Source organism: Chryseobacterium gleum, from assembly GCF_900636535.1.
Classification (GTDB): Bacteria; Bacteroidota; Bacteroidia; order Flavobacteriales; family Weeksellaceae; genus Chryseobacterium; species Chryseobacterium gleum.
The window spans coordinates 5,544,901-5,602,571 of the sequence record NZ_LR134289.1 but is presented as its reverse complement, the minus strand read 5'-3'; the positions used below and the strand labels follow the sequence as shown (position 1 = coordinate 5,602,571).

Below are 57,671 nucleotides of genomic sequence, written 5' to 3'. Positions count from 1 at the left end.
AATCTCTGGATATCAGAAATGACATTCAGAATATTCTGATCTACCTGCTCCTTTTATTAACAGTCCTCACTATTTCTGTATCCACTCCGGCAGTAGTTACAGCTGTTTTATCAAAAAAACTGTATAGCGGTTTCTATCTGCTGCATCTGCTGCTATGGATACCTTTTATATATGTATACAGCAAAATTATTCCTTACTCGGAGTTTCACAAACGTCTGATTTCCTACTGGATGCTTTCCTTTGCTCTCATTGTATTGGTAAGCTGTGAGCTGCATCATTCCTATGTTTTGCTGGTTTCAAATGACATTCCTCAATTTTATGAAGCGAATAAACATTTTAATATTCTTTATCTTCCAATCATATGGACGATCCTTGCCAGTATTTTTATTTATACAGGTTTAAAAAGGAATATCCAGGAGTATAATAAAATTGGTTTTGCGCTGGTGGGCCTGATGGTGTTGAAACTATACGGCTACGATGTCTGGCAAATGGATAATATTTCAAGGATCAGTGCCTTTATTGCTCTTGGAATCATTTTATTGTTAAGCTCATTCACCTTTCAACGCCTGAAAAACATCATCAGAAATATGGTAGACAAGAAGGATAAAAATGAAGAAAATGAGGAAGCCGCCGGATGACAATCAGGATAAAAGTTTTTATCTCTAAATAAAATGTAAAACAATATAAGATTTCATTCAGATTTTATAAAAAATAACTATATTTATCACGTTTTTAACAGTTACATATTCTGATTATGAAAAAAATACTCTATTCTTTTTTACTATTTTCCTCTGTGACTTTATTTGCACAGCAAAAAAATCCTGCTGTAAAGTTTGCAGTGGCTGACAATGCTATCGGAACAGTAGAATTATTCAATACAACTACAATAAAGAACCTGATGCAGGTTTCAAAAGTTTACAATAACCCGGCAAGTTTTCCACAGAGTTTACAAAAATACAGTTCTGTTTTTACCAAAGGGATCACTGAATATAAGTTCAAAAATGGGCAGAATCCATTTGATAAAATGGCATTATCTGAAATCAATGTACAATACAACATCCCGGCGGATAACCCGGTATTTATTGAAGGATATGAATTTACTGACACCAGCGCGTTAATCTACCCGCAAATCAGGAAAAAAATGGAAGTAAAAGATTATAATGGTAAAAAAACATTGTTCATCTATACAACTGAATAATTGAATACTATAAAAAAAGGATGCTCTAAAACAGCATCCTTTTTATTTTAATATTTATTGTTCCACTTTTTTCTTAGCTCATCGTAGATTTTCTTTTCTGTAGAATTATTCCCAGGCTCATATAATTTTATATTTCTGATTTCTTCGGGAAGAAAGTCCTGTTCTACAAAATTTCCCTCATAAGAATGGGCATATTTATAGTCTTTTCCATAGTTAAGATCTTTCATCAGTTTTGTAGGAGCATTTCTCAGATGAAGCGGCACAGGCAGATTACCTGTCTGTTTCACCAAAGCCAGCGCTTCGTTAATCGCCATGTAAGCAGAATTACTTTTAGGGGAAACAGCAAGATATATAGCAGTTTCACTTAGTATAATCCTTGCTTCCGGGTTTCCGATCACATTAATTGCCTGAAAACAATTGTTGGCAACTACCAATGCATTCGGGTTAGCCAACCCTACATCTTCAGCTGCCAGAATTAGCATTCTTCGGGCAATAAACTTAATATCTTCTCCCCCGGCAATCATTCTTGCCAGCCAGTAAACCGCACCATTAGGATCTCCTCCACGCATAGATTTGATAAATGCTGAAATAATATCATAATGCTGCTCACCGTTTTTATCATACAATGCCATGGTCTCCTGAAGAACTTCAAGAACATCCGAATTTAGAATTTCTTTTGTATCAGAGTTTTTATATTGATTCAGAACCAACTCCACGGAATTGATCAGCTTTCTGGCATCTCCTCCTGAATATTGAATAAATGCCTCTTTTTCCAGGATTTTAAAATCAGTTCCCTCATCTTTATTGTATCTTTCCGAAGCGATATCGATAAGCTCTTCCAGCTTTTCATAGCTCAAAGCTTTTAAAATGTAGACCTGGCTTCTTGAAAGCAGTGCTGAAACCACTTCAAAGCTCGGATTTTCTGTAGTTGCCCCGATCAGTACAATCCATCCCTTTTCTACCGCATGCAATAATGAGTCCTGCTGAGATTTATTAAACCTGTGAATTTCATCAATAAATAAGATCGGTGACTTTCCGGAGAACAGATTCTGCTTTTTGGCATCTTCAATCACATCACGAACGTCTTTCACTCCGGAAGAAACTGCAGAAAGCTTATAGAATTTCCTTCCCGACTGCTCCGAAATAATTTCAGCCAGCGTGGTTTTGCCGGTTCCTGGAGGCCCCCAGAATATCAGCGAGTTCAGGGTATTGTTTTCAATCATTTTCCTGATGGTTCCTTTATCGCCGGTAAGGTGCTCCTGCCCCAATACATCATTCAGGGTTTTGGGTCTTAATTTTTCAGCTAATGGGATATTTTGATTCAAAGTAATTCTATTTTTTAAGATCAATGTCCCGGATTTCCGATCTCCGAAACTTATAACAAATTTAAACTAATTTTCATTTTTTTACCCTATTTTTGCATTGTTTTGAAACTTACATTCAATAAAATCATTACATTTCCACTGGTAATTTTGATCAAATTTTACCAATGGTTCATCTCGCCTTTACTTCCCAAAAACTGCCGCTACGAACCCACCTGTTCTCACTATATGGTAGAATCACTTCAGGTACACGGCATCTTTAAGGGCTTCTGGCTTGGATTTAAAAGGATTTTAAGGTGCCATCCCTGGGGAGGAAGCGGTTATGATCCTGTTCCCCCAAAACATAAATGTCAATAATCAAACTATTAAATCAATAGAAAAATGAATACTTTTTTTTTCAGAATTTACTTTGTTCTGTTTGCGTTGATCACTCAATGCCTCTTTGCACAGGAATACCCTGGAGGTTTATCTGACGGAACTTTAGATATCAACGGAAACAATATTCCTGTAAAAATCTATTCTACCACGGAGATGGGAGACCTTACGGCTTTTCCTGACAGGGAATCGGATAAAAACCAGTCTTTTGTTGTCATCTTAAATGAATCAAATTTTGAGCCTGAATATTACAACTATGGCGCTTCAACTTTAGCCAAATATAAAGATTCAAAGTATCAGTTTTTCGATAAAAACTTTAAGCTTATTGATACTTCCGTTAACAGGGATAATATTTCAAAATTCAAATATGCAGTAAAATCAGTGAAGCCTATTACTGATTCTGATAAAGTAGAGCTTAAAACTCCGTTTAAAATATGGGATCCTTCAAAAGGAATTCATATCGGATCCTTTACCCTTCACTTTTATAGTTTGATGTTTGTTTTTGCATTTGGATTCGGATATGTTTTAATGACAAGAATCTTTAAAATTGACAACGTTAATCAAAAATACCTGGAGCCTCTTTTCACATGGACATTGATCGGGACTATTCTTGGAGCAAGATTAGGACACGTTATCTTTTATCAGCCGGAATTATTTAAAGAAGATTTCTGGAGTGTATTTTTGCCAATCAGTACCAAAAACGGTTTAAAATTTACAGGATTTTCCGGACTGGCGAGTCATGGTGCAACGATTGCTTTGATTTTCACAACATTATATTATTCATTTAAAGTCATCAGAAAAAATCCTTTCTGGGTATATGACAGATTAGGTATCGTAGTGGCCTTGGGAGGTGCATTTGTAAGAATGGGAAACTTTTTTAATTCTGAAATCGTTGGTAAACCAGCTGATCCCAACTCTCCGTTCGCTTTACTTTTCCCGCAACAAAGCAGCGAATATGGTCTTACTGTTCCGCGTTATCCAAGTCAGTTATTTGAAGCGGTAGGGTATGTTCTTCTTTTCATTTTATTATGGATTCTTTACAGAAAAACCGATAAAAAATATCAACAAGGCTGGTTATTTGGTTTATTTTTCATCATTCTTTGGGCGATCAGATTCTTTGTGGAATTCCTTAAAGAACCACAGGGAGACGAATTCATCCAGATTGGCGGTCTGAATACAGGCCAGGTTCTATCTATCCCTTTTATGATTGCAGGAGTTGTAATTATGATTGTTTCCAAGAAGTTTAAAATCACACCGGAAGAAAACGCAAAACCGGAATAGGTTCAACAGGCTAAAAGGTAAAACAGCTGAAAAGCAAAAAGGCAAATCTGTAAAATACAGATTTGCCTTTTTTAATATCTTAAAATTATTTCGCTGCTACTTTTTCTTCCGGTGTTTCATAAATTCCTTGCTGCTTTCCTGTTTAGCTCTTCAAAAACACTTCCAAATGCATCAATAACATCAGTGGGAAGCACAGATTCTTTTGAATGCTTTTCTGAAGCTATCTCCGCAGCCCTGCCATGCAGCCAAACCCCAAGGATACATGTATGCTCTTCAGAATATTTCTGTGCATAAAGTGAAGTCAGAATTCCGGTAAGAATATCTCCGCTTCCTCCTTTGGCGAGCCCTGCATTTCCGGTAATATTGTAAAATACATTTGCCTGAGGGGTAATAACCTGGGTATGATGATCTTTTAACACAATATAAATATCCAGCTCTTTTGCCTTTTGTCTTGCAAGCTCAAGCCTTTTGAAGGAATCTGCAGTACTTCCGAAAAGCCTTTCAAACTCTTTCGGATGAGGTGTAATGATTGATTTCTTGGGAATTAATTTCAGATTTTCGGGATTTTTTGAAATGATATTTAAAGCATCTGCATCCAGGATTAATGACCGTTTATAGCTTTTCAAAAAGCTCAGAAAGCTCTTCTCTGTTTCCTGATGAGTTCCTAATCCGGGACCTATACCACAGATAAAATCATCTTCAATTTCAAAATTAAGGATAAACTTTTCTCCTCCTTTTATAAACATTGCCTCGGGACATGAAGTCTGTAAAATCTCATATCCGCATTCAGGCGCCAGGACAAAGATTAATCCCGCTCCTGTTTTCAAGGCTGATTTTACAGCCAACACCGCAGCTCCTATTTTCCCGTAACTTCCTGCTGCAATTGCTGCCTTGCCATAGCTGCCTTTGTGGGAAAAATCCTGTCTCGGGACAAATATAGATTCTATCAGCTGATCATCAATTACAGAATATACCGAATCAGTGGTGTCTGCGTAAATTTTGCTTAAATCAATATCCAGCACTTCTACTTTTCCGGTATATTTTCCGGTTTCAGGATGAAGAAAAGTCCGTTTCCAGCATTGAAAAGTAAGCGTATAATCAGCTTTCATAATGACAGCATTATTGTCAAACATTTCATCTGGTGACAGCCCGGAAGGAATATCGATGGATATTTTAATATTCTTTTTGGTATTCAGCTGCTCAACAAGTGATTTGTGTTCTCCTTCCAGCGGTCTTGATAATCCTGTCCCGAAAAGGGCATCTACAATAATCGTTTTATCATCAAAGGTATAGTGTTCATCAGGATCAAATTTTCTGACTGAAATTCCAGACAAATCACGAAGTCTTTTAAGATTAACAGATGCATCTTCTGAAAACTTCTTTTTGGAATCGCTTATAAATACATCTATATCAAAACCCTTAAGATAAAGTATTCTTGCAACAGCCAACCCATCACCTCCGTTATTTCCGTTACCGCAAAATACAGCCAGCTTTTTATGGTTTTTACAATGTTCAGAAATCCAGTGAGCGACAGCCATTGAAGCTCTTTCCATCAGCTGAATGGAAGAAATGGGCTCATGGGAAATGGTAAACTGATCCCAGCTGCGTATCTGTTCTGCGGTAAAAATTTTCATAGACAAATCAAACTTTTAAGCAAATTACAAAAGATTTTTCATTATGATATTACGGTTATTAATAAAAATACGGAGTCACCATTAATGAATTAAATTATCTGTATAAAGTTAAAATATCCATTAAAACGAATAACATGAAATCATTGTAAATTCAATGTTTTGGGAATAAAAAACTACAAAATTTAGTGTTTTTTACATTTTTTAATTATATTTTTGTGTATATACTAATTAAAAAAATATAAATTATGGGATTTGTAAAAGAATTTAAAGAGTTTGCCTTTAAGGGCAATGTTCTCGATCTTGCTGTCGGTGTGATCATTGGGGCAGCATTTGGTAAAATTGTTTCGTCTTTAGTGGAAGATGTAATCACTCCTCTGATATTAAACCCGGCATTGAAAGCCGCCGGTGCTGAAAACATTGCAAAGCTGTCATGGAATGGTGTTGCTTACGGAAATTTCCTTTCAGCAGTAATCAGTTTCCTTTGTATTGCAATGGTTCTTTTCTGGATCATTAAATTTGCCAATAAGGTAAACAAAAAAGAGGCACCTGCTCCTGCCGGACCTACAGAAGATCAGAAATTACTGATGGAAATCAGAGATTTGCTGAAAAGCAAAAATATATAATCTGTTAACAACATTTTTAAAATAAAAAAGCACCTCGTTTTGTAGACTGAGGTGCTTTTATTTATAGTCTGATTTAACTTATTGAATCTGTAAGATACTTGAAATCTGCTCCGCAAGAGAAAGTCCTATTCTATCCTGTGCCTCAAGAGTGGAAGCTCCTGTATGAGGAGTAAGAGAAATCTTAGGGTGAGTAAGGATTTCTCTGGAAGGTGTCGGTTCATTAATGAAAACATCTAACCCGGCAAATCTTACTTTACCGGAATCCAAAGCCTGAATCAAAGCCGCTTCATCGATAACTCCACCTCTTGAACAGTTTATAATAGCCACTCCGTCTTTCATGATTTCGAATTCATTCTGACCAATCATATAACCATCCTTCTGTGCAGGAACGTGTAAAGTAATGAAGTCTGAATGTTTTAAAACATCCTGTAGCGGCTCTGTCTCGATATCAACATTGATGAACTGATTGTTGTAAAATTTCACTTTGATGCTTGCTCTTCCTACATTATTATCCGCAGCAACCACTCTCATCCCAAGTCCTAAAGCGATTCTTGCTACTTCCTGACCGATTCTTCCCATCCCAACAATACCGATGGTTTTCCCTCTCAATTCGATACCGGGCGCATATGCTTTTTTAAGAGCTGCAAACTCAGTATCTCCTACTACAGGCATTTTTCTGTTGGAATCCTGAAGAAATCTTGCACCGGAAAATAAATGGGCAAAAACAAGCTCAGCCACAGATTCTGAAGAAGCAGAAGGCGTATTGATCACATGAATTCCTTTTTCTCTGGCATAATCTACATCAATATTATCCATACCTACTCCTCCTCTTCCAATAATGTCGATGGACGGGCATCCGTCAATAATATCTTTTCTTACCTGTGTAGCACTTCTCACCAATAATGTACGGATTTTGTGCTCATTAATATAATCTACTAAAAACTCCTGCGGAACTTTTGTAGTGATCACTTCAAAGCCTTTTTCTGTCAATGCATCTATTCCAGATTGATCAAGGCCGTCGTTTGCTAAAACTTTCATAAAATATCAAGTATATTAAAAAATGAAAGATTTAAAAATTCAGGGAAATGTTTCCATGTAATTTTTAAATCTTTGAATTATATTTTTATTCGCCGTCTTCTTTGAATACTTCAATGGTTACTTGCTTTTCTACCAGATCCGTAAATCTTCCTTTATACCTTGTAGCTCTTACCAGGTGGTTATCTATCCAGTGATAATTTCCCCCTCTTGGTTTTCCGCAAAGCACGCTGTGGTATTTGAAGCCATGCTTATCCAGCCAGTCGATAGTGATTTGTTTCAGATTTTCGGTTCTTGAAGTAAAAAAGCATATCTGATGCCCTTCATCATACCATCTGTTGATCGTTTCCAGTGCATCAGGGTATGGTTCGCAGGTAACCATTCTTTCCGGTTCTTCGTTGGGAACGTCATCAGTAATGGTTCCGTCGATATCTATTAAGTAATTTTTTATTCCATCCTTTAGAATAGGACTAATGTGTTCAATGTATTCTAATTCCATTACTAAATATTAAGTAACAAAGTTAGCGTTTTTAGAACTATCAGACACATTAATCTTAGTTTAAGTTAAAATTTTACTATAAAAAATAATATTCAGAGAATAATATCAATAATTTATTCATCATTTCACTCTAAATGGTTAAAATTTTTCGTTTTGAATTTCTTTTCAATAAAGTAAATCAGGATTGCAGACAAATCAAATCGGAGAACTGATCATTTTACTCCGTTACTTTTTGTGTCTCCCTTTATCTTGTTATCATTATTATAAAAAGCATGATGTTTAACTAAAAATTTCCAAAATACATTTATTACCCTTACATTTGTAGGAATGGAAGAATTTGTCGTTTTAGTAAATCCTGAAGATCGGGTTTTAGGGCTGATGGAAAAGCAACAGGCTCACATCAATGGTCTGCTGCACCGTGCTTTTTCTGTATTTCTTTTCAACAGCAAAGGAGAAATGCTTCTGCAGAAAAGGGCTTCAGGAAAGTATCATTCTCCTAACCAATGGACCAATGCTGTATGTTCACACCCAAGAGATGGGGAAACCTATCAGGAAGGAGCAGCACGCAGACTGAAGGAAGAGCTGGGAATTGAGACAGAACTTTCAGAAAAATTCAATTTTATTTACAAAGCAGATGTAGGCGGCGGCCTTTGGGAGCACGAGCTGGATCATGTATTTGTCGGAAATCATGAAGCGGGTTTCAATTTAAATAATGAGGAAGTGGAAGCCGTAAGATTTATTTCTATGGAAGATCTGGATAAAGAAATTTCCGCACATCCTGAAAACTTTACGGCATGGTTTAAAATCATCCTGGAAGAATATAAACACCATTTTTAATGATGAAAAAGATATTGTTTTTTTCTGCTCTTTTGACGGGAAGCCTGTTTTTCTCACAAAAAGCAAAAGTCTACGAAAATTCCAATTATTCTATTAATGTTCCTGAAGGCTGGAGATCTACTAACGACAGTGAAATTGTCAATATTTTCCCCACCAGCCAGATCGGTGCGATTACCATTTCGGAATATCATGATCTTCCCCTTCCAAAAGAGGAAGTGAAAAAATTTATGCTGGCACTTTATCAATCACAAGACCAGGAGAGTAAAGTAAAAGAAAAAAAGAGCCAGAAAGGATATACAGAATACCTGTATGAACATTTTGATGAAAAGGAAAAACTGTTCTGGGTAACCAAAGCTTTCCAGAAAGACAAAAACTTATATTTGGTTTCCATCAATTGTGGCCAGAAATTCTGGAACGGAAACTACATGACCCTATTCAATGAGACTTTTAACAGTTTTAAAATAAAGAAATAAAAATTAAATATGAAGAAAACAGCCTTGTACGACAAACATGTTTCTTTGGGAGCTAAGATCGTACCTTTCGCAGGTTTTGAAATGCCTGTTCAATATTCAGGGGTTACAGAAGAACATTTTGCTGTAAGAGAAAAAGCAGGATTATTTGATGTTTCCCACATGGGACAGTTTTTCATCGAAGGGCCGGGTTCAAAAGACCTTTTACAATTTGTAACCACTAATAATGTAGATACGCTTGAAAACGGAAAAGCTCAGTACTCTTGTCTTCCGAACGAAAACGGAGGAATTGTGGACGATCTTATCGTTTACAAAATGGAAGATGACAAATATTTCGTGGTGGTAAACGCATCCAACATTGATAAGGACTGGAATCATATTTCAAAATACAATACTTTCGGGGCTAAAATGACGAATGCTTCTGATGAAATGTCTTTATTGGCTGTTCAGGGGCCTAAAGCTACTGAGATTCTTCAAAAACTTACCGATGTAAACCTTTCGGAAATCCCTTACTATCATTTTACTGTAGGAAGTGTAGCTGGAGAAAATGATGTGATCATTTCAAACACAGGATATACTGGAAGCGGAGGTTTTGAGATTTATTTCAAAAATGAAAGCGCTGAAAAACTTTGGGATGCTGTAATGGAAGCAGGTCAGGAAGAAGGAATTATTCCTTGCGGACTGGCTGCCAGAGATACTTTAAGATTAGAAAAAGGATTCTGCCTTTACGGAAACGATATTGATGATACAACCTCTCCGATTGAAGCTGGTTTGGGATGGATCACCAAATTTGATAAAGACTTCGTTTCCAAAGATGTTTTCGCAAAACAGAAAGAAGAAGGAGTTTCCAGAAAATTAGTTGGTTTCGAATTGACAGACAAAGGTGTTCCAAGACATGACTATCCTGTAGTGGATGCTGAAGGAAACGTGATCGGAAAAGTAACTTCGGGAACACAATCTCCAATGAAAAAGGTAGGTTTAGGTCTTGCTTATGTTGACAAACCTCATTTCAAATTAGGATCTGAGATCTTTATTCAGGTAAGAAACAAAAACATCCCTGCAAAAGTAGTGAAGGCTCCTTTTGTATAATTGAAAAAAAATAGCAAAAAGAGGCTGTGATTTCTTCACAGCCTCTTTTTATATCCAAACCTTATAGGTTTTAAAAACCTATAAGGTTTATTATTTGCAAAATTAGTTTCCAAGTTAAATTTATTGGTTTACTCCAAAGAACTTCTGTAATTCTTCAACATTTTTCTTATCATTTCCTACAAAAATTTCTTTATCTGTCATAAATACAGGTCTTTTTAAAAAGGTATAATGATCCAGAAGCAATTCTTTAAAATCTTTTTCTGTCAAAGACTTTACATCCAGCCCTCTCAGTTTGATCTGAGTAGATTTTTTACTGAATAACGCTTCGTACGATTTTGTTTTCTTATGCATTTCTGCCAATTCCTCTTTCGTGACGGGCTCTTTTTTAATTTCGCGAAGTTCCCAGTCAGTAAGGTCAAATTGGGCTAAAATTTTTCTGCAGGTATCACATGTATTGAGATAAAATACTTTCTTCATTACGTTTTCTAAATCTGTTGTTGGTTAAAATTCCCTTTCATTGAAAGTTTCGTCTTTCAAAAGTAGGATTTAATCCAAAAATTTGGAAATTATTAAATAACTTTATTCAAATTTTATAAAGATGCAGAACAAGCCTATTACTTTTCAGTTTATTTCGGAGCCTTCAGATGTTAATTACGGAGGAAATGTACATGGAGGAAGTGTGATGAAATGGATTGACCAGGCCGGTTATGCATGTGCTACCACATGGAGTGGTAATTATTCCGTTACAGTATATGTTGGCGGAATCCGTTTTTATGATCCTATCAAAATCGGGGAAGTCGTAAAAGTTGATGCCCAGGTGATTTACACCGGAACTTCAAGCATGCATATCGCCATTAATGTTTTTTCAAGAAACCTGAAACAGCCTAATTTTGAAAAAAAAACCCATTGTATCATCGTTTTTGTTGCTGTGGATGAAAATGGTAAAAAACTCCCTGTACCTAAGTGGACTCCGGAAACAGAGGAAGAAAAGCAGCTTGAAATGTATGCCAAACGACTGATGGAACTGAGAACGCAGATTGAAGATGAAATGAAACCTTTTTTGTAGAAGAATAAGATTCATAACCTTCATGCTGAATTCATGGATCTTCTTTTTCATATTATATTGTATAAGAAATTAAGATTAACTAATTTAGTATCAACCATTTCAAAGTATAATATGAAAAATTTTCTTACAATCACAGCATTTCTGTTGATGGTTTTTCTTCAGGCACAAACCCATAGGTTCATTTATGAACTTCAGTATAAAATGGATTCTACCGAGACCGGGTATGAAAAAGTGAATATGATCCTGGATATCACCCCGAAAGAGGTAAAGTTCTATGGAAAAGATCTCGCTATCAGAGATTCACTGAATAAAAAATTCGGCATGAACTTCAGCTATACTGATATGACTGGACAGGTGGTTAAAAGAAAGATCAATTCTTTTGATAATGAAAATTTCATCAACATTAAAAATGGATATTATACATTTAAAACTACGGATAAGATCAATTGGACGATCGCTGATGAGATTAAAAAGGTAGAAAATTATACTTTACAAAAAGCAACTACAAAATTTGGAGGGAGAAGCTGGACGGCCTGGTTCTGTAAAGATATTCCATTTAATGAAGGGCCATTTAAACTTCGTGGGTTACCCGGTCTGATCTTTGAGCTATCAGATGCTAAGAATAATTTCATTTATACTCTCGTTAAAAGCAGAGAACTTCCGGAAGTCTCCAATACTTCAGATTTCCTGGAATCCAGCTTTGGTAATAAAGCAATTCCTATTAATGAAAAACAAAAGCATAAGCTGATGATGGAGTTTTACAATGACCCTTTCGCCTTTGAAAGAAATAATATCAGCAAATCCAATAATGACCTTAGAATTAACATCAACGGAAAGGAAATTCATAATGTGGATGAACTGAATACTCAAACCAAAAGCATGCAGGAGGTTATCAGGAAGTATAATAATCCGATTGAAATCGATAAGGCGATGCATTATCCGATATATTAAAACTTTGGTTTATTTTTAAGCTTGGGCTAAAGCCGGTAGAAAGTTTTAAATTTATTTAGGTGGGCTAAGCCCACCTCTAGTGATGTTGACATAATTATTTAACGACAACATCTTTTAGAATTGTTACTAATTACGTTATAGAGATTCCTCCGGAATGACAAAAGAATTAAGTAGTACCAAAGACATAATACAAGCTTTCATTGTCATTTCGTAGAAATCTAATTATTATAGCCTGTAAAACCTGATGAAAAATTAAAAACAGGAGAAATCCCTTGGTATCTGACATCTGAATGTATAGCTGATGTTTAATGAAAAGATCTTTTATCTTTTATCTTTTATCTTTTATCTTTTATCTTTTATCTTTTATCTTTTATCTTTTATTATTACATTTGCAATATCAAAAAGGAAATGGTGTTCTTCCTTACCCAACCGCTTTACAAAAGCTGATGACGCCTGATTAAAAGATTATTAACAAATAACTAATCAGGATTATTATGTCAAAAAATCAATGGACACTTGGTAAAAAAGCAGTTTTTCACACTCATTTTTTCTTCAGAAAATTCCCGGCACTGCCTTATATTTTAAAATGGCTGTTCATCAGTATGATTATAGGAGCTTTGGTTGGAACCGCTTCTGCAGGATTTCTTCAGTCGTTGGAATGGGTTACCAATTTCAGAGAAAATCATCTCTGGCTGATAGCTTTTCTTCCTGTTGCCGGATTTTTGATAGGACTGCTTTACTATTACTTCGGGAAAGATGTTGAAGCCGGAAATAACCTGTTGATCGATACCATCCATGAGCCCAAAGGCATCATTCCGTTTAAAATGGCTCCCTTTGTTTATCTGGGAACGATTGCGACTCATTTTTTCGGAGGCTCTGCAGGTCGTGAAGGAACAGCGCTTCAAATGGCAGGTGCTATTGCAGATCAGCTTACAAAACCTTTTAAGCTCGACCGAAATGATAGAAAAGTACTGATTATTTCAGCGATAGCCGCCGGATTTGGCTCTGTTTTCGGAACTCCTTTGGCTGGTGCTGTTTTCGGTCTTGAAGTTTTTCTAATAGGAAGAATCCGTTATAATGCTATTTTCCCTGCATTTGCTTCGGCCGTTCTTGCTGACCTGGTGACCAATCTCTGGAAAGTAAAACATACCCATTATCATATTGATTTCGTACCAAAACTGGAATTTTTACCCATTCTTTACAGTATTCTGGCAGGTATTGCTTTTGGAATCTGTGCCGCTGCTTTCAGTAAAATCATTCATTGGATGGGATCTTTTTTCAAATCGAAAGTCAAATATCCTCCGCTTCGACCTGTTGCCGGAGGAATCATAATAGCACTTGCCGTTTTTGCCATGGGTACTACCCGTTATATTGGACTGGGAATTCCTATGATTATGGAATCTTTTGAAAAGCAGCTTCCACTATATGATTTTGCCTTAAAAATGATCTTTACCATTGTTACGCTTTCGGCCGGATTTAAAGGTGGTGAAGTTACCCCGCTGTTTTTTATCGGAGCTACTCTAGGCAGTGCTTTATCTCTTTTTATTCCTTTACCTTTCGGGCTATTGGCCGGGATGGGATTTGTTGCTGTATTTGCCGGAGCCACCAATACTCCTTTGGCCTGTATGCTGATGGGAATTGAATTATTCGGGGCAGAATGCGGTGTATATGTAGCTATTGCTTGTGTTGTATCTTATCTTCTTTCAGGACATAACAGCATTTATGCAAAGCAGAAAATAGGAGAAGCAAAAAACAGAAGATACGAAAGCCAGCAGGACAGATCTGTTTCGGATTTTTTATAAGGGGTTTCGAGATGCGGGGTGCGGGTTACGAGTTACGAGTTACGGGATGCGGGGTTACAGTTATTAGTTTATTTTGTTGTTGGTTGCGGGATGCTGGTTTTTATTAGCTCTCAGTTCTTCACTTATAACATCTTGAACCCAAAATCCCTCAAACTTAAAAACCCAAACCTGAAATCCCGAATCCCGTACCACGAAACCTGAAAACCCGAAACCTTAATGCATTAACCCCTTACACTCTCAAACTCTCAAACTCACTCCACTTCCCGTTTCCAACTATAATTCGTAATTTTACGCCATGTTCGATTACAGATTAAAAGTTTTCCATACGGTAGCTTCCCGCTTAAGTTTCACTAAAGCTTCAGAAGAGCTTCATATCTCACAGCCTGCTGTCACCAAACACATTAAAGAAATTGAAACCCAGGTAGGCGCGAAGTTATTTGACCGTAAAGGAACTTCTATTCAGTTGACCCAAAGCGGTAAGATTTTGTATGAACATGCTGAAAAGATCAGAAATATCTACCGTGACATGGAGTTTGAAATCAGCCAGATCAATCAACAACATAAGGGAAAACTGATTATCGGAGCAAGCACAACGGTTGCGCAGTATATTTTGCCTGAAATTTTAGCCAAATTTAATACTTACTATAAAGACATTAAGATTGAGCTTCTTACGGGCAATACGGAAGCTATTTCATCACTTTTAAAGGAAGAAAAAATTGACCTTGGTATTATCGAAGGTGAGTCGCAGTCTTCTTATTTTGAGTACAGGACTTTCAAGCCGGATGAAATTGTTTTGGCAGCAAAATCCGATCATCCTCTTGCTCATAAAACTTTACACCTGAAGGACCTTTATCAGCTGGATCTGATTTTCAGAGAACAGGGTTCCGGTACGCTGGAGTTCATACAAAACAGGCTCAAAGAAAAAGGAATCAATATCAATGAATTGAATACCGTTATGCAGTTGGGAAGCAGTGAAAGTATTAAAAATTACCTTCTTCATTCGGAATGTGTGGCCTTTCTTTCCATCAGCACCATATTGAATGAACTTAAAAATAATATCCTTACCGTCATTGATATTAAAAACTTCAGTATTGAAAGGGATTTTCATTTTATCCTTCCTAAAGGTGAGCAGTCTGAACTGATTAAGCTTTTCCTGAGATTTGCAGAGCAATAAAGAACAAGCAAAGATATAACTTATAGTTATCCTATATAACAAAATACGATTTATTTTGTTATACTATTTTCCGGAATTTTGGTGCAGATTTTAAAAGTTCGCATTATGAAAGATTTCATTCAGAATGAAATGACCCGGAAAGTATTCTTTATAGTTTTGGCCGTATTATGCCTTACACCGCTCATATCTTCTCCAATTGCCCTTGCTTTGGGATTTGCCCTGGCTGTTTTTATGGGAAACCCTTTTGAAAAACATCTTCATCAATATATTCATCTGCTGCTGCAGATTTCAATTGTAGGACTGGGATTCGGGTTAAAGCTGGATGAAGCTCTTAATGCGGGAAAAACAGGCTTGATGCTGACTATTGTAAGTATTGTTACTGTCATGGTTTTGGGATATTTTCTGGGAAAAATATTTAAACTGGAAAGGCCCTTGTCTTATCTCTTGTCTGCAGGAACAGCTATCTGTGGAGGAAGTGCCATCGCGGCAGTATCTCCCATTATTAAACCAAGCACGAAACAGATTTCCCTTGCGCTGGCGATTGTTTTTACCTTAAATTCAATTGCGTTGTTTGTCTATCCTGCGATAGGGCATCTGCTGAATCTTTCACAGGAGCAGTTCGGGCTTTGGTGTGCAGTGGGAATTCATGATACAAGTTCTGTAGTAGGTGCTGCAAGCAAATATGGCGATGAGGCTCTGAAAATAGCAACGACAGTGAAGCTTGCCCGTGCATTATGGATTATCCCGGTTTCACTGATTACTATGTTTATTTTTAAAAGTAAAGGAACTAAAATAAAAATTCCATGGTTCATCGGCTATTTTATTATTGCTATTCTTTTGAATACATATTTCCCGGTTCTTGACCGTTTCAGTAGCTCAATCACAGTTCTGGCAAAATCCGGACTTAATCTGACCCTGTTTTTCATCGGTTCTACCCTTTCCCTTCAAACCCTGAAATCTATAGGATTAAAGCCGTTGCTTACCGCAGTACTCCTCTGGATTACGATAAGTGCCGGAAGTCTTCTTTACATTATCCGTTAAAAAGAGCAGCACCCTTTTGAAAACAAAAGGGTGCTGCATATTAAATGTGGAAATGTTTATTTCATATTGAAATAATTTCTTTAGATAGCAGCTTCACCACAAGTATAAACCTGCGGACAAGCAATATACTGTACGCAATACCACGGTCCTGTTACTGATCCTGAGCAGCTGCATCCGCAAAGAGATAAATCAGGATTTCCGCTTATTCCTCCAGTAATGTTTTTCAGATCCTGCTTTCTTAATTTTTTAGCATTTTTCATAATGTTCATGAGATTTAGTTTGATTAAACAAATATAGTTTTAGTTACTTTCCAAAGTTAAACAAATATTAATAACACGCAACAAAATTTAGTATAAAAGTTAATAATTTATTGATTATAACCTGATTATTATATTCAAAACAAGGAATAACTTTTTTATTTTTTTTAAACAGTTTCATTTATTCTGTAAACTCAAGATCTTTGTCGTGGGTTTCTGAAATCGTAAGTGATGAATAAAATGCCAGCCCGAATACTACCACCCCTACAATGGCAGCACTTTCCACCACAGGAAAATGAGCTTTAAGTGAATCAAAAGCCAGAATCATAACAGGAACAAGGCCTCTCACCATATTCGGAACAGTTGTTGTTGCTGTATTTCTGATATTGGTTCCAAACTGTTCTGCGGCTAATGTCACAAACATAGCCCAATATCCTGTACCAAATCCCAGCCAGACACAAAACAGATAATATTTGGTTTCGGTATTGGTATTTCCGAACAGCATGATGGCGACCCCAATCAGTGTAAAGATCAACATGTAAAAGATGGCCATTTTGCGTGATTTTAAAGCATGAGAAATAAAACCGCTCAGCAGATCACCGACAGAAATACCTATATAAGCCCACATAATTGCTTTTCCGGGGTTGATATCCTTTATACCTAATTCAGGGGCAAACTGATTGGCTAAAACAGCCAGAATCCCTATGCAATACCACGTAGGTAATCCTACTGCAATACATTTTAAATACCTTATCAATCGGTCTTTATTGGTAAAGAAAGAGAGAAAGTTTCCTTTTGAGACATTTTTATGCTCAATATTCTTGTAAATCCCGGATTCCGATACGCTGATTCTCAGTATCAATAACATGATTCCCATAATCCCACCGATTATGTAAGAAATGTTCCAGCCACCAGCCAGCTCTACAGTAAGCTGGGCAACAACAGCGCCCATTAATCCGAATCCGGCAACAACTGAGGTTCCTATTGCCCTTAAATTCTTCGGCAGGCTTTCAGAAACCAGCGTAATTCCGGCTCCAAGCTCTCCGGCCAAGCCAATACCAGCAATGAACCTTAAACCGGCATATTGGTATACTAAATGTTCTTTTGGAAAATAAGGCAGGAAACCACAGGCAATATTAGCCAATGAATACACCAGAATAGACCCGAAGAGTACGGAAAGTCTTCCTTTTTTATCTCCGAAGATCCCCCAGAAAACACCTCCGAGAAGAAGCCCCACCATCTGACAGTTCAGAATAAAGGTTCCGTCTGCATCGGGATTCAGTCCCAATGCCTTTAAGCTGGGTATTCTGACAATTCCAAACAAAAGGAGATCATAGATGTCTACAAAGTAGCCGAGGGCTGATATAATAACGGGAATAGAGAAAATGTACTTCAGTTTCGAAGACATGGACAGTTCTTGCATTTTTAAGTTTTGATAAAAATAAAAAACCTTTCAATTTCTTGAAAGGTTTTTATCAAATATCTTTTTCTGATTATTATCTGGCAATATTCACAGCTCTTGTTTCTCTGATCACTGTTACTTTTACCTGTCCCGGATAAGTCAGTTCATTCTGGATTTTCTCAGAGATATCGTAAGAAAGCTGGGAAGCTACTTCATCGTTTACTTTTCCGCTTTCTACCATTACTCTCAGTTCTCTACCCGCCTGGATTGCATAGGCACTGGATACTCCATCGAAGCTTAATGCTGCAGATTCAAGGTCTTTCAATCTCTGGATATAAGATTCCAATACCTGTCTTCTTGCTCCCGGTCTTGCTCCTGAGATCGCATCGGCAACCTGGATGATTGGTGATAATAATGATTTCATTTCAATTTCGTCGTGGTGCGCTCCGATTGCGTTAACAACCTCCGGATTTTCACCGTATTTCTCAGCCCACTGCATTCCTAACAATGCGTGTGGTAATTCTGATTCCTGCTCAGGAACTTTACCGATATCATGTAAAAGACCTGCTCTTTTTGCTAATTTTACGTTTAATCCTAACTCAGCAGCCATTGTTGCAGCGATATTGGCAACTTCTCTTGAGTGCTGCAATAAGTTCTGCCCGTAAGAAGAACGGTATTTCATTCTACCAACGATTTTGATCAGCTCAGGGTGTAATCCGTGGATTCCTAAATCAATGATGGTTCTCTTACCTACTTCAATGATTTCCTCCTCGATCTGTTTTCTTGTTTTTTCAACAACTTCTTCAATTCTTGCCGGGTGAATTCTACCGTCAGTTACCAATCTGTGAAGGGATAGTCTTGCAATTTCTCTTCTTACCGGATCGAAACAAGAAAGAAGAATGGCTTCCGGTGTATCGTCAACAATGATCTCTACTCCTGTTACGGCTTCCAAAGCACGGATGTTTCTACCTTCTCTACCGATAATTCTACCTTTTACTTCATCAGACTCAATGTTGAAAACTGATACTGAATTTTCGATAGCCTGCTCTGTTCCGATTCTCTGGATCGTTTGGATAACGATTTTTCTTGCTTCGTTTTTAGCATTCATCTGAGCTTCCTCCATGATGCTCTGAACGTGTGCCTGCGCTCTTGTTTTTGCTTCAGCTCTCATGGTTTCTACCAATTCTGCTTTGGCTTCTTCAGCGGTATAGTTGGAAATTTTCTCAAGTATTTCTACTTTCTTAGCTGTTGCAACATCCAGCTCCTGCTGTTTTCTTTCCAGAATTTCGTTCTTCTTAGCGTAGTCAGCAATCTGCTTATCCAGATCTTTTTCAAGTTTTCCGGTCTTGCTAAGCTCGTCATTCAGCTTATGTTCTTTATCCTTGATTCTTTTCTCAATCTCCTGCATTTTCTTTTCGCGGGCCTGAATGTCAGCATCATGCTGTGATTTCAGTTCCAGGAATTTTTCTTTTGCCTGGAGATTTTTTTCTTTCTTTATGGATTCAGCCTGTACATTAGCTTTTTCTATAAGGTTTTCGGCATTCTTCTTGGCATCATCTATGATGAATTTTGCTTTAGTATTCAGAGAACTTCTGGAAAAAAATATTCCCACTACAGCCCCGATTACCAAACAAACAACACCGACTATAACTTCTATCATAATATATATTGAGTTTTAATTGTATTCATATCTAAATAAAAAAAGCCTACAATAATCCAGAGATTGAGAGTAAACTCCTAATCAACACGATTTGAACTGATTTCCACTGTCTGTAATCCGGAAGTCCGGCGCGCCATTCAATGGACATTTGTTCGGTAATTGTTTAGCGTTGAGTTTACCTTTAATGTGTTAGAATTATTGTAGGCAGTAATTTTTCAGGAAAAAAAATCTATTTCCCGATTTCATTCAACGATTGATTAATCTGTGCTAATCTTTCGTTGGTAGAATTAATATTTTTCTCGTAGTTAAGAGAAACCACTTCTGCATTGGTTCCCAGTTTAAGGGCACACATAGCCAAAGCATCCTGTTTATCTCTTACATCGAAATTCTGTTCAAAATCTTTAATCATATTCTCGATCTGCTTCCCTACTTTACGCAAAGTTTCTTCCTCTGCTGCCGGTACGTTCAGCGGATACACTCTTCCTGCAATGTTGACGGTTATTCTCCTTATCTCCATTATAATCCACTGTTTTGAAGCTGAGCAATACAGAAATCAATTTCTTTTACCAATCTGTTGATATGGTTTTTCATTAATCTATTGTGTTCAGGATTTCCTGATATTGCTGAATAAAGTTTTATATTTTTTTGTTCTTCTGCTAATACCTGATTTTTTCTTCTTTCTTCATCATACTTCTTCTTCAACTCTTCATGCTCAATACTTAATTCTTTTAAATTTTCCGTAAGATTTTTATAGTTCTTTTGCAGAGTCGAAATCTTTCTCTCTAATTCTGAAAAATTATTTTCTAAATCTTGAAGCATTTCAGGTTTGTATATTCTAACTAAAAGCAAAAATAAAAAAATAATAACACTAACAAAAATAAAACGCTCTATATTTTGATATATAAACAAAAAAGGAGGCGCCAGAGCGTCTCCCATGTATTTTCCACTGAAAATTTTTTTATTCAAATTTCAGAACAAACATTACTGCTCTTGTCTGCAATGTAGAAACTGCAGATGCCCAGTAAGGAGGTGTAGTTGCGTTATCCGCCACTTTTTCATTGTTCATGAAGAATGTTCCTCTGATCGCAGGAGTCAGTTTAAACTTGTTGAAATAAAACTGGATTCCCATTTCTGCAGACCATGCAAAGTTGTGGGTGGTAGATCTGAAGATCCCCTGCATGTTATCATCTGTAGAAGTTGCATTAGACTGAAGGTTTACTACGTAGTTCACCCCTGCTGCAACGTAAGGTCTTGAGTTGTACCATCTTTGTCCGTGAAGCTCCAGAAGTACCGGAATATCTATTAATGTAGATTTAATTTCTCTTACTTTATCCTTTTCCTGTAAAGGGAACGGTATGAAGGGATCATTCGTTAAAGATCCACCTGCATAAATATCATTGGATTGAGTATTAAAAGTCAACTGTCTTTGTGCAAACTGTAAACCCGGCTCTATTCTTACGTCTAAATAGTCGTTCAGTCTCCATTTTGCAATAAGCCCGGCACCGAAACTATAACTTTCCTTAGAGGTAACAAGGTTTTCATTATCATTCATCCCATATTTCGGATGTAAAACAATGCGGTAATCCAGTCTGTTCCCGTTCAAATAAAACCCCCAACTGAATTTCTGTTCGTCGAAATCTTCCAACTTGTCCATTCTGTTTCGGGTTCTGAATTGCGCGTTTGCAAAAACGGCAACATTTACTGAGGTTAAAACCAGTGCTTTTAATAGAAATTTATTCATAGGTTACTTTGTTGCTTTATAAATTGTGGCTATACCTAAACTTAATTTTTTATATTCAACTTTCTTAAATCCCGTATCTAAAAGAATTTGCTTCATCTTCTCCCCGAAAGGAAAAGCATTTACAGAATCCGGAAGGTATGTATATGCCCTATTATCCTTGGAAACCAGTCTGCCAATCGCAGGCAATATATTTTTGAAATAAAACATATAAAATGGCCCCATGAAACCCTCAACCTTTGAAAACTCCAGTATATAAACACTTTTGTTATCTTTAACTACTCTTCTTAACTCTGCCAAACCTTTGGTAAGGTTCTCAAAATTCCTTACTCCAAATGCAACGGAAACCGCATCAAATCTATTGTCCTCGAAAGGTAAATTTTCTGCATCTCCTTTTTGCATGGAAATTTTGCCGTCTAATTTAAGTTTTTTTATTTTAATAACGCCAACATTCAGCATTTGTTGTGATAAATCTAATCCAACCACTTTAGAACCGGTTCCTTTTTCAATAGTTATTGCCAGATCTCCCGTTCCTGTAGCCACATCCAGCACTTCCTGCGGATTATCATTTTTCATCCATTTTACCAGTTTATTTCTCCACAAAACGTCAATTTTCATGGATAAAACATGGTTCAGAAGGTCATACTTCGGTGCAATGTTGTCGAACATATCCTCTACCTGGCTTTTTTTTGTAGCCTCTGAATTGTAGGGAGTAACTTTGGTGATATCTTTTGTCAAAACTTAAAACTTGTAATATTCTTTGTAATAATTTAGGTAATCCTGCTTTCTGAAGATTTTGGATCTTGATTCCACTTTCTGGATATTCTTGATCACTTTGTCATAGTCTTCATCCACATTGTAATAAAAATCTTCTGTGTAAAGCTTATTGAAGTGTCTGGCTCCTCCGTAATAATCCTTTCCGTCAATGACCGTTTTATCAAGATTGGCCAGTAACGAATCTTTTTTAAGATTGTAACCGTAATACTGATCGTTAATGTAGTAATCCTGGTGTGTAATATTGATCAGACCACGAAGTTTGTTAACTTCAAATGCCGAGTCATACAGCATTTTTTTGTTCTGATCAAAAACCTGAATAGAGTTTTTCCCTTTATTCAAATCCACATGCACATACTGCCCCGCTGAAATAATTCCTTCAGATCCGTTGTTGATCTTGAAATAGTAGGTGTTCGGGGTAGGATTATCTACAACATAATAATTCTTCTTGGCTAAAAAAAGGAAGTAGATCCCAAAGGCAACGATAAACGCCACAGCTGCAATAAGTAAGCCTTTTAAGGACGAGTTGTTTTTCATAGATTGTAAAGTACAATTTTTGCAAATTTAATAATATTTTTAATTCTCCGTTATTAATATTAATTATTAACTTTGCAACTTTAAAAAAATCATATAAACGAATGCCGAATACGATCATTATTGGCTCTGGATGTTATATTCCGAACAGAGTTATTGGTAGAGATTACTTCATGAATTCTGAGTTCTACACTGAAGACGGAGTAAAGATTGAAAAGCCTGTGGAAGAAACCATTGCGAAATTTGTAGAGATTACAGAAATCGAAAACAGGAGATTCATTGAGGATCATCTTTCCAACTCACAAATCGGTTATGAAGCTGCAAAAATTGCCCTTGAGGATGCAAAAGTAGATGGCGAGGACCTGGATTATATTATTTATGCAAGCAATTTCGGGGAAGTTACTGAACACGGATATGCTGATTTTATGCCTACCATGGCAGCGAGAGTGAAGAACAAACTGGGAATCAAAAACAGAAAGTGCGTAACCTACGATATGCTTTTCGGATGCCCTGGATGGGTAGAAGCCATGATTCTGGCAGATAACCTGATCAAAGCCAAAGTAGCCAAAACGATTCTGGTAATAGGAGGTGAAACATTAAGCCGCGTAACAGATCCTCATGACAGAAACAGAATGATTTTTGCTGACGGTGCAGGAGCTGTAGTCGTAAAAGCAACAGATGAAGAAAATGTAGGTATTATCGCTCACAATACAATCTGTGACAATGGCCCGGAACTGAACTATCTTGAAAACGCACCTTCCATCAATAAAGAAGTTGATCAGAGACGTCTATATGTAAGAATGTTAGGAAGAAAAATCTATGAATACGCTCTGAAAAATGTACCGGTTGCCATCAAAGATACCATTACTGATGCAGGTCTTTCTATTGAAGATATAGACAAAATCTTAATTCACCAGGCTAATGCTAAAATGGATTACGCCATGATTGAAAGACTTCACAAGCTTTATGATGTGAAAGAATACGATCATGCTATCTCTCCAATGACGATCCAGGATTTCGGAAACACTTCTGTAGCAACTATTCCTACCATGTATGATTTAATAATTAAAGGAAAAATGGAGGGTCAATCGTTTAAAGAAAAAGGTAACATTGTGATGACTTCGGTAGGTGCCGGAATGAACATCAATGCTATCGTTTACAGATTTCCTTAAAATATTTAATAAACAAAAAAATATAAAGCACAGGGAAGTTATTCTTTGTGCTTTTTTTGATCAGACATGCAAAAGAATTTTTTAATCATTGCCGGAATCTTCCTCTTTTTGGAAATATATATTTACCAGGCTGTCAGAACACTTACCGACAACCTTTGGATCAAAATCGGATACTGGGTTATATCATTAGCTGTGTATGGAATCTTCGCTTATGAAGTTACCCATTACCAGAGATCAGACAGAAGCATGGTAAGGGCCCAGATCATGATTTCATTATTTTTGATTTTTATCCTTCCGAAAATTTTCGTGGTTCTGTTTTTATTAATTGATGATATCATCAGAATCGGAGGCTATCTTATAGGTTTTTCCAAACCTTCAGAAAACTTCTTCCCGGAAAGACGAAAATTCCTGAGCCTTGTCGGATTGGGAATGAGTGGGGTTCTTTCTGCTCTTTTCATAGATGGAATCACGTTTGGAAAGTACAGACATAAAGTGAGAAGAGTAAGGGTAAATTTCACCAATCTTCCGAAAAGCTTCAAAGGCTATAAAATCATCCAGATTTCTGATGTTCACAGCGGAAGCTTCTCTGATCCAGGCAAATTAGAGCATGCCATTGAGCTGATCAATGAACAAAAGCCCGACCTGGTGTTATTTACCGGAGATATGGTGAATAATGTTGCGGATGAGTTTAAACCGTTTATTCCTTTATTTTCAAAAATACAGGCTAAAGATGGCAAGTTTGCGGTATTGGGTAACCATGATTACGGAGATTATGTAACCTGGGAATCACCTGCAGCCAAAAAAGAAAATCTTGACACCCTGATCCGCTATGAAAAACAAGCCGGATTTGATATGTTGAGAAACGAGCACAGGATTATTGAAAAAAACGGAGAAAAGCTCTATATTCTAGGTGTTGAAAACTGGGGATTAAAACCTTTCCCTCAATTTGGTAAAATTGATGATGCTTTAAAAAACGTACCGGAATCCGCCACGAAGATCCTGATGAGCCATGACCCTACCCACTTTGATTATGTGGTAAAAAAACATCCTGCAAACATCCATCTAACCCTTTCGGGACACACTCATGGGATGCAGTTTGGTCTGGATCTTAAAAATGTAAAATGGTCACCGGTACAATATAAATATCCTAAGTGGGCAGATTTATATGAAAGTGAAGGAAAGCTGCTGTATGTTAACAGAGGGTTTGGAGTATTGGGATATCCGGGAAGAGTGGGTGTATTGCCGGAGATTACACTTTTTGAACTGAGTTAGAGAGGCGGGGTCCGGGATGCGGGTTATTGGTTGCTGGTTGTTTGGTTGCGAGTTAGTTTATTCCGGGTTAGGTGTTACACACAACATCAAACATCAAACATTAAACCTTGAACCTTGAACTTAAAACCTTAAACCCTTTACCTAATCCCTGCAATCTAATCCCTACAACCTATCACCTAAAAAATATAATCTTTCATACGGGAAGTAGCCATTTCCCTGTCATTGAGAAAAGTAAGGAGGGCATCTAATTTGTCCTCCATTTTTTTACCCGAAAATAAGCTGCGGTAAAAAGGAATATCAAAACGGTATTTTTTAAAATCCGTAAACTGCCATGTGTTAAGATAGATCAGCACAAATTCTTCATTCTGCAAAGTCTCCAGCACCATATTCTGATAATACTTCATCGGCAGGATCTGGAATACGAAGTCATTATAGGGCAGCTGGCTGTAAGGAGAGATACTTTCCGGAACAATACTCAGTCCGTCCTCTTCTGTAATTTCCGTATCTCTTTTGAGCCTTTTGAAAGGAAAAAGAATATTGGCATTATCAATATTAGAAACGTAATTGAATTCCATCAGCTTCAGAATATCCTGCGGAACTTTCACATCTTTCTGGCGGATTCCCCTGATCTGTTTTTCCAGCAGATCCTGAATATTCTTTTTGGCATTTTCTATTTCTTCAGGATTTGAACCTTTATTATAAAAAGCAATTTCATGCCCTTTGGATGAAATTGCTTTTATTAAATTCTGAAGTTTTTCAGTAAGAGAAATCTCTACAAAAAAACTTGATTTGATATCATGAATATCTAAAATTCTAAGAATTGCTTTGGTATTATCTTCAGTGATTTTTAATCGCTCTTCATCAGAAATTTGAGAGCCGTTTTTTACTCCGGCTTCAATACAAGTGATGTTAAAAGTCAATAATACCATTTAAATTAAAATTTATGTAAATTTTATAAAATATTAAAAATCAGATGTTAAAAATAAAAGTAATTAAAGCATTACTTTACATTATTAATCCTTAGCTAATTTTACCTTCAGATTCTTAATCATATCTTTTGTCATCTCAGAAATTCCGAAATCATACGTCAGACCCCAGTCTTTTTTTGCTACTGAATCATCAATAGAAGCCGGCCATGAATCTGCAATTGCCTGTCTGAAATCCGGGTTATAATCAATCGTAAAATCCGGAATTTCTTTCTTGATTTCTTCCGCCAGTTCTTTTGGGGTAAATGACATTCCACCCAGATTGTAGGAAGAACGAACCGTTAAGCTTTCTTTTGGAGCTTCCATCAGTTTTAAGGTTGCATTGATAGCATCATCCATATACAGCATTGGCATTCCTGTATTCTCGGAAATAAAGCTTGTGTATTTTCCGTCTTCAATGGCCTTGTAGAAAATCTCAACAGCATAGTCAGTAGTTCCACCTCCTGCAGGCGTCTTCCATGAGATCAACCCGGGATATCTGATACTTCTTACATCCACCCCATGTTTGTCGAAATAGTATTCACACCACTTCTCCCCTGCCATTTTTGAAATCCCGTAAACAGTGGTAGGATTCAACACTACATCCTGTTCCACATCGTGCTTTGGAATTCCTTTTCCAAATACCGCGATAGAACTTGGCCAGAAGATCTTTTTAAGAAGCCCTTCTTTCGCCATTTCACAAAAATGAAGGAGTGGTTCAAGATTTAATTTCCATGCGAAAATCGGCTGCTTTTCCGAAGTCCCGGATAAAAGCGAAGCAAGGTGATACACTGTAGTGATATCGTAATCTTTAATCACCTGTCTTACCAATTGCGTATTGGTAACATCCATTCTTTCATAGTGTCCGGCAGAAGTAATTCCTTCCTGCCATCTGTCCAGTCCTGAAGCAACAACATTTTCCGCTCCGTGGATTTCAACAAGTCTGTTTGTAAGTTCGGTACCAATTTGTCCCAGGGCACCTGTAATCAGTATTCTTTCCGTATAGGATTCCATTTTCAGATTTTTTTAGAATTGTACAAAAGTAAAAAAAACATGTCAACCATAATAAAAAAGGTGTATTTAAAAACGTTTCTCTGATAACCATCTTCATCTTCAATAAGATAATTTCAATGAAAGAAAAAATCAAATGCAATGATCATCAGGCTGTGATTCACTGAAAATTCAATAATTTTGTTTCAAGAAAAAACAATCATATGAAGAAGATTTTAATTGCTTCGATGCTGTTGGCAGTTCAGTTCAGCTGGGCTCAATTCACAGATATCAATATTATCAAGGAAGTACAGGTAAAAAACAAAGGTGTAGTAGTCTCTGCACATCCTTTAGCCAGTGAAGCTGGAGCTAAAATCTTAAAGATGGGCGGAAATGCTTATGACGCTGTTACAGCGACACAGTATGCGCTTGCTGTTGTCTACCCGCAGGCTGGGAATATTGGCGGCGGCGGATTTCTGGTGGGGGTTAAAAACAATGGGGAAAGATTTACATTGGACTACAGGGAAACTGCTCCTAAGAAAGCTTCACGGGATATGTATATCGACAAAAAAGGAAAAGCGGATACTGATCTTTCTCAAAATGGAAGGCTGGCAGTAGGCGTTCCCGGAAGTGTCGCAGGATTTTTTGCTACCTTGAAGTATTGCAAGCTGCCGATGGAAAAGATCATCCAGCCTGCCATTGATCTCGCAGAAAAAGGGTTTACCATCACAGATAAAGAAGCAGAAATGCTGAACAACCAAAGAGAAAAATTTCAGAAGCACAACAAATCTTCGATCATTTTTGTAAAAGATACTCCCTGGAAAGCCGGAGATCTGTTAATTCAAAAAGATCTTGCCGAGACTTTAAAACGCATTCAGAAATCGGGAGCTAAAGGTTTTTATGAAGGAAAAACAGCTGAACTCCTGGTTGCTGAAATGAAAAGAGGGAACGGAATCATCACGCTGGAAGATCTTAAGAACTATAAAGTTGCAGAAAGAAAAGCTCTTGAATTTGATTATAAAGGAAATGATGTTGTCACCATGCCTTTACCATCAAGCGGTGGAGTGCTGCTTGCTCAAATGCTGAGAATGGCAAGTTTTGAAAACCTGGAAAAATATCAGCAGAACTCAACAAAAGCAGTTCAGATTATGGCTGAAGCAGAAAGAAGAGCTTTCGCAGACAGAGCAGAATATATGGGAGATCCGGATTTTATTCAGGATAAAACTTCTTACCTGATTTCTGACGAATACCTGAAAGGCAGATGGAAAAATTTCAGTTTTGATAAAGCTACTCCAAGCGCAGAAGTTGGCAAAATCATAGAACAGCCTAAGGAATCGATGCAGACTACTCATATTTCCGTATTAGATAAGGATGGAAATGCTGCTTCAGTAACCACCACCCTTAACGGATATTACGGAAGTAAAGTTTTAGTTTCCGGAGCAGGATTCTTTTTAAATAATGAAATGGATGATTTCTCTATTAAGCCGGGAGTGCCGAATATGTTTGGAGCTGTGGGTGGAGAAGCCAATTCTATCCAGCCTAATAAAAGAATGCTTTCCTCTATGACACCAACCATTCTCCTTAAAGGCGGAAAGCCTTATATGGTGGTGGGAACTCCCGGAGGAACAACCATTCCAACATCAGTATACCAATCTATTGTAAATGTTGTAGATTTTAAACTGAATGCCAATCTCTCAGTAAATGCACCAAAGTTCCACCATCAGTGGCTTCCGGAAACCATTACGGTAGAGAACAATTTCCCTGAAAGTACCATTTCTGAACTGAAGAGTAAAAATTATGTTATTGAAAAGACAAAATATATCGGAAAAACAGAAATAATCGTTCTTGATGAAAACGGAAATATTCATGCAGTGGCAGACGGCCGTGGAGATGATTCAGTTGCCGTTGAATAAACAGGTCAGATTATCAAACAATACAGTTTCGGCTTCATTCTTCGAATGAAGCCGAAACTTTTTTAACCACCTTATAAGACCAGTTCTATAGATTCTTTTCAATGACATTTGTCATGTTTTCAGATAAATTTTCTTAATTTTCGCCCTTAAAAAAACAAAACGACTGTTCTTTGAAAGCAAAAAAAATATACAATCAGCTTTATTTCCAGGTGATTATCGCCATAATTGCAGGTATTCTTCTTGGAAAATTTTATCCTGAACTGGGAGAAAAGATGAAACCTTTAGGGGACGGATTCATCAAATTAGTGAAAATGATTATCGCTCCGGTAATCTTCATTACACTTACGTTGGGAATTGCCCATATGACCGATTTAAAAAAAGTAGGAAGAATTGCAATAAAGGCAATGATTTACTTTTTCACTTTTTCAACCCTTGCTCTTATTATCGGGTTAATAGTAGGGAATATTTTACAGCCTGGCCATGGTTTAAATATTAACCCTTCTACTCTGTCGGGTGACGTTTCACAATATCAGGCCAAAGCTCATGAATCTACTCTTACCGGTTTTATTATGAATATTATCCCGGAGACTTTATTCAGTCCTTTGGTGGGTGATAATATTCTTCAGGTTCTGCTGGTGGCTATTTTAATGGGAGTTGCTTTGGTTTTAACAAAAGAAAAAAGCCAGAAAGTAACTGATTTTTTACAGGATCTGTCAACTCCGGTTTTTAAAATCGTACATATGCTTATGAAGCTTGCCCCAATCGGAGCTTTCGGAGCAATGGCTTTTACGATCGGAAAATATGGACTTCATTCTGTATTAAACCTGATATTTCTTGTCGGCACATTCTATATTACGTCTATTCTTTTTGTCGTTATCGTATTGGGGGCCGTGGCATGGTATAATGGATTTAACATTTTCAAATTTCTTTTTTACCTTAAAGAAGAGCTTCTCCTTGTTCTGGGAACCAGTTCTTCGGAATCTGCCTTACCGGGAATCATGGAAAAACTTGAAAAAGCAGGCTGTTCAAGGGCAATTGTAGGCCTGGTAGTTCCTACCGGATATTCTTTTAATCTTGACGGAACGAATATCTATATGACTCTTGCCTCTCTTTTTATTGCACAGGCATTAAACATTCATCTTCCTCTTGAAAAGCAGCTTATGCTCCTTCTGGTAGCGATGTTAAGTTCAAAAGGTGCAGCAGGTGTTACAGGCGCAGGGTTTGTTACTCTTGCAGCAACATTGGCTGTAGTTCCTGAAATTCCGATTGCTGGAATGACCTTGATTCTCGGAATTGACAAGTTTATGAGTGAATGCAGAGCTTTAACAAACGTTATTGGAAACTCAGTAGCGACCGTTGTTGTTGCCAACTGGGAAAAGCAGCTTGACAAAAACCAGCTTCAATACTGCCTGGACCATCCGCATGATGTTGAGAAAAAGCTTGAAGGGTAAGCAGGTAGCAGATGGGAGATTATAGATAGCAGGTTTTAGGTTGAAGGGATTAGCCATTAAAGACTAAACTAAAAAAACTTTAAACCTTGAATCTTGGACCTTAAATCAGAATATTCAGACTTGAAGGTTGTACCTTAATGTGAATCGGTGATTTGATTTTATTAAATTCACCATCCAGATGCCAGTTTTTGGTATTGACTTTAAATGATATTTCAGAGACAGGAAGATAAGTAACATATTCATCATCTTTCAATCTTTTGGTAAACATTCTGAAAGCAAAAAGCGCAGAATACGTAAGCGGAAATTTCTTCACCAGAACCATATCAACCAAACCATCACTTTTGCTGGCTTTGGGAGCAATGTATGCATTGTTACCAAACTGGCGGGTATTGGCAATGTTCATCATCAGATATCTTCCATTGTACTGCTGATAAGCTTCATCAAAAAACTTTACTTTAATTGGCTTGTAATTGAAGAAAGTCTTCAGGGAAACTTTGATGTAATTTTTGAATCCGCGACTTGTTTTTTCAAATTCCTTTACAACCTTTCCGTCAAAACCTGTTCCTGAGACATTGATGGAAAGCCTGTCGTTCACAGTAAAAGTATCTATTTTCCTGGAGTTTTTTGCTTTTATTTTTTCCAAAAGTTCATCCAGGTTTTTGCTGAATCGTGTCTCATTGGAAAATCCGTTTCCAGAGCCGGCCGGGAAAATTGCGAGGATTTTCTCTGTATTAATAAGGTTTTTGGCTACTGTAGAAATAGTACCGTCTCCTCCTATTGCCACAAAAATATCCACTTCCTCAAAATGAGCCTGAATAAACTCATCTGTTCCGGGAATAGATTCTGACACGTAATACAACGGGTCTTTCACCTTTGTTTTAAGTTCGTTCAAAAACGGCTGATAGTTTTTTTTGGCCGAAAAAGGATTGATAATAAAAGCTACTTTGTCCATCACCACAAAATTAAAAAATGCTTCCAGAACTGGAAGCATTAATTTATTTAATTTTCATTCTTTCTTTGAATTCTGCATTTAAGGTATCTTTCAGATCTTCCCATGAAACAGGAATTGTAATATCCCCGGCCGCAAAAGCTGCAATTTCATAAGGACTGTAGTGAAAATACAGGTTTTTGTCATCAAAATAGAAATTATCAGAAGCCGGAATTTTATCTACCAATAACATTTCCGAATTCTTAACTTCTCCGTCGCCATCCATCGTTCCGCTGTTAATTTTATCGATATTTTTCATCAGAATGGCTTCTATTTTATTTTTAGGCATTGAAGTAATATCTTTCAACTCCATTTTTCTGTTGTTTTTAAGATCAAAAACCCTTTCTGAAAATCCGTAATTATCATGAGCTCCTCCTTCATAACCGCTTCCTACATACTGAATATGCATATAACCATTTTTATTGGAAATCAGGTTCATGTGTGAGCTTGAATACCAATTCTGGGCATAGGTCACATCTGAAAGCCAGTCTTTATTATCGTTTTTTACAGCATTGAAATAGTCATTCTTTTCTTTATCAAGATAAGCCTGAAGCCCGGCTTTGGAAAAGTCTTTGATTTTTTCATTCTGGAAATAGATGCTGTCCAGCAGTTTTTTATCTTTTAAAGTAGGGAAAACCAACAGTTTTGAAGTGAAGCTCACTTTTAAGGAATCTGTAATTTTTGTAGAGTCATTTACTTTTACAGAATCTACTACAAATTCTTCTGCAGCTTTGTTTTCTGTTTTTTCTGCCTGTCCTGTTGTTTCGCTTTTTTTACAGGAAGCCACGGCCAGGAAAGAAGATAATGCTATAACAGCAATCGTGTTTTTCATAATTTATTTTTTGATATCAAATACAAAAACCATTCAAAAGATGAATGGTTTCTGAAAATTTTTTATTTTTTATTTAAATCGTACTAAAAAATTACTTTTTAACGAGGCTGATCACCTGATTTTCAAATTTTGAAGCAACTCCCCAGATTTGTTTAAATGCGGGATAATATTCTTTCGGATAGTCTGAACTGTTAACCTTTGTGGTTGTGGTTACTTCCAGCTTATTTCCTTTTTGTTGTACTGAATAGGTATAGGCTATTTCTTTGTCTTCCGTTACAATCTTTTTCTCTTTAGGCATTTCCTCAATTACATATCCATCAGGAATTTCAAGAATTACCTTTTTAACTTTGGTTATAGGAGATCCGAAATCGATAGGATATTTTCGGACTTCGGTCTGATCAAATTCATTGGAATTTTTATTTAAAAACAACATTGGATTAATAATCATTTTCTTTCCTACTCTGTCAATAAGGTTTGTTGAAGAAAACTTCATACTGCTTTCAAATTCTCCGTTTTCCAATACTTTTGAATCAATATCCGTGAAATCTATTGAGAAATTCTCTTTATACTGCTTTTTATATTTTTCCGGATTATCATCATAGCTGTCTTTAACATACATGGCATAGGCACCGGTATCTTTGTCTGAATAGGTTCCGGAAATACTTCCGTCATCATTAATTCTGGCATTCACGGTAAGGTAAGTATTGCTTGATTTCAGATTAGCCATTTGAATCTGCAGTGCCTTATCTTTGGTTACCAGGATTCCATACTGGTTCCAGTTTTTAAGGGGGATTTCATCCAATGAAGACTGCTTGGAGGTGGCATCATAAATATGTAACTGATCATCCAGCTTAACAGTAGCCAATACAAAATTCATATTGGATACGTTAGGAGACACCAGATTGATAAGACCGTTTTCTACGGTAGAAATAACCAACGGATCAGCTTTAAGACCAGCTTCGCGAAGCATCATCACAAGAAAAAGATTAATTTCTGCATCATTCCCTGTTTTGGTTTCCAAAAGCTTCTTAATCCCGTCTTCAGTATAAATTCCTTTATCTTTATTCCAGGTAAAAGTTTTCTGTACGTATGAAAAGATAGCATTTGCCTTTTCAAGGTCAGTCTTCATTTCCGAAACTCCGGCAGGCATATTTTCTTTTGCAAGCTTTGTTCTTTTCAGTTCTCCTCCAAAGTCTTCACTTTCATAAAGTCTCTTGGCAATCTGGTCCCATGAAGATGAATACAGCTTAAGCTCACCAAAATTGGTAGAGTTCAGCTCGGCACTTATTTTTGTTCTGAAATTCCTGTCATTTCTTACAAATTTCTCCGTTTTAAAGCCAGTTAAATTTTCATAAGCAAATCTAAAGGTTTTATATTGAGTACCATACAACAGCCTCTCCTCCATTTCCCTGTACTTAGGGGTAAGGCCTCCGGTATAGTTTACATTATAAGACATATTGATGGGTGCATCTAAAACATATTCTGTATTCAGTGAAGGGGTATCAGATTCTATCAGCACCTCTGGAATCATAAACCGGAACGGAGATACAATCTCATACTGATATTCTATAACCGATCCGTTTTTTACGCCTGGAAAAGCAAATTTTGTCAGCGTAACATATTTATTCTCTTTACTTTTATATTGAGAACTCTTTTCTACTTTTAAAGGAACAGCCGCTCCATTCTCAAGATTGTAGGTAAATGCCTTGAACTTCCCCAGTGATTCTCTGTTGCTTCCAACATTATAAATAGGAATTTCGAGATTCAACCAGTCTTCTGCTTTATCTTTATCGTATATCTTCACTCTGTAAAAATATCTTTTGTGAAGATTACCGGTATTGGCATCTACCATAAAATAAGCAGATTTATACAAAATTTCGGCAGGTGCATTTTCATCCAACAAAGATTTTGCTTTGGACAGATCTGCCTCGTTAAATTTAGGTGGATTCAGAAATTCATATTTTTTCTGAGCGTTGAGTAATATTGCATTGGTAGAGCACAGAAGCAATACTATTATTTTTTTCATGGTTATATTTTTGTTATTAAAATTTTTGAATTGTCCATATTCAGAATCTTTTTTCTGAAATTGATATAGTCATTGTACTTTTCTTTCGGATATAATCCTTTATTAATCTGTATCTTCCGGGTCACCATTACCTGTCCGTCACCTTTAACAAAACCTAGCTTATAGGATCCGAATTCAGAAGTGATATTTGAGTTGTCAGGAATTTCATCCACTTTATAGCCTAAAGGAAGAACAAAAGCAATTTCATACTCGTCCTCATAAGACATCCCTACTTCAAAAGGAAGCTCACGGTTTTCATCCGTTTTAAAGACAGCATCGGTAAAAATTGGTACAGATCTGAAAAGAAGGCTGTTTCCGGCTTTCTTGGAGAAATTATTGGTCTTGAAATCCAGATCATAAGTAATAACGGCATTGTCTCTGTCGTTATTAAAATTTTTCATTTCTACTTTTTCAAAGTTTAAAATATCAAACCTCCTTTTTATAGCATCATTTTTTTCCTTAGGATCAAGATTGACAAAACTTAAGTTGTAGTCATATTGATTTCCGGTATAGGAAAAGCTGCCGCTTCCTGTAATACTGTTATCTTCATTAAGGTTGACTCTTAATTTCTGTTTTTCTTTATTCTGTTCCGCTTTATAAACGGGTGTATTGATCAGTTCTATTCCTTTCGGAGTTACAGCAAGTACATTTCTGTCGGTGGTACTGTAACTTAAATGGTTGAAAGCAATTTGCTGAGAGGTATTTTCCAGCCATATATTTCCTTTTTCTGTAGGAACCATAAGAATAATATGGTTTCCACCCATAGCAGGAAATTCCGGATCAAAGGAAACCTGTGACCGTCCGGAATTGATGATACAATAATTAGAAGGAATTCCTGCTTCATTCAAAAGAATCTTCATATAGTTGGTAAGTCCCTTGCAGTCACCATATCCTTTTTTCTGAACTTCATCCGGCAGCATGGGCTGCCAGCCTCCTATTCCTAATGAAACAGCTATATACCGGGTTTTGTTCTGCATATACTGATAAATTTTCTTTACTTTATCTTCTACAGAACCCTGTAATTGTAAAGACGCAACCTCAGCTTTAATAGCAGGAGTAGATGCAGAAACAGGAACCAGAAGATCATTGTAGATCCAGGTTCCGAAATCTGTCCAGTTATTCAAAGTTCCCTGCTTTCCTGCCAGACTGAATTTTGCCAGAGCAAAGTTGACCGCAGGTAAGATTTTAACAGGCTGTGGGATCATAAAAGCATCATCAATGGCAGGTACATTTTTATAGGTATATGTTTTATCATTGCCACTGCCGCTTTCTATCACGGTGGTATAATTGTATTTTGAAGGGTAAATTTTAGATCTTAGTTCTATTCCCGAGGTGTTAACAATTTTAAACTGTGCTTCTTCCAGTGCTATTTTAGTAGAAGTAAAGGGCACAAAATCCGGGATGAAAACAGTATCTTCATCTTCCGCTTCGTAAGAAAAATCAACAGTATAAGGATATTGAACCGGTGTATATGAATAAACCAATATCCTGTTATCAGAATAAAAAACTCCCTGAGGGTTGTTCGCTACATCTTTAAAATCAGACTTTGAAACACTTTTAATTTTCTTCCCTGATTCATCATAGATTGTAACCTTTATATTCGAAATACTTTTTGATTTATCATAAGGAATGTAAGCTACTGCCTCCTCGTCCCCATCTTTATTTAAAACTGTAGTTACCTTATTATACTGATATTTTATTTCATCAATTTTGTTGATCTGAATGGTTGTAAAATCCTTTCGTATAACAACATCAGCGTTTTTCTTTAAATTTACCGGAATTGCAGAAGCAGGATAGCTTTGTGCAAAATATAATGAGGCGGTAGATAAAGCCCCAAGGACTAATATTTTCATCATAGTTATTAAGATGATGCAAAAATAAGAAAATCTTAATAACTGTTAAAAAAAATATAAAAGGCTTCAACCAGTGAAGCCCTTAACCTAATACTTAAAAAAGTACTGTTTTGAAATGTACCTATAAGGCTATGAACACATTATCAACTTTTCATGAGTTATTTCTGAAAAGTTAAAGCAGAATATTTTTATTCATTCTATATTGAAAGAAGAATATGTATTCTGCTGCATGAAGGGATAAGCTTCATATTGTCTGCGTTTCAAATTTAGAATAATTTACAACTCATATAATTCAAAAGGTGTAGAATTAATATGAAACAGAGGTACAATTAATTCTACAAATGCATATTATCAATAAAAAAGACCTCATTGCTGAAGTCTTTTAATTTTCTCTTTCTTATATTATTTAATCATTTGGAATACGTTTGCCATCGAATTGATCACTTCCAAGTCCCAATACCGGAATAAAAATAAATCCGAAAAGCAGAATCAGAATCGTGTAAAGCGGTGTTTCTTTTCCAAATCCTTTGGCAAGTCTGTCATATACAACCCAGCATGCAAAAATATTGACCAATGGAATAAAGAAAAGAATGATCCACCAGATTGGTTTTTTCACGATTTCCAGCAATACGATTGTATTATAAATAGGAATAAAAGCAGCCCAGGCATCCTGTCTTCCTGCTTTCTGAAAGATTTTGTACATGCAATATCCATAGAATACATAGCACAATAATCCGAAGAACATAGCTCCCATTCCTATGCCTGCAGCGGCTGCGCCAGACACTGCATCTGTCCCGTTATAAGGGTCTGTTTGTAAAAGAGTTAACATATTATTTGTTTTTTGATTTGTCCAAATATAAAAAAAGCTTCCAAATAATCGGAAGCTTTTTTATTATATTTTTAAAAACGTTTATGCATCAATTTTGGCATATTTTGCATTTTTCTCAATAAATTCTCTTCTTGGCGGAACCTCGTCACCCATCAACATGGAGAAAATACTGTCAGCTTCCACTGCATTATCAATGGTTACCTGCTTCAGAATTCTGTGTTCAGGGTTAAGGGTTGTTTCCCAAAGCTGCTCAGGGTTCATTTCTCCAAGACCTTTGTAACGCTGTACCTCTACCCCTTTTCCGTCCGGAGACATTTCCAGAGTAAACTCTTCACGCTCTTTTTCGTTGTAAGCGTATACTTTTTTGTTTCCTTTCTTTAACAGGTATAAAGGTGGTTGAGCGATATAGATATAACCATTCTCAATAAGTTCTTTCATATATCTGAAGAAGAAAGTAAGAATCAGTGTGGAAATGTGAGATCCGTCAATATCGGCATCGGTCATGATAACGATCTTGTGGTATCTCAGTTTTGATAAGTTCAATGCTTTGCTGTCTTCCTCAGTTCCTACGGAAACTCCAAGAGCTGTATAGATATTTCTGATCTCTTCGTTATCATATACTTTGTGAAGCATAGATTTTTCTACGTTCAGGATTTTACCTCTTAACGGAAGAATAGCCTGGAAGTGTCTGTCTCTTCCCTGCTTGGCTGTACCCCCTGCGGAATCTCCCTCTACAAGGAAGATTTCAGATTCTGCCGGATCTTTTGATGAACAGTCAGATAGTTTTCCAGGAAGACCGGAACCTCCCATCGGAGATTTTCTCTGAACCATTTCACGCGCTTTCTTAGCGGCCTGTCTTGCTTTTGCTGCCAAAACCACTTTCTGAACGATCTGCTTCGCTTCATTTGGGTTTTCTTCAAGGAAATTGGTAAGCATTTCCCCTACAATTTTATCTACAGCCCCTGAAACTTCAGAGTTTCCTAATTTTGTTTTAGTTTGCCCTTCAAACTGAGGCTCCATTACTTTTACGGAAACTACAGCTGTTAAACCTTCACGGAAGTCATCTCCTGTAACTTCTACTTTTTCCTTCTGCGGAATTCCTAAATCATCAGCATATTTCTTAAGGGTTCTCGTCAAAGCACGTCTGAAACCTGCCAGGTGAGTTCCCCCTTCATGGGTGTTGATATTGTTAACGTAAGAGTGAAGATTCTCATTGAAAGAAGTATTGTAACGCATTGCTACTTCTACCGGGATATCATCTCTTTCTCCTTCCATGAAGATCACATGCTCCATGATAGATTCACGGTTACCGTCAATATAAGCAACAAACTCCTTCAAACCACCTTCAGAATGGAAAACTTCTGAACGGAAAGATCCGTCTTCCAATTTTTCTCTTTCATCGGTAAGCGTAATGGTAATTCCTTTATTAAGGTAAGAAAGCTCTCTTAAACGGCTTGCTAATGTATCGTAATTGTAAACTAATTCTGTAAATATAGTATCATCCGGCTGGAAAAACTGCTTGGTTCCTCTTCTTTCGCTGTGACCAATCTCTTCAACACCGGTCTGCGCTTTTCCTCTGGAATAAATCTGCTGATAAACGTTTCCGTCTCTGTAAACAGTAGTGATCATCTCATTGGAAAGTGCATTCACACACGAAACCCCAACCCCGTGAAGACCTCCTGAAACCTTATAAGAGTCTTTATCAAACTTACCTCCGGCCCCGATTTTAGTCATTACAACTTCAAGGGCTGATTTCTGCTCCTTTTCGTGGAAATCAACCGGGATACCTCTACCGTTATCACTTACTTCAATTCCGTTTCCTTCCTTGATGCTAACGAAGATCGTATCGCAGTACCCTGCCAATGCCTCGTCAATAGAGTTATCTACTACTTCATAAACCAAGTGGTGAAGTCCTCTGACTCCTACATCACCAATGTACATTGAAGGACGCATACGAACGTGTTCCATTCCTTCCAATGCCTGAATACTACTAGCTGTATATTGTTTTTGACTCATATTAAATATTAAAAATCCTGCTCTATGCAAAGACTCACAAATATCGTGATTTTTTTCGAGGTATGAAAGTTAAAAAGTGTCAAAAAAATGTGGAGTTTTCTTTAGAAAAACATAAGGATTAGTGAGCGGGTAAAAGAAACAAAATTAAAATGTATTGGTGAGATAGCAACTGTTGTAAATCATATTCATCATCAATAATTTATGCGTAAATTTATTTACTGAAAAGTTGATATTATGGATGATTTTATAGCAGCACGTGCTCAGATGGCACTTTCCCTGGGCTTTCATATCATATTCTCCTGTGTGGGTATGGTGATGCCATTCCTTATGGCTTTTGCCCATTGGAAATATCTTAAAACCAACAATGAAGTATATAAAGGATTAACAAAAGCATGGAGCAAAGGAGTGGCTATCCTTTTTGCCACCGGAGCGGTTTCCGGAACAATGCTTTCCTTTGAGCTGGGACTTTTGTGGCCTGGTTTTATGAAACATGCCGGTCCTATTTTCGGAATGCCTTTTTCTCTGGAAGGAACAGCCTTTTTTATTGAGGCAATTGCCATTGGGTTCTTTTTATATGGATGGGAAAGGTTTAATAAATGGTTTCACTGGTTCTGCGGATTTCTTGTGGGACTAAGCGGACTTGCTTCCGGAATCCTGGTGGTGGCAGCCAACTCATGGATGAATTCTCCCACCGGTTTTGATTATATCAATGGACAATACCTTAATATAGATCCTATCAAAGCGATGTTCAATGATGCATGGTTTCCTCAGGCTCTTCATATGACGGTTGCTGCTTTTTGTGCAACAGGATTTGCAGTTGCAGGAGTTCATGCTTTTATGATCATGCGAAAAAGGAATATTGAGTTTCACACCAAAGCGTTTAGAATTGCGGTGGGTTTTGCCCTGATTGGAGCATTTGGTGCGCCTTTGAGTGGTGATGTTGCAGCCAAATCCGTTGCAGAAAGACAACCGATCAAGCTTGCGGCTATGGAGGCGCATTTTGAAACTGAAAAAGGAGCTTCATTCGTGATTGGAGGAATTCCTGACGAGAAAAATGAAGAAGTAAAATATGCAGTGAAAATCCCAAAAGTTTTAAGCTTTCTGGTAAGCAATGATTTCAATTCCGAAGTAAAAGGTCTCAAGGATTTCCCGAGAGATGAGTGGCCTCCGATTGCAGTTGTTCATTATGCTTTTCAGATTATGATCTTCTTCGGTGTGATTATGATTGTTATCGGAGCTGTCTATTTGTATGCCTTCTTCTTCAGAAAAGAATGGCTGAGTAAAAACTGGCTGTTAAAAACCTTCCTCATCGCAACGCCTTTTGGATATATTGCGCTGGAGGCGGGATGGACCGTAACTGAAGTAGGAAGACAGCCATGGATTATCTATGGCATTATGAGAACTGCAGATGCTGTAACCCCGATGCCGGGAATACAATATTCATTCTATTTCTTCACCGCAATTTTTGTATCCTTATCACTGATTCTGATTTTCCTTTTAAAAAGGCAGATACAGATGGTACCAAAACTTTATGACCCTACCGATTCTCAGTTTAACGATAAAAACAAAAAATCATGATTTACATTGTAATAGGTTTTCTCTGGCTATCCATTTGTCTTTATATTATTCTGGGAGGAGCTGACTTTGGAGCAGGTATTGTAGAAATGTTCACCAATAAAAAAGCCCGCCATAAAACCCATGAGATTATGTATGAATCTATTGCTCCTGTTTGGGAAGCCAATCACATGTGGCTGATTATTGCCATCGTTATCCTTTTTGTTGGCTTTCCGGAGATTTATACCACTATGTCTACTTATCTTCACATTCCTTTAGTCTTAATGCTTTTAGGAATTATTGCAAGAGGAACAGCTTTTACGTTCAGGCATTATGATGCTGTGAAAGACAATTGGCAGGTTTTATATACGCAGATATTTTATTATGCGAGCCTTTTGACTCCCTTCTTTTTGGGGTTAATTGCAGCTGCAACGGTTTCCCACTCTATCAATCCTGATGCAACAGGTTTTCTGGATCTGTATGTTTTCAGCTGGCTGAACTGGTTTGGGGTTTCTGTGGGCTTATTTACTGTAGCGTTGTGTGCTTATCTTGCGTCTATTTTTTCATTAAGAGAAACCCGTGGGAAAGAAGAATTGCTATTAATGATAAGAAAATCAAAACAAACAATGATATTTGTTGTGATTACAGGAATTCTGGTATTTGCTACTGCTTACCTTTCAGATATTCCTCTTTTGATGTGGGTATTTTCAAAGCCTTTGGGCATTATGGCTATTGCTTTTGCTACTGTTGCTTTACTGCTTATTTTAAGAGCACTGAATACCCAAAAATTACTTCCGGTGAGAGCTCTTGCAGGCTTTCAGATGGTGATGATTCTTGTGGCCGCTACCTATCAGCATAATCCGGATATTATTCTTTTAGGTAATGGACAGCATCTTTCATTGTTAGAACATATGGCACCGCCTAAAACTATTGCTGCATTAGGCTGGGCATTGATGCTGGGATCTTTATTTATTCTGCCGTTTTTATTTTATTTGATGGCTTCTTTCAGTAAGCTTAGAAAATAACACTATGAAAGGTTATAAAGACAAAACTGAACTTATTGAAGAAATTAAAAAAAGGTTCCTTCTTTACAACAAGGAATTCGATGATATTAAAGAAAAGGAAAAAGATTGGCTAAAAGTAGGGGTTGATAAAACACCAGCCCAGAATATATCCTATCAGATTGGCTGGACCCAACTGCTCCTACAGTGGGAAGCTGATGAAAAGAAAGGAAAGGAAGTAAAAACACCTGCCCCTGAATATAAATGGAATAATTTAAAAGGATTATATCAGTCTTTCTATGAGCAATATAGCTCCTATAGTCTGGCAGACCAAAGAGATCTCTTACAAAAGCAAGTCGATGAAATTATAAAATGGATTGAAGGCCTTGATGATAAAATCCTGTTTGAACCTGAACAAAGGAAATGGGCAACAACACCCGCTAAATGGCCCGTATGGAAATGGATACATATCAATACAGTTGCTCCTTTTAAAAATTTTAGAATACAGCTCCGGAAATGGAAAAAAGAAAAAGGTACAGAATAACTCTGTACCTTCTATTTTTAATTCTTTATCAATTTTGTCTGGTGCCTCATTGGCCATTACAGAAAATAAATTCGGGATTAAAGGCTCGAAGCTATATAAAATTATCTACTTCCTACTTTCAGCTGCCCATCTAATTTTCTTAAATAACCTAATCAGGATTCAGATTATTTCATGATTTATTTTTAAAAAATTCATCAATTTTCTCTGCGCATTGTCTGCCTTCCGCAATAGCCCATACTACAAGACTTTGTCCTCTCCGGGCATCACCACAGGTGAAAATTTTATCCTGATTGGTTTTATATTCTTTATTATTTCCGATTAAGTTCCCTTTTGGATCCAGGTGAATATCTAATGCTTCAACCAGCCCTTTATGCTCAACATGCGTATATCCTAAGGCAATAAAAATAATATCACATTCGAGTACAAATTCAGATGCTGGTTTTTCAGTATATAAATTCCATTTTCCTTCATCAGAATCTTTAGTCCATTCTGCTTCCACCAGGCGAATTCCTTTCAGGTTTCCATGTTCATCTTTCACAAATTCTTTTGAATTCACAGACCACATACGATCACAACCCTCCTCATGGGAGGAAGTAATCTGCAGTAGCGCAGGATAAGTGGGCCATGGCATCGTTTCATCCCGTTCTGTTGGTTGCATAGGTTTATAATAAATCTGGTATACAATTTCTGCTCCCTGACGGTTAGAAGTTCCTATACAATCGGACCCTGTATCTCCACCTCCTATGACCACTACTTTTTTTCCTTTCGTATTAATTTCTTCTTCTTCAAAAGGAATCCCGCTTACTTTTTTATTACTTTGTTTAAGAAAATCCATTGCGAAATAAATACCTTTTGCATCCCTGTTGGGAATGACCAGATCTTTGGGAACAGTGCTTCCTGTTGCCAATACAATTGCATCAAAATTGCGGTTCAATTCTTCTACAGCATAATTAACACCAACGTTAATTCCGGTACAAAATTCAACTCCTTCTTCCTTCATCCACTGAACTCTGCGTTCTACAATATTTTTATCCAATTTAAAATCCGGTATTCCAAACCTTAATAATCCTCCTATTTCAGGATCTCTTTCAAAAACTGTAGTACTATATCCCATCTGGTTCAATTGATATGCTGCCGCCAATCCGGCAGGTCCGGAACCTACTACCGCAACCTTTTTATCTGTTTTCAGCTTGGGAAGTCTTGGCTTGGCAAAACCTTTCTCGAAAGCTATTTCTATAATATTCTTTTCTATTTCCTCAATGGTAACGGCCTTGTCGTTAATTCCCAACACACATGCACTTTCGCAGGGAGCAGGACAAATTCTTCCGGTAAACTCAGGAAAATTATTTGTAGCTATTAAAATCTGATATGCTTTTTGCCATTGTTTTTTATATACGGCTTCATTAAACTCAGGAATGAGATTTCCCAGCGGGCAACCACTCTGGCAAAACGGAACTCCGCAATCCATACATCTTGCCGATTGACAATTCAACTGCTCATCAGAAGGCTTCTGAATAAATTCCTTATAATCCTTAAGTCTCTTTTCAACATCCAGTTTAGAAGGAAGTTCCCTCTCATATAATAAAAATCCATCTATCTTCCCCATTACGTAATATCATTTATCTGGTTTTCAATCACTTTCTTATATTCTCTCGGATACACTTTCGTAAAGTGCTTACAACTGTTATCCCAATCACTTATTATATATTCTGCCAATGTGCTTCCTGTATTTTCAAAATGTTCCCTGATCAGATTAAAGATCGATTCTTTATCATCCTCTGTAATAGATTCCAGATCCGCCATATCAGGATTAAAATGATATTCTAAGGTTTTATTTACATCCCATACATAAGCAATACCTCCGCTCATTCCTGCGCCAAAATTTCTTCCGACTCCTCCCAGGACAATAACTTTCCCTCCAGTCATATATTCACATCCATGATCACCAATTCCTTCTACAACTGCAGTAGCTCCGGAATTCCGAACGGCAAAACGCTCTCCTGCTATGCCATTGATAAATACCTTTCCAGAAGTGGCTCCATATAAAGCAACATTACCAACAATACTATTTTCATTGGCACGGATAATAGCCTCTTTATGCGGAAAAATAATCAGCTGTGCACCAGAAAGCCCTTTCCCTAAATAATCATTAGCATCTCCTTCCAGACGCATAGTTATCCCTTTATTACAAAATGCTCCAAAGCTTTGCCCTGCGGTTCCTTTAAAATTAAATAGTAATGAATGTTCATTCATTCCCTCAGACTTATAAATTTTGGTTAATTCATGGGAAAGAATAGTACCAACTGTACGATCCGTATTTTTTATATCAAATTCGGCTTCCATCGATGTATTATTCTGAAGGGCGTATTGAGCCGCTTCAACCATTTTCCAGGAAATAGAATGATCCAGCCCAGCATCCTGTTCTTCAGATTTAATTACCGGCAAATCGGTTTCTATTTTATAAAGAATCCTGCTTAGGTCTATCCTTTGATGTTTCCAGAAGGTAATATCTGTTTTTCTTTCAAGACATTGAGACTGCCCTACCATTTCATCAATGGTCCTGAAACCTAAATTAGCCATAATCTCACGAACTTCCATTGCAAGAAATTTAAAATAGTTCACCAGGTGTTCAGCTTTTCCCTTAAATTTTTTTCTTAATTCTTCCTTTTGAGTGGCAATTCCTACTGGACAAGTATTCAAATGACATTTCCTCATCAATATACAGCCTTCAACAATGAGCGCAGAAGTAGCAATTCCCCACTCTTCTGCTCCTAACAAAGTAGCTATAGCCAAATCACGTCCTGTTTTCATCTGCCCGTCAACCTGCAGAGTAACTCTTTGTCTCAGTTTATTTTTAATCAAAGTCTGATGTGTTTCAGCCAATCCAAGCTCCCAAGGCAAACCGGTATGACGGATTGAGCCTAAAGGTGATGCGCCTGTACCTCCATCATATCCCGAAATCAGAATATGATCTGCTTTTGCCTTTGCAACCCCCGAAGCTATAGTTCCTACTCCTGCTTTTGAAACCAACTTCACCGATAACCGGGCATGGCGATTAGCATTTTTTAAATCAAAGATAAGCTGAGCTAAATCTTCAATAGAATAAATATCATGATGTGGCGGCGGAGAAATCAGTCCAACGCCAGGTGTCGAGTGTCTCGTTTTACCAATCCATGAATCCACTTTATCCCCGGATAATTGCCCGCCTTCTCCCGGCTTAGCACCCTGAGCCATCTTTATTTGGATTTCATCTGCTTCTGCAAGGTATCTGGCAGTAACCCCAAATCTTCCGGAAGCAACCTGTTTAATGGAAGAACGCAGATTATCTCCATTCTTGTCAGGTGTATATCTGGCTTCATCTTCTCCTCCTTCTCCTGTATTACTTTTTGCCCCTATCCTGTTCATTGCAATTGCCAATGTGGTATGTGCCTCCCACGAAATAGACCCAAAGGACATTGCTCCTGTTGCGAAACGTTTCATTATGTTTTCTATGGGTTCAACTTCTTCCAACGAAATAGGCTTTCTGTCATTTTTAAATTCCAGTAATCCCCTCAATAGAGAGGCTTTACCCATTTGCTGATTGACAAGTCTTGAATATTTTTTAAAAATACCATAGTCATTGTTCCAGGCAGACTGCTGAAGTAAGTGAATGGACTGTGGATTAAACTGATGATATTCATTATTACTTCTCCACCGGTAAATACCTCCTGTATCCAGTAATGAGTTTTCCATATCTTCCCTGAATGCATCCTGATGTTTTATCAAAGCTTCCTTCGCAATTTCATCAAATCCAATACCTTCAATTCTGGAAACAGCTCCTGTAAAGCACGTATTGACCACTAGTTTATTCAACCCTATAATTTCAAAAATTTGTGCTCCATGATAAGATTGCAAGGTGGAAACTCCCATTTTAGAAAAGATCTTTAAAAGCCCATCTCCTACCGCCTTTTTATAATTATCTTTTAGCCTTGGTAAATCCTCTTCTTCAAATTCTCCATCATCAAACATTTGTCTGATACTTGCCAATGCCAGATAAGGATTAATTGCCGTTGCTCCAAATCCTAATAACGTTGCAAAATGATGAACCTCCCAAACATCTCCAACCTCCATTACCAAGCCGATCTTTCTACGGATACCTTTTCTGATCAAATGATGGTGTACTGCCGAACATGCCAGTAATGAAGGAATAGATGCATGCTGAGAATCCAGTGACCGATCCGAAAGTATAATTACCTCAAACCCATCGTCTACTGCATCTACCGCATACCTGCAAATCCTGTCGATCGCTTTTTTTAGTTCACCTTCTTTTCCTCCTGCATTAAAATAAGTATAAATCGTTTTGGCTTGAAATCTACCTGTATCAACACTTCTTAATTTTTCAAGCTGATTATTATTAATAACAGGGTTGTCCAGTTTGATAGAATGTGCAAAGTTTTTATCCTCTTCTAAAAGATTGCCATTTCCTCCTATAATTGTAGTCAAAGACATCACCAGTTTTTCCCTTATCGGATCTATCGGTGGATTGGTGACCTGGGCAAATAACTGTTTGAAATATGAGCTTAAGTGCTGTGGCTTCTCACTCAATACAGCTAAAGGAGCATCAAACCCCATTGATCCAATTGGTTCTTTACCGTGAGACGCCATTTCTTTAATCACTCCATCCAGATCTTCTCTGGAATATCCGAATGCCTTCTGATACTTAAAAATATCTTCTGTCTGAAGTTTATTGAACCGAATTTTAGGGTTAGGTAATTCGGTGATATTAATCCTCATACTGTCCAACCATTCACGGTAGGGTTTTGAAGTACATATTTCTTTTTTTAATTCATCATCACTGATGATTACTCCTTTTTTCATGTCTACAAGAAACATTTTACCCGGCTGAAGATGCCCTCTCTTAATTATTTTTTTAGAATCTACAGATAATGCTCCTGATTCGGATGCCATAATGACCAAATCATCCGATGTAATACAATATCGTGAGGGACGAAGCCCGTTTCTATCCAGAGTAGCTCCTATTATATCGCCATCTGTAAACGAAATGGATGCTGGCCCATCCCAAGGCTCCATCAAGCAAGCATGAAACTCATAGAAATCTTTTTTGTAATGTTCCATCTGCTCATGGCCATCCCATGCTTCAGGTATCAGCATCATCATTGTATGAGGAAGCGACCGTCCTGAATGGTACAGCAGCTCTACCATATTATCGAGATATGAAGAATCTGACTGCCCCGGTTTTGTTAAAGGAAGAAGCATATCCATTTCCTGAGGGGTAAAAAATGGACTTTGGAACATTTTTTCAGAAGATCTCAACCAATTAAGATTTCCCCCTAAAGTATTGATTTCACCATTATGCGCTAAAAACCTAAATGGTTGTGCCAGGCTCCATGTAGGTGAAGTATTGGTGGCAAAACGGGAGTGTACCATTCCAAATGCAGAACGAATTTTAGGATTGGTAAGGTCTTTAAAATAATTCCGAACCTGAATACTTCTCAATTGGCCTTTATAAATAAGCTTTTTACAGGAGAAAGAAGCTACATAAAACCCAATAGGATCATTATTTGTAATACTGGTCATCTGATGAGAAATATAATTCTTAAAAATAAATAGCTTTCTCTCAAAATCTTTTTCAGTATCCACATCAAAAGGACGCTCAATAAAAAGCATCTCCATCACAGGTTCTACACTCTTTGCCAAATCTCCAAGATCAATATTACTCACCGGAACAGGCCGATATCCTAATATTTTAAGATGTAACTTATCTGCAGACTGTGCAATGACCTCTTTACATTCTTCCCGAATAAAATTATTCTGAGAAAAAAATAACATTCCAACACCGTAATATCCAGATTCCGGTAAATCTATTCCAACGTTTAATGCCTCATCATATAAAAGCTCATGGGGGATCTGGATTTGTATCCCTGCACCATCCCCGGTATTACTTTCATATCCGGTAGCACCACGATGCTCCATGTTCTCCAGCATGGTAATAGCATCACTTATAATCTTGTAACTTTTTACTCCTTTAATGTTCGCTACAAAACCAACTCCGCAGGAATCAAATTCAAATTCAGGTTCATAAAGACCCTGATTTTTTTTAAAATTTTCTGGATTTTTTTTTCGTGTTGTATTCATCTACATGTTCATTTTCATATCAAATGTAGTAAAAAGAACAATCTTAAAGAATTTAAATTACATTTATTTTATTAAAAAGCATTCAAAGCATAGTTTTGTCTTAAAAAAATAAAATAATAAATAAACATAATATTAAGAATACAGCAAAAAAATAAATATTAGATAATAAAGTATATTTTTTTATTGAGGCTAACACCGGACAATTACCGGATTACTTTAAGGAATTACTGCTGAAAAAAGAAAAAGGTACAGCATAGCACTGTACCTTTTTTATTTATATTTTCTGAGAAATCCTAAGCTAATTTCATCAAAAGATTTTCGTCAATTTTTTCAACTTTCACAATATTGTTCTTTGTCAAAGTTTTGGAAGCTTTATCCCATTTTTTACCGGACAGCTGGCTTCTTTGTTTTACTTCAGCCAAAGCCATCGGCTCTTCCTGAGAATTAAGGATTTCAAGGATTACTTTTTCGTCCTCACCCAATTCAATCTGCGGTGCAGCTTTTTCCGGTCTCATCTGAGGGAAGAATAATACTTCCTGAATCGATGCATTATTTGTTAAGAACATAATCAATCTGTCCATTCCGATTCCTAATCCTGAAGTTGGCGGCATACCGTATTCCAATGCTCTTAAGAAGTCCTGATCGATAAACATTGCTTCATCATCTCCTCTTTCAGATAATGCCATCTGTGCTTCAAAACGCTCTCTCTGATCGATAGGATCATTAAGCTCTGAATAAGCGTTTGCGATTTCTTTACCGCACACCATTAATTCAAAACGCTCTGTTAAGCCTTCTTTGTTTCTGTGTTTCTTTGTTAATGGAGACATTTCGATCGGATAATCTGTAATGAAAGTCGGCTGGATGAAGTTTCCTTCACATTTTTCACCAAAAATCTCATCAATCAGTTTTCCTTTACCCATTGTCTCATTCACTTCAATACCGATAGACTTAGCAAAATCATATAATTCCTGCTCAGTTTTTCCAGTAATATCAAAACCTGTAAATTTCAGGATTGCTTCTGTCATAGAAACTCTTGGGTAAGGCGCTTTGAAATCAACTTCATGTTCCCCAAAGGTAGCTTTTGTAGTACCATTTACCTGGATCGCGCAGAATTCCAATAATTTCTCAGTGAAATCCATCATCCAGTTGTAATCTTTGTAAGCCACATAGATTTCCATAGCGGTAAATTCCGGGTTGTGGGTTCTGTCCATTCCTTCGTTTCTGAAGTTTTTAGAGAACTCATATACTCCGTCAAAACCACCTACGATCAATCTCTTCAGATATAATTCGTTGGCAATTCTTAAATATAATGGAATATCCAAGGCATTATGGTGCGTGATAAACGGTTTTGCTGCTGCTCCCCCTGGAATCGACTGCAGGATTGGAGTTTCTACTTCAAAATATCCTGCATCATTAAAGAAAGTTCTCATGGCATTGAACAATTTTGTTCTCTTCACAAAAATTTCTTTTACCTGCGGATTTACCGTTAAATCTACATAACGCTGTCTGTATCTTAATTCAGGATCTGTAAAGCCATCGTGTACCACTCCGTATTCGTCAGTTTTAGCCTGAGGAAGAGGACGTAAAGCTTTTGTAAGAAGCGTAAAGTTTTTCACTAAAACAGTCTTCTCTCCTACCTGCGTGGTAAACAATTCTCCTTCGATACCGATAATATCACCGATGTCCAAAAGGTGCTTGTATACTTCGTTATATAGTTCTTTATCTTCACCCGGACAGATCTCATCTCTGTTGAAATAAACCTGAATTTTTCCTTTAGAATCCTGCAATTCTGCGAAAGAAGCTTTCCCCTGAATTCTGCGGGACATCAATCTACCAGCGATCTTTACCTGTTTACTTTCAGAAAAATCCTGTTTTATAGATTCTGTAGTATCTGTAATTGTATACTCATCCGCAGGGAACGCATTAATCCCCATTTCAGTAAGCTTGTTCAGCTTTTCTCTTCTAATGATTTCTTGTTCTGATAATTGCATTTCTTATTTTTCTAAAAGCGTACAAATTTAGGCATTTTTGACTTGACCGTCAATGGCTTTTTTAAGAAATTTTAAAAAGTGGTAAAGATGCGGGATATTGGGTTCGGGATACGTGTTTAGAAATGCAAGATTACAGATTTGAATGATTGTGCTATAACCTTAAACTTTGAACCTTGGACTTTGAATTTTAAATAAACCAGCTTTTTCTATCTTTTTGAGGAATAAATGTCCAGGCAAGTATTCTGCTTATTTTTTGCCCCTGGGCCATATCGATGGTTTTCACTTCTGCAGCTTTTACTTTCTTTAAAAGATTCGTCAGTTTATTGAGATTATCTTTTTTAGAAACCAAACAGGTAAACCAAAGCACCTGTGTTGAAAATAATGCACTTTCGTGAATCATCTTTGTAATAAATGCCAGTTCACCACCTTCACACCATAGCTCAGACTGCTGGCCGCTGAAATTAAGTAGAGGTTTTGATTTCTTTGATTGATGAAGATTTTTCATTTTTCTGATATTTCCTTTCATGGCAGACTCCTCAGAATCATGAAAAGGAGGATTGCACATTGTAAAGTTAATCTGTCTTCAGGTTTGATCATATTGACAAAGATATGGTCTGCATCAGGTTGACTTTTCAGCTGAATAACGGAAGACAGATCCGGGTTTTGATCTAAAATATGCTGAGCATTTTTCAAAGAATCCTGATTAATATCTGTTCCCATCATCGTCCAGCCATAAGATCTGTGACTGATTAAAGGATAGACAAGATTGGCACCTGTCCCTATATCCAGACCTTTTACAGAATTACCTGTGGGAATTTCATCAAGCTGTTCTGCTAAGAGATCGGCAATATAATGAACATAATCTGCTCTTCCCGGAATGGGTGGACAAAGATTGGTGTCCGGAATATCCCAGCCTTTAATATGATAAAAATGTAAGAGTAAAGCTTTATTGAGCAGTTTGACTGCTTTTGGAATGCTGAAATTAATGGTTACCGTCTGATAAGCATTTGTGAAAACATAGTGTTTCAGTTCCGGCACACAAGAAATAAGCTGATCAAAATCATAGGGATTACGATGCAGGTTTCTTGTGTGCAGACTGGATTTTTCAGCGGACATATTTTATTTCTTCTGACTCAAAATATATTCCACCATTTTTTTGGCATCTTCTTTTGACACCTGTGGATGGGCAGCCATAGGCACACTTCCCCATACTCCACTTCCGCCTTCTATAATTTTGGAAGCAAGCAGCTCGGTATCCTTTTCAGAATATTTCCCTGCAATTTCCTTATAAGAAGGTCCTACCATTCTTTCATTCACAGAGTGACATCCTGAGCAATCCAATGTTTCGATGATCTGATCACCGGAAAGATTAGATTTTGCCGGTTCTGAAACAGTAGACGTTTCAGAAGAAGCTGCCACTTCTGCTGTATTTTCTTTTTTAGAACAGGAAAGAATCACAAGACCCGTTATTCCTGCCAAAAGTATTTTTTTCATTATTTCTTCGCTGTAGAATCTGTTTTAGCAGCTTCAGGTGCAGGTGCAGCCGGAGTTGCAGCAGCTGGAGCAGCAGTTTTAGCAGTAGAATCTACAACTGTAGTTGCTTCCGGTTCCTCAAGCATTGTGTTGCTATCCTGTAAAGAGTGATCCGGCTTTTTTTTGCAGCCTGTCAATAATAAACCTCCGATAAATGCGATTGCTAATACTTTTTTCATTTTTTTCTAATTTGGAAGCAAAAATATAAAAAATAAACTTTTAAACTTATGACAAATGTTTTCTTTGAGGAAATATTTTTAAGGCCATCATCTTAATCAAACAATAAAAATAATTCAAACATCGGAGAATTTTAAATAAGTTGTTATTTTTGCAAATCGGATAATCCGAACCAACACTCAACATATTAATTGAAAATGTATGATTAAAAAAAATGTATCAGGTACAACGCTCTTTGTTGTATTGGCTTCCCTCCTTCTGTCATGTGACAACTCCTCAAACGAGCCGCAATCAGAATATTCTGATAAAATTGAATCGGTAACGCTTTTAAAAACAACAAAATCCTGGGACGGAACAACGTATCCCGCCTATCCTTCATCACAGCCGGAAATCTCAGTTCTTAAAATTGCCGTCCCTCCCAATTCGGCTCTGAACTGGCATAAACATCCGGTCATTAATGCAGCATATGTAGAAAAAGGCGAAATCCAGATTGAAAGAAAAGAAGACGGCAAAACACAATGGGTAAGAAAAGGTCAGGTACTACCTGAAATGGTTAATACCGGCCACAGGGGTAAAACCGGCGACCAGGGAGCAACCCTGATTGTTTTCTACAGTGGAACGCCTGACACTCCTTTGTCTGAGCCGGTACAATAAATAGTTCAAACGCTATGTTCGCAAAGTAATTATCATAAAACCCTATTGGTTCGCAAGGGCACTTCGTTCAGCTAATGACAACGTCTTTTGCTGAGGGAAACGCCCTTGCAATCGTTTTAACAGTTATTTAATAACATCTTTGCGAACATAGCGTTTAAATAAAAGATTATTATAGTTATCTTTAATCCATGGTTTTAATTTCAAAAATTCTGTTTTTCATCAGTCATCATGGTTTTTATACTGTGATCCTTCTGCTGGTATTCTTTGGAGGACTTTCATACCTGACCAAAAAAGCCTGGCTTTTAATTCCTATCATTCCTCTGGCAATATTAAACGGATTCGGAGGACAATTCCTGAATGCGTGGTTTTTAAACAAATATGGTGTTGAAAGCACAGCTATTATCACCTCTGATGTAGAAACAAATTCTACTCTGAATGACATGTACATTCATGATTACGAAGCCATTGTGAAAAAACAGGACGGAAAGTATACCACTACTTTTTTCTCTACCACTACTGCAGCCATCTACCCTATCAGAAATTCGATCAGAATACCTGGTGATAAGGATATACCTGTAAAATACATTCCGGGCTATGAAAAAAATATTGTCATCCTTTATGACCAATCCAGGGAAGGAAAAATTTTACTACAGAATGAAAAACTGGCTCCTGTTAATTCTGCAAAAATCAAATACGAGGCAGACAGGACGAATAAGGAATTCATTAAAGAATATATTGATGCCCTTGAAAATTATGTGAAAGACTATGATGATGAAAATTACAATAAGAAAATCGAGGAATTGCGACAGGAGCTCAAACAGCTTAAATAGGAGATTCTTATGTTAAGTTTTTTTATTTTCTGATTTTTTTTCGTCCTGGTATCAAAAAAATTTCTACATTTGTCCCATGTTAAATATGAATAACAATAATTGGTGGTGGCTTTCAAACTCTTCGTCGGGTCTGAAGGTATTGTCATGTTGTTAATTACAGCAGAAATAATCAAAAAACAATATATAGGCTTTGACGGATACCGTTGAAGCCTTTTTTTATTCATAAATCTTACCAATAAAAACAAAAAGATGTTTACAGACACAATCAAAATAAAAACTGTTTCGAAAAAAACACTGGGAGACCTTCATACTCCCATGAATATTTACCTCAAGATCAGGGATAAATTCCGTGATACGATTCTTCTGGAAAGTTCAGATTCAAAAAGCATTGATAATAACTTTTCCTTTATTGCGGTAAATGCGATTGCCGGAATTGAAGTAAAAAACCTCAATGAATACGAAATTAAACTTCCTGCATCTGCTCCTGTAAAGCAGTTTATTATGGAACGAAATATCACAGATATTTTTGAAGATTTCCGCAATATTTTCAAATGTGAACCCACCAATGACGCAATAGAGCAGACCGCTCAGAGCCTTTTTGGGTATACAAGCTTTGAAGCCGTACAGTTTTTCGAAAACATAAACCTTAAAGCACAAAGCAAAGAAGTTGAAATTCCTGTCCTGAGATACAGATTATACCAATATGTGATTGCTATCAATCATTTCAATGATGAGATGTATCTTATCGAGAATTTTATTGATGGAGTAAAATCTGAGCTTCACCTTTTGGAAAACCTTATTAAAAATCAGAATACTCCTGTTTATCCTTTCGAGAAAACAAGTGAGGAAACCTCCAATATTACAGATGAAGAATATATTGAACTGGTAAAAACAGCCCAGAAACATTGTATGCGCGGAGATGTTTTTCAATTGGTTCTAAGCAGACGATTTGAACAGAAATTCAAAGGAGATGAATTCAATGTTTACCGTGCTTTGAGAAATATTAACCCTTCCCCTTATCTCTTCTATTTTGATTACGGAAATTATAAATTATTTGGTTCCAGCCCTGAAAGTCAGTTAATCATTAAAAACAATAAAGCCATCATCCATCCGATTGCCGGAACATCAAAAAGAACAGGGAATTTTGAAGCTGACCTTCAGGCGATTGAAGTTTTAAAGGCAGATCCTAAAGAAAATGCAGAACATACCATGCTGGTGGATCTTGCGAGAAATGATCTTGGAAAGCTTGGGAAAAATGTAACGGTGACCAAACTTAAAGAAATCCAGCTGTTCTCTCATGTAATTCACATGGTAAGTGAAGTGACTGCAGATGTTTCTGATGACATTAATCCTCTTGAAATGGTGTCTGCCACATTTCCTCAGGGAACATTAAGCGGTGCACCGAAGCATAAAGCGCTTCAGTTGATCAATCAATATGAGAAAGATTCCCGTGGGTATTACGGTGGCTGTATCGGAATTATAGGATTGAACGGAACCTGCAATCAGGCCATTATGATCAGAACTTTCTTAAGTAAAAACAATACATTATTTTATCAGGCAGGTGCCGGATTGGTGGCAAAATCTGTCCCTGAAAATGAACTGCAGGAGGTTAACAACAAACTGAACGCCCTGAAAAAAGCAGTTGAAAAAGCAGAAAAAATAGTCGAAAAATAAACTCGCCAGCTATCAACCAGCAACAAAAAAACAATCGGCAACTATCTAACAAAAAAAACAATGAACAACACTATAAATACTCAGCAGCCACAGCTTAAAGTTCTCGTTTTCGACAACTATGACAGTTTTACCTATAATCTTGTCCAGATTATTGAAAGAATTCTGAATCAAAAAGTAGATGTGGTAAGAAATGACGAAATCACTCTGGAAGAAGTCGGAAAATATGACAAAATCATTCTTTCTCCCGGCCCTGGAATTCCTGAAGAAGCAGGTATTTTATTAGACCTAATTAAAGAATATGCTCCTACAAAAAGCATCTTTGGCGTATGTCTCGGACAGCAGGCTATCGCAGAAGCTTTCGGGGGAAGCCTGATCAACCTGTCTGAAATCTTTCACGGAGTAGCTACCACAACTGAGCTGGTGAAAGAAAATACCAAACTTTTCAAAGATTTGGATTCAGGATTGGAAGTGGGAAGATACCACAGCTGGGCAGTAAATCCCGAAGGTTTCCCGGAAGAGCTGGAAATCACTGCTGTAGATAAAGACGGAATGATCATGGCTTTACAGCACAAAACATATGATGTACATGGCGTACAGTTTCACCCTGAAAGCATTTTAACGCCGGAAGGTGAAGTGATCATTAAAAATTTCCTATTGTCATGAAAACTTCAGAAAACCCTTCAGCAACCATAAAAGCACCTCAAATGAAAGAAATACTGCAATACCTGTTTAATCATAATACGCTTTCAAAATCAGAAGCCAAGGCTACAATGATTGAAATTGCTCAGAATAAGTTCAACTCCGCAGAGGTTACGGCCTTTATCAGTGTTTTCCTGATGAGAAATATTACCCTGAAAGAACTGGAAGGCTTCAGAGAGGCTTTACTACAGATGGCTGTTTCTGTAGACATCGATTCCAGTGATGCCATTGATATTGTAGGTACAGGAGGTGATGGAAAAGATACGATCAATATCTCTACACTCGCCAGCTTTGTAGTGGCCGGAGCCGGCCAAAGGGTAACAAAACATGGAAATTACGGAGCTTCTACCACTACAGGTTCATCCAATGTACTGGAAGAATTAGGATATCAGTTTAAAAACAACTCGGAACAATTGAATGAGGATCTTGAAAGAGCCAACATCTGCTTTTTGCATGCTCCTTACTTCCATCCTGCGCTGCAATCCGTGGGCTTGTTGAGAAAATCTCTGGGATTAAGAACATTTTTTAATCTGTTGGGTCCGTTAGTGAATCCTGCAAAACCTAAATATTCAATGATCGGAGTATATAATCTTGAAATTGCCAGGATTTACCAGTATCTTCTTCAAAAGGATGAACGTGAATTTATTCTGGTTCATGGTCTGGACGGATATGATGAGATAAGCCTTACCGGCGACAGCAAGATCATTACCAAAAACGGTGAGGAAATCTATTCTGCTGAAGATTTAGGTTTCAATCCGGTAACGCTGGAAGATATTAAAGCAGGAAACTCCATTCAGGAAACCGCAAAAATATTTATGAATATTTTGGAGGGAAAAGGTACAGAACAGCAGAACTCTGTAATCCTTGCCAATGCATCAACAGCACTTTACAACACCTATAAATTCGGGTCGTATGATGACTGCCTGCTGTTAGCCCAGGAAAGCCTGCTGAAAGGAAAAGCATTGAATAGTTTTAACCTTTTAATTAATTAGTTATATTATTTTTTAAACCGTTAAGAGCTTTTAAGCGATGAAGAGTAGTTAAGATTAATCATTCTGATTTTAAGTTAAAGCAAAGCTCATCTTAATAATCTTAACACCTTACTACAATCTTAATGTTTCAAAAAAGGAAAAGTTTAAAAAGGTTCAAATAAAACAATTATTGATTAAATTTTAACACACAAAATGACTATACTGGATAAAATTATTGAACGAAAAAAAGAGGAAGTTACTGCAGCAAAATTACGCATTTCCCTTGACCGATTAAAAGACACCGCTTTTTTTGGAAGGCCAACATATTCACTGAAAGAATCCATCAAAAATAAAAGTGGAATTATCGCTGAGTTTAAGAGACAGTCACCATCAAAAGGAATCATCAACAATAATGCTGAGCCTTTAGAAGTTGTTTCTGCTTACGAAAAATTTGGAGCCAGTGGAATTTCTATCCTCACTGATCATGATTTTTTCGGAGGAAATTTAAATGATGTTCTCAGTGTAAGAAATGACATCAACATACCGATTCTGCGTAAAGATTTCATGATTGATGCATACCAGTTTTATGAAGCTAAAAGTATTGGTGCTGATGTTGTACTACTGATCGCATCCTGCCTTTCACCAGCTCAGGTTCAGGAATTTACAGACTTAGCCCACGAACTGAAAATGGAGGTTTTGCTGGAAATTCATACCGAAGATGAACTGAAACATTTCAATTCAAAAATCGACTTAGTTGGGATCAATAACAGGAATCTTAAAGATTTTAAAGTAGATCTGCA

52 protein-coding genes, 1 pseudogene and 1 riboswitch (2 of these 54 only partly in view) are annotated in these 57,671 nt (G+C 37.0%); of the genes and pseudogenes, 26 read left to right on the top strand and 27 right to left on the bottom strand.

Going from position 1 to position 57,671, the window contains the following annotated elements:
• Both EL165_RS25690 and EL165_RS25685 read left to right on the top strand, forming a co-directional pair.
• A protein-coding gene (locus EL165_RS25690; RefSeq protein WP_002980482.1) for a DUF2339 domain-containing protein crosses the window boundary here: on the top strand, positions 1 to 638 show its 3' portion. It extends 1,594 nt beyond the left edge of the window; 638 of the gene's 2,232 nt are visible here — the last part of the coding sequence; its start codon lies beyond the left edge, outside the window; the stop codon is at positions 636 to 638.
• 116 nt (positions 639 to 754) lie between these two features.
• Positions 755 to 1,198 (top strand): hypothetical protein, encoded by a 444-nt coding sequence (locus EL165_RS25685; RefSeq protein WP_002980484.1) that lies wholly within the window; start codon positions 755 to 757, stop codon positions 1,196 to 1,198.
• Between the two features lie 47 nt (positions 1,199 to 1,245).
• On the opposite strand, the gene EL165_RS25680 is transcribed toward EL165_RS25685, so the two are convergent.
• The gene (locus EL165_RS25680; RefSeq protein ID WP_002980486.1) at positions 1,246 to 2,523 is read right to left on the bottom strand and encodes a replication-associated recombination protein A; all 1,278 of its coding nucleotides are present in this window, start codon (positions 2,521 to 2,523) and stop codon (positions 1,246 to 1,248) included.
• 102 nt (positions 2,524 to 2,625) lie between these two features.
• On the opposite strand from EL165_RS25680, the gene yidD reads away from it, so the two are divergent.
• Both yidD and lgt read left to right on the top strand, forming a co-directional pair.
• Positions 2,626 to 2,877, top strand: a complete 252-nt coding sequence (yidD, locus tag EL165_RS25675; protein ID WP_041461521.1) for a membrane protein insertion efficiency factor YidD — start codon at positions 2,626 to 2,628, stop codon at positions 2,875 to 2,877.
• Between the two features lie 510 nt (positions 2,878 to 3,387).
• Positions 3,388 to 4,176 carry a prolipoprotein diacylglyceryl transferase gene (gene lgt / locus EL165_RS26425; RefSeq protein WP_232529201.1) on the top strand — a complete coding sequence of 263 codons (789 nt, stop codon included), beginning with the start codon at positions 3,388 to 3,390 and terminating at the stop codon, positions 4,174 to 4,176.
• Positions 4,177 to 4,292: 116 nt separating this feature from the next.
• Here lgt and EL165_RS25665 read toward each other — a convergent pair whose 3' ends face one another.
• A complete protein-coding gene (locus tag EL165_RS25665) occupies positions 4,293 to 5,810 on the bottom strand; it encodes a bifunctional ADP-dependent NAD(P)H-hydrate dehydratase/NAD(P)H-hydrate epimerase (RefSeq protein WP_041461522.1) in 1,518 nt (505 codons plus the stop codon).
• A gap of 245 nt (positions 5,811 to 6,055) precedes the next feature.
• Between EL165_RS25665 and mscL the strand changes: the two genes are divergently transcribed.
• Entirely contained in the window at positions 6,056 to 6,433 is a 378-nt protein-coding gene (gene mscL / locus EL165_RS25660; RefSeq protein ID WP_002980494.1) for a large conductance mechanosensitive channel protein MscL, read from the top strand.
• A 78-nt stretch (positions 6,434 to 6,511) separates the two neighbouring features.
• Here the strand turns inward: mscL and EL165_RS25655 are convergent, their stop codons facing one another.
• Positions 6,512 to 7,471, bottom strand: coding sequence for a D-2-hydroxyacid dehydrogenase (locus EL165_RS25655; RefSeq protein WP_002980496.1), 960 nt, complete (start codon positions 7,469 to 7,471; stop codon positions 6,512 to 6,514).
• An 85-nt stretch (positions 7,472 to 7,556) separates the two neighbouring features.
• The gene (locus EL165_RS25650) at positions 7,557 to 7,967 is read right to left on the bottom strand and encodes an LNS2 domain-containing protein (protein WP_002980498.1); all 411 of its coding nucleotides are present in this window, start codon (positions 7,965 to 7,967) and stop codon (positions 7,557 to 7,559) included.
• A gap of 327 nt (positions 7,968 to 8,294) precedes the next feature.
• Here EL165_RS25650 and idi point away from each other — a divergent pair, with 327 nt between their 5' ends.
• From idi to gcvT, 3 genes are read left to right on the top strand one after another with little or no spacing between them, the layout of a single operon-like run.
• A complete protein-coding gene (idi, locus tag EL165_RS25645; protein WP_002980500.1) occupies positions 8,295 to 8,804 on the top strand; it encodes an isopentenyl-diphosphate Delta-isomerase in 510 nt (169 codons plus the stop codon).
• The gene (locus EL165_RS25640) at positions 8,804 to 9,277 is read left to right on the top strand and encodes a hypothetical protein (RefSeq protein ID WP_002980501.1); all 474 of its coding nucleotides are present in this window, start codon (positions 8,804 to 8,806) and stop codon (positions 9,275 to 9,277) included. Before idi ends, EL165_RS25640 begins: the two co-directional genes overlap by 1 nt.
• Before the next feature lie 9 nt (positions 9,278 to 9,286).
• Complete coding sequence (gene gcvT, locus EL165_RS25635; RefSeq protein WP_002980503.1) at positions 9,287 to 10,363, top strand: glycine cleavage system aminomethyltransferase GcvT; 1,077 nt, start codon at positions 9,287 to 9,289, stop codon at positions 10,361 to 10,363.
• A gap of 120 nt (positions 10,364 to 10,483) precedes the next feature.
• Here gcvT and EL165_RS25630 read toward each other — a convergent pair whose 3' ends face one another.
• Positions 10,484 to 10,840: an arsenate reductase family protein gene (locus EL165_RS25630; RefSeq protein ID WP_002980506.1), complete on the bottom strand. Its 357-nt coding sequence runs from the start codon at positions 10,838 to 10,840 to the stop codon at positions 10,484 to 10,486.
• Between the two features lie 121 nt (positions 10,841 to 10,961).
• Here EL165_RS25630 and EL165_RS25625 point away from each other — a divergent pair, with 121 nt between their 5' ends.
• From EL165_RS25625 to EL165_RS25605, 5 genes are all read left to right on the top strand, one after another.
• On the top strand, positions 10,962 to 11,429 hold the full coding sequence (locus tag EL165_RS25625; protein ID WP_002980508.1) for an acyl-CoA thioesterase: 468 nt from the start codon (positions 10,962 to 10,964) through the stop codon (positions 11,427 to 11,429).
• Positions 11,430 to 11,540: 111 nt separating this feature from the next.
• Positions 11,541 to 12,380, top strand: a complete 840-nt coding sequence (locus tag EL165_RS25620) for a GLPGLI family protein (protein WP_126358714.1) — start codon at positions 11,541 to 11,543, stop codon at positions 12,378 to 12,380.
• Positions 12,381 to 12,775: 395 nt separating this feature from the next.
• A riboswitch (Fluoride riboswitch) is annotated at positions 12,776 to 12,843 on the top strand.
• Positions 12,844 to 12,874: 31 nt separating this feature from the next.
• Positions 12,875 to 14,182, top strand: coding sequence for a voltage-gated chloride channel family protein (locus EL165_RS25615; protein WP_002980514.1), 1,308 nt, complete (start codon positions 12,875 to 12,877; stop codon positions 14,180 to 14,182).
• A 295-nt stretch (positions 14,183 to 14,477) separates the two neighbouring features.
• Positions 14,478 to 15,356, top strand: a complete 879-nt coding sequence (locus tag EL165_RS25610; protein WP_002980519.1) for a LysR family transcriptional regulator — start codon at positions 14,478 to 14,480, stop codon at positions 15,354 to 15,356.
• A 105-nt stretch (positions 15,357 to 15,461) separates the two neighbouring features.
• Positions 15,462 to 16,397, top strand: a complete 936-nt coding sequence (locus EL165_RS25605; protein ID WP_002980521.1) for a YeiH family protein — start codon at positions 15,462 to 15,464, stop codon at positions 16,395 to 16,397.
• A gap of 80 nt (positions 16,398 to 16,477) precedes the next feature.
• Here the strand turns inward: EL165_RS25605 and EL165_RS25600 are convergent, their stop codons facing one another.
• The 8 genes from EL165_RS25600 to EL165_RS25565 form a co-directional block, all read right to left on the bottom strand.
• Positions 16,478 to 16,666 (bottom strand): hypothetical protein, encoded by a 189-nt coding sequence (locus tag EL165_RS25600; protein WP_002980522.1) that lies wholly within the window; start codon positions 16,664 to 16,666, stop codon positions 16,478 to 16,480.
• 169 nt (positions 16,667 to 16,835) lie between these two features.
• A complete protein-coding gene (locus tag EL165_RS25595) occupies positions 16,836 to 18,077 on the bottom strand; it encodes an MFS transporter (protein ID WP_002980523.1) in 1,242 nt (413 codons plus the stop codon).
• Between the two features lie 73 nt (positions 18,078 to 18,150).
• Positions 18,151 to 19,716, bottom strand: coding sequence for a ribonuclease Y (gene rny / locus EL165_RS25590; protein WP_002980524.1), 1,566 nt, complete (start codon positions 19,714 to 19,716; stop codon positions 18,151 to 18,153).
• A 229-nt stretch (positions 19,717 to 19,945) separates the two neighbouring features.
• Complete coding sequence (locus tag EL165_RS25585) at positions 19,946 to 20,233, bottom strand: cell division protein ZapA (RefSeq protein WP_002980525.1); 288 nt, start codon at positions 20,231 to 20,233, stop codon at positions 19,946 to 19,948.
• On the bottom strand, positions 20,233 to 20,682 hold the full coding sequence (locus EL165_RS25580; RefSeq protein ID WP_002980526.1) for a hypothetical protein: 450 nt from the start codon (positions 20,680 to 20,682) through the stop codon (positions 20,233 to 20,235). The genes EL165_RS25585 and EL165_RS25580 overlap by 1 nt, the downstream gene beginning before the upstream one ends.
• Entirely contained in the window at positions 20,675 to 21,457 is a 783-nt protein-coding gene (porT, locus tag EL165_RS25575) for a type IX secretion/gliding motility protein PorT/SprT (RefSeq protein ID WP_002980527.1), read from the bottom strand. Before porT ends, EL165_RS25580 begins: the two co-directional genes overlap by 8 nt.
• A gap of 3 nt (positions 21,458 to 21,460) precedes the next feature.
• The gene (gene ubiE / locus EL165_RS25570) at positions 21,461 to 22,123 is read right to left on the bottom strand and encodes a bifunctional demethylmenaquinone methyltransferase/2-methoxy-6-polyprenyl-1,4-benzoquinol methylase UbiE (protein ID WP_232529200.1); all 663 of its coding nucleotides are present in this window, start codon (positions 22,121 to 22,123) and stop codon (positions 21,461 to 21,463) included.
• A gap of 72 nt (positions 22,124 to 22,195) precedes the next feature.
• Positions 22,196 to 22,765, bottom strand: a complete 570-nt coding sequence (locus tag EL165_RS25565; protein WP_002980529.1) for a hypothetical protein — start codon at positions 22,763 to 22,765, stop codon at positions 22,196 to 22,198.
• Positions 22,766 to 22,866: 101 nt separating this feature from the next.
• On the opposite strand from EL165_RS25565, the gene EL165_RS25560 reads away from it, so the two are divergent.
• Positions 22,867 to 23,934, top strand: coding sequence for a 3-oxoacyl-ACP synthase III family protein (locus EL165_RS25560; RefSeq protein ID WP_002980530.1), 1,068 nt, complete (start codon positions 22,867 to 22,869; stop codon positions 23,932 to 23,934).
• 66 nt (positions 23,935 to 24,000) lie between these two features.
• A complete protein-coding gene (locus tag EL165_RS25555) occupies positions 24,001 to 25,206 on the top strand; it encodes a metallophosphoesterase (RefSeq protein WP_002980531.1) in 1,206 nt (401 codons plus the stop codon).
• Positions 25,207 to 25,382: 176 nt separating this feature from the next.
• Here EL165_RS25555 and EL165_RS25550 read toward each other — a convergent pair whose 3' ends face one another.
• Both EL165_RS25550 and EL165_RS25545 read right to left on the bottom strand, forming a co-directional pair.
• Positions 25,383 to 26,135: a polysaccharide deacetylase family protein gene (locus EL165_RS25550; protein WP_002980532.1), complete on the bottom strand. Its 753-nt coding sequence runs from the start codon at positions 26,133 to 26,135 to the stop codon at positions 25,383 to 25,385.
• A gap of 84 nt (positions 26,136 to 26,219) precedes the next feature.
• Positions 26,220 to 27,185 (bottom strand): NAD-dependent epimerase/dehydratase family protein, encoded by a 966-nt coding sequence (locus tag EL165_RS25545; protein ID WP_002980533.1) that lies wholly within the window; start codon positions 27,183 to 27,185, stop codon positions 26,220 to 26,222.
• A 200-nt stretch (positions 27,186 to 27,385) separates the two neighbouring features.
• Between EL165_RS25545 and ggt the strand changes: the two genes are divergently transcribed.
• Together ggt and EL165_RS25535 are read left to right on the top strand one after the other, a co-directional pair.
• Positions 27,386 to 29,074 (top strand): gamma-glutamyltransferase, encoded by a 1,689-nt coding sequence (gene ggt / locus EL165_RS25540; RefSeq protein WP_002980534.1) that lies wholly within the window; start codon positions 27,386 to 27,388, stop codon positions 29,072 to 29,074.
• 170 nt (positions 29,075 to 29,244) lie between these two features.
• Positions 29,245 to 30,525: a dicarboxylate/amino acid:cation symporter gene (locus tag EL165_RS25535; protein ID WP_002980535.1), complete on the top strand. Its 1,281-nt coding sequence runs from the start codon at positions 29,245 to 29,247 to the stop codon at positions 30,523 to 30,525.
• A gap of 100 nt (positions 30,526 to 30,625) precedes the next feature.
• On the opposite strand, the gene EL165_RS25530 is transcribed toward EL165_RS25535, so the two are convergent.
• The 6 genes from EL165_RS25530 to gyrB all read right to left on the bottom strand — a co-directional run bounded on the left by EL165_RS25530 (position 30,626) and on the right by gyrB (position 39,108).
• Positions 30,626 to 31,477 (bottom strand): diacylglycerol/lipid kinase family protein, encoded by an 852-nt coding sequence (locus EL165_RS25530; protein ID WP_041461838.1) that lies wholly within the window; start codon positions 31,475 to 31,477, stop codon positions 30,626 to 30,628.
• Positions 31,478 to 31,520: 43 nt separating this feature from the next.
• The gene (locus EL165_RS25525) at positions 31,521 to 32,345 is read right to left on the bottom strand and encodes an RsiV family protein (protein WP_002980537.1); all 825 of its coding nucleotides are present in this window, start codon (positions 32,343 to 32,345) and stop codon (positions 31,521 to 31,523) included.
• A gap of 91 nt (positions 32,346 to 32,436) precedes the next feature.
• The gene (locus EL165_RS25520; protein WP_002980538.1) at positions 32,437 to 34,371 is read right to left on the bottom strand and encodes a transglutaminase-like domain-containing protein; all 1,935 of its coding nucleotides are present in this window, start codon (positions 34,369 to 34,371) and stop codon (positions 32,437 to 32,439) included.
• A gap of 2 nt (positions 34,372 to 34,373) precedes the next feature.
• Complete coding sequence (locus tag EL165_RS25515) at positions 34,374 to 36,266, bottom strand: DUF3858 domain-containing protein (protein ID WP_002980539.1); 1,893 nt, start codon at positions 36,264 to 36,266, stop codon at positions 34,374 to 34,376.
• A gap of 403 nt (positions 36,267 to 36,669) precedes the next feature.
• Positions 36,670 to 37,092, bottom strand: a complete 423-nt coding sequence (locus tag EL165_RS25510) for a DUF5684 domain-containing protein (RefSeq protein ID WP_002980540.1) — start codon at positions 37,090 to 37,092, stop codon at positions 36,670 to 36,672.
• Between the two features lie 81 nt (positions 37,093 to 37,173).
• Entirely contained in the window at positions 37,174 to 39,108 is a 1,935-nt protein-coding gene (gene gyrB / locus EL165_RS25505) for a DNA topoisomerase (ATP-hydrolyzing) subunit B (protein WP_002980541.1), read from the bottom strand.
• Between the two features lie 234 nt (positions 39,109 to 39,342).
• Here gyrB and EL165_RS25500 point away from each other — a divergent pair, with 234 nt between their 5' ends.
• Genes EL165_RS25500 through EL165_RS25490 form a run of 3 tightly spaced genes read left to right on the top strand, consistent with a single transcriptional unit; the run spans position 39,343 to position 42,207 of the window.
• The gene (locus EL165_RS25500) at positions 39,343 to 40,686 is read left to right on the top strand and encodes a cytochrome ubiquinol oxidase subunit I (RefSeq protein ID WP_002980542.1); all 1,344 of its coding nucleotides are present in this window, start codon (positions 39,343 to 39,345) and stop codon (positions 40,684 to 40,686) included.
• Positions 40,683 to 41,687, top strand: a complete 1,005-nt coding sequence (locus EL165_RS25495) for a cytochrome d ubiquinol oxidase subunit II (protein WP_002980543.1) — start codon at positions 40,683 to 40,685, stop codon at positions 41,685 to 41,687. The genes EL165_RS25500 and EL165_RS25495 overlap by 4 nt, the downstream gene beginning before the upstream one ends.
• 4 nt (positions 41,688 to 41,691) lie before the next feature.
• Positions 41,692 to 42,207, top strand: coding sequence for a ClbS/DfsB family four-helix bundle protein (locus EL165_RS25490; RefSeq protein WP_002980544.1), 516 nt, complete (start codon positions 41,692 to 41,694; stop codon positions 42,205 to 42,207).
• Between the two features lie 169 nt (positions 42,208 to 42,376).
• Here the strand turns inward: EL165_RS25490 and EL165_RS25485 are convergent, their stop codons facing one another.
• From EL165_RS25485 to EL165_RS25460, 6 genes and pseudogenes are all read right to left on the bottom strand, one after another.
• Positions 42,377 to 43,813 carry a glutamate synthase subunit beta gene (locus EL165_RS25485; RefSeq protein ID WP_002980545.1) on the bottom strand — a complete coding sequence of 479 codons (1,437 nt, stop codon included), beginning with the start codon at positions 43,811 to 43,813 and terminating at the stop codon, positions 42,377 to 42,379.
• The gene (gltB, locus tag EL165_RS25480; RefSeq protein WP_002980546.1) at positions 43,813 to 48,342 is read right to left on the bottom strand and encodes a glutamate synthase large subunit; all 4,530 of its coding nucleotides are present in this window, start codon (positions 48,340 to 48,342) and stop codon (positions 43,813 to 43,815) included. Before gltB ends, EL165_RS25485 begins: the two co-directional genes overlap by 1 nt.
• 293 nt (positions 48,343 to 48,635) lie before the next feature.
• Complete coding sequence (gene lysS, locus EL165_RS25475; RefSeq protein ID WP_002980547.1) at positions 48,636 to 50,333, bottom strand: lysine--tRNA ligase; 1,698 nt, start codon at positions 50,331 to 50,333, stop codon at positions 48,636 to 48,638.
• Between the two features lie 187 nt (positions 50,334 to 50,520).
• Positions 50,521 to 51,449: pseudogene (gene rlmF, locus EL165_RS25470) on the bottom strand (23S rRNA (adenine(1618)-N(6))-methyltransferase RlmF).
• A gap of 3 nt (positions 51,450 to 51,452) precedes the next feature.
• Entirely contained in the window at positions 51,453 to 51,827 is a 375-nt protein-coding gene (locus EL165_RS25465) for a c-type cytochrome (protein WP_002980549.1), read from the bottom strand.
• Complete coding sequence (locus EL165_RS25460; protein WP_002980550.1) at positions 51,827 to 52,045, bottom strand: hypothetical protein; 219 nt, start codon at positions 52,043 to 52,045, stop codon at positions 51,827 to 51,829. The genes EL165_RS25465 and EL165_RS25460 overlap by 1 nt, the downstream gene beginning before the upstream one ends.
• A 199-nt stretch (positions 52,046 to 52,244) precedes the next feature.
• Here EL165_RS25460 and EL165_RS25455 point away from each other — a divergent pair, with 199 nt between their 5' ends.
• The 6 genes from EL165_RS25455 to trpC form a co-directional block, all read left to right on the top strand.
• Entirely contained in the window at positions 52,245 to 52,697 is a 453-nt protein-coding gene (locus EL165_RS25455) for a cupin domain-containing protein (RefSeq protein WP_002980551.1), read from the top strand.
• A gap of 188 nt (positions 52,698 to 52,885) precedes the next feature.
• A complete protein-coding gene (locus EL165_RS25450; RefSeq protein WP_002980552.1) occupies positions 52,886 to 53,527 on the top strand; it encodes a hypothetical protein in 642 nt (213 codons plus the stop codon).
• A 249-nt stretch (positions 53,528 to 53,776) separates the two neighbouring features.
• Positions 53,777 to 55,201 (top strand): anthranilate synthase component I family protein, encoded by a 1,425-nt coding sequence (locus EL165_RS25445; RefSeq protein ID WP_002980553.1) that lies wholly within the window; start codon positions 53,777 to 53,779, stop codon positions 55,199 to 55,201.
• A gap of 60 nt (positions 55,202 to 55,261) precedes the next feature.
• Entirely contained in the window at positions 55,262 to 55,864 is a 603-nt protein-coding gene (locus EL165_RS25440) for an anthranilate synthase component II (protein ID WP_002980554.1), read from the top strand.
• 41 nt (positions 55,865 to 55,905) lie between these two features.
• Positions 55,906 to 56,892: an anthranilate phosphoribosyltransferase gene (trpD, locus tag EL165_RS25435; protein ID WP_041461840.1), complete on the top strand. Its 987-nt coding sequence runs from the start codon at positions 55,906 to 55,908 to the stop codon at positions 56,890 to 56,892.
• Between the two features lie 192 nt (positions 56,893 to 57,084).
• Positions 57,085 to 57,671: the 5' portion of an indole-3-glycerol phosphate synthase TrpC gene (gene trpC / locus EL165_RS25430; RefSeq protein ID WP_002980556.1), read on the top strand. The gene runs 187 nt beyond the window's last position; 587 of the gene's 774 nt are visible here — the first part of the coding sequence; the start codon lies at positions 57,085 to 57,087; its stop codon lies beyond the right edge, outside the window.

Coding starts and splice junctions, on each gene's coding strand:
- EL165_RS25685 (WP_002980484.1), top strand. CDS start 755: ATGAAAAAAATACTCTATTCTTTTTTACTATTTTCCTCTGTGACTTTA.
- lgt (WP_232529201.1), top strand. CDS start 3,388: ATGTTTGTTTTTGCATTTGGATTCGGATATGTTTTAATGACAAGAATC.
- EL165_RS25665 (WP_041461522.1), bottom strand. CDS start 5,810: ATGAAAATTTTTACCGCAGAACAGATACGCAGCTGGGATCAGTTTACC.
- mscL (WP_002980494.1), top strand. CDS start 6,056: ATGGGATTTGTAAAAGAATTTAAAGAGTTTGCCTTTAAGGGCAATGTT.
- EL165_RS25655 (WP_002980496.1), bottom strand. CDS start 7,471: ATGAAAGTTTTAGCAAACGACGGCCTTGATCAATCTGGAATAGATGCA.
- EL165_RS25650 (WP_002980498.1), bottom strand. CDS start 7,967: ATGGAATTAGAATACATTGAACACATTAGTCCTATTCTAAAGGATGGA.
- idi (WP_002980500.1), top strand. CDS start 8,295: ATGGAAGAATTTGTCGTTTTAGTAAATCCTGAAGATCGGGTTTTAGGG.
- EL165_RS25640 (WP_002980501.1), top strand. CDS start 8,804: ATGATGAAAAAGATATTGTTTTTTTCTGCTCTTTTGACGGGAAGCCTG.
- gcvT (WP_002980503.1), top strand. CDS start 9,287: ATGAAGAAAACAGCCTTGTACGACAAACATGTTTCTTTGGGAGCTAAG.
- EL165_RS25630 (WP_002980506.1), bottom strand. CDS start 10,840: ATGAAGAAAGTATTTTATCTCAATACATGTGATACCTGCAGAAAAATT.
- EL165_RS25625 (WP_002980508.1), top strand. CDS start 10,962: ATGCAGAACAAGCCTATTACTTTTCAGTTTATTTCGGAGCCTTCAGAT.
- EL165_RS25620 (WP_126358714.1), top strand. CDS start 11,541: ATGAAAAATTTTCTTACAATCACAGCATTTCTGTTGATGGTTTTTCTT.
- EL165_RS25615 (WP_002980514.1), top strand. CDS start 12,875: ATGTCAAAAAATCAATGGACACTTGGTAAAAAAGCAGTTTTTCACACT.
- EL165_RS25610 (WP_002980519.1), top strand. CDS start 14,478: ATGTTCGATTACAGATTAAAAGTTTTCCATACGGTAGCTTCCCGCTTA.
- EL165_RS25605 (WP_002980521.1), top strand. CDS start 15,462: ATGAAAGATTTCATTCAGAATGAAATGACCCGGAAAGTATTCTTTATA.
- EL165_RS25600 (WP_002980522.1), bottom strand. CDS start 16,666: ATGAACATTATGAAAAATGCTAAAAAATTAAGAAAGCAGGATCTGAAA.
- EL165_RS25595 (WP_002980523.1), bottom strand. CDS start 18,077: ATGCAAGAACTGTCCATGTCTTCGAAACTGAAGTACATTTTCTCTATT.
- rny (WP_002980524.1), bottom strand. CDS start 19,716: ATGATAGAAGTTATAGTCGGTGTTGTTTGTTTGGTAATCGGGGCTGTA.
- EL165_RS25585 (WP_002980525.1), bottom strand. CDS start 20,233: ATGGAGATAAGGAGAATAACCGTCAACATTGCAGGAAGAGTGTATCCG.
- porT (WP_002980527.1), bottom strand. CDS start 21,457: ATGAATAAATTTCTATTAAAAGCACTGGTTTTAACCTCAGTAAATGTT.
- ubiE (WP_232529200.1), bottom strand. CDS start 22,123: ATGTTCGACAACATTGCACCGAAGTATGACCTTCTGAACCATGTTTTA.
- EL165_RS25565 (WP_002980529.1), bottom strand. CDS start 22,765: ATGAAAAACAACTCGTCCTTAAAAGGCTTACTTATTGCAGCTGTGGCG.
- EL165_RS25560 (WP_002980530.1), top strand. CDS start 22,867: ATGCCGAATACGATCATTATTGGCTCTGGATGTTATATTCCGAACAGA.
- EL165_RS25555 (WP_002980531.1), top strand. CDS start 24,001: ATGCAAAAGAATTTTTTAATCATTGCCGGAATCTTCCTCTTTTTGGAA.
- EL165_RS25550 (WP_002980532.1), bottom strand. CDS start 26,135: ATGGTATTATTGACTTTTAACATCACTTGTATTGAAGCCGGAGTAAAA.
- EL165_RS25545 (WP_002980533.1), bottom strand. CDS start 27,185: ATGGAATCCTATACGGAAAGAATACTGATTACAGGTGCCCTGGGACAA.
- ggt (WP_002980534.1), top strand. CDS start 27,386: ATGAAGAAGATTTTAATTGCTTCGATGCTGTTGGCAGTTCAGTTCAGC.
- EL165_RS25530 (WP_041461838.1), bottom strand. CDS start 31,477: ATGGACAAAGTAGCTTTTATTATCAATCCTTTTTCGGCCAAAAAAAAC.
- EL165_RS25525 (WP_002980537.1), bottom strand. CDS start 32,345: ATGAAAAACACGATTGCTGTTATAGCATTATCTTCTTTCCTGGCCGTG.
- EL165_RS25520 (WP_002980538.1), bottom strand. CDS start 34,371: ATGAAAAAAATAATAGTATTGCTTCTGTGCTCTACCAATGCAATATTA.
- EL165_RS25515 (WP_002980539.1), bottom strand. CDS start 36,266: ATGATGAAAATATTAGTCCTTGGGGCTTTATCTACCGCCTCATTATAT.
- EL165_RS25510 (WP_002980540.1), bottom strand. CDS start 37,092: ATGTTAACTCTTTTACAAACAGACCCTTATAACGGGACAGATGCAGTG.
- gyrB (WP_002980541.1), bottom strand. CDS start 39,108: ATGAGTCAAAAACAATATACAGCTAGTAGTATTCAGGCATTGGAAGGA.
- EL165_RS25500 (WP_002980542.1), top strand. CDS start 39,343: ATGGATGATTTTATAGCAGCACGTGCTCAGATGGCACTTTCCCTGGGC.
- EL165_RS25495 (WP_002980543.1), top strand. CDS start 40,683: ATGATTTACATTGTAATAGGTTTTCTCTGGCTATCCATTTGTCTTTAT.
- EL165_RS25490 (WP_002980544.1), top strand. CDS start 41,692: ATGAAAGGTTATAAAGACAAAACTGAACTTATTGAAGAAATTAAAAAA.
- EL165_RS25485 (WP_002980545.1), bottom strand. CDS start 43,813: ATGGGGAAGATAGATGGATTTTTATTATATGAGAGGGAACTTCCTTCT.
- gltB (WP_002980546.1), bottom strand. CDS start 48,342: ATGAATACAACACGAAAAAAAAATCCAGAAAATTTTAAAAAAAATCAG.
- lysS (WP_002980547.1), bottom strand. CDS start 50,333: ATGCAATTATCAGAACAAGAAATCATTAGAAGAGAAAAGCTGAACAAG.
- EL165_RS25465 (WP_002980549.1), bottom strand. CDS start 51,827: ATGAAAAAAATACTTTTGGCAGGAATAACGGGTCTTGTGATTCTTTCC.
- EL165_RS25460 (WP_002980550.1), bottom strand. CDS start 52,045: ATGAAAAAAGTATTAGCAATCGCATTTATCGGAGGTTTATTATTGACA.
- EL165_RS25455 (WP_002980551.1), top strand. CDS start 52,245: ATGATTAAAAAAAATGTATCAGGTACAACGCTCTTTGTTGTATTGGCT.
- EL165_RS25450 (WP_002980552.1), top strand. CDS start 52,886: ATGGTTTTAATTTCAAAAATTCTGTTTTTCATCAGTCATCATGGTTTT.
- EL165_RS25445 (WP_002980553.1), top strand. CDS start 53,777: ATGTTTACAGACACAATCAAAATAAAAACTGTTTCGAAAAAAACACTG.
- EL165_RS25440 (WP_002980554.1), top strand. CDS start 55,262: ATGAACAACACTATAAATACTCAGCAGCCACAGCTTAAAGTTCTCGTT.
- trpD (WP_041461840.1), top strand. CDS start 55,906: ATGAAAGAAATACTGCAATACCTGTTTAATCATAATACGCTTTCAAAA.